Genomic DNA, 52135 nt, shown 5'->3' with positions numbered 1-52135 from the left:
TGCCGGGTGGTGTGGGGGGACAGCGGTGAAAGCCGCTTCCTACCCGATTAAAAATACCCAAACCCAGCAGCGAACAGCGACCCCCGCGGGGTCGAAAGCTTTTGCAATAGCCTGTCAAAACATACAACTCTCCGGAGTTTGGTAGTGGTTAAGATGCAGTTTTATAAACAATCCTGCCTGTACTCAGGAAATCAAACTCCAATTGGTTTTTTCCTGTTTACTATGAACAATCAAATATTTCAACAGTACCTGATGTTCGGGCTTTTCCAAGCGGGCATCATTATCCAGAATTTCTTCCGCACAAATACGCGCTTCCTGCAATATTTTTTGATCCTTTGACAGATCGGCCAGCTTTAATTGAGTGATTCCACTTTGCTGTGTACCCTCGATATCTCCGGGGCCTCTAAGCTTGAGATCTACTTCTGATATTTCAAAGCCATTGTTGGTTCGAACCATTGTATCCATTCTTATACGCGCCTCATTGCTGAGTTTCGGCCCGGTCATTAAAATGCAGTAAGACTGATCTGCTCCCCTTCCCACGCGGCCTCTTAACTGATGCAATTGCGAAAGACCAAATCGTTCGGCACTTTCTATCACCATTACACTTGCATTGGGCACATTCACACCTACTTCTATCACTGTAGTTGCAACCATTATATGTGTTTTTCCTGCGGCAAAGCGCTGCATTTCCATTTCCTTATCCTGTGGTTTCATCTGGCCGTGTACTACAGACACGTGAAATTCCGGCATGGGAAAAGCTCTGGAAATACTCTCATAACCATCCATCAGGTCTTTATAATCCAGTGTTTCAGATTCATTGATCAGCGGAAAAACCACGTAAACCTGTCTGCCCAGCTCTATTTGTTTGCGCATAAACCCGTGCATCTTTAGGCGTTTGTTTTCGAAATAATGTAGGGTTTGAATAGGTTTTCTGCCGGGAGGCAATTCATCAATAAGTGAAGTGTCTAAATCCCCATATACCGTCATTGCCAGTGTTCGCGGTATTGGAGTAGCGGTCATTACTAGAATATGTGGGGGCTTTGTGTTTTTCTTCCAAAGCTTTGCGCGCTGTGCTACACCAAAGCGATGCTGTTCATCTATTACTACAAAACCGAGGTTTTTAAAAACAACACTCCCCTCAAGCAGGGCATGAGTGCCAATTAAAAGATCAATTTCACCAGCGCTCAGCGCAGTCAGTATCTGTTTGCGCTCCTTTCCTTTTATTGATCCTGTAAGTATAGCTACTTTTACTGGCAACTTTTCCAGTTGTTCAGATATTCCTTTAAAATGCTGTTGTGCCAATATTTCGGTAGGTGCCATCATACAGCTTTGAAAGCCATTGTCTAAAGCCAGCATCATGCATAGCAGTGCCACCACTGTTTTTCCGCTGCCTACATCGCCCTGTATCAGCCGATTCATTTGTTTTCCGCTGAGCGAATCTTTCCGCACATCTCTTATGGCATTTTCCTGGGCTTTAGTCAATTTAAATGGGAGGCTTTTATAAAGGGCATTAAAATTTGTGCCCACCTGATCAAATACCTGCCCGGGAATATTAACTTTTCTGTATTGCCTGCTTCCCACTATTTTCATTTGCAGCAGGAAAAGCTCATCAAACTTTAACCTGGCCTGTGCCATTTTTAGGGCACGCGGGTTTCCCGGCTTGTGAATTTCCCTGTAGGCTTTTGCCCGTAGCGGAAATCTATATTTATTGATGATGGATTGCGGTAAAAATTCAGGCAGATCGCTGTCTTTAATTTCCGACAACAGGTGAGCGGTAAGTTTTTGTATGCCTTTGCTGTCGAGTCCCCTGTTTTTGAGTTTTTCGGTACTGTTATACACCGGTGAAAAGCCAAGTTTCAGGTCTGCTTGCTGCTCTTTAAGTATTTCTATTTCGGGATGTACGATATTTTTCTTTCCGTTGAAAAAACCGGGTTTCCCAAATACGATGTACAATGTGTTGGGCAGTAAATATTTTGATATCCAGTGCAGACCCCGAAACCAAAGCAGCTCCATTTGGCCGCTTTCATCTTCCAGGGTAGCAACCATGCGCTGTCCTCTCTTTTGCGGAATCGTTCTGACATTACGGATATATCCTTTTAGCTGAATGGCCGCTTCATTTACAGGGGCTTCGGCTATTGTATAGATTTTAGAGCGATCTACAAAGCGAAAGGGAAAGTGGTCCAACAGGTCTTTAAAAGTGAAAATACCGAGCTCCTTATTGAGCAGTTCAGCCCGCTGCGGGCCTACTCCTTTCAGGTATTCTACGGGTGTTTTTAATTTGGAATTCAAAAAGCAGGTTTTCCTATTGAGGATAATAATCTATGAAGTTACAAACTTAGAATTATTCCTTCCACCTACTTAGCGAAGGCAGACGTTCGCTTTGCTCTATACCTTTTGGCAAATGCGCCTCAGTTTTGGTATTTGATTTATAATTCATGTGGGTTTAATACATCTAAACCCGGTATGCCTTGAAAGTCTTTTGTGTTTCTTGTAAGCAAGATAAAGCTTTTGTCTAAGGCAGTTCCGGCAATAATAGCATCTGGTGTTTTGATTTTTCTATTTTTTCGAATTTCAACGCAATGATTGATAACACCCTGCGATATGTCCAAAATCAAACTATCAGCAATAAAGCTTTTAACTTTTTGTGTTGTGGATTTTTCAGTTTTCCAACAAAGCAGCTCAATTTGTGATATGATAGACAGTTTTGGAACTTCGTCAACAACCTTATCCATAAACTTCATGCCGGAATCAGGCAGGGTGAAAGAGAAATAATCAGAAACCACATTGGTATCAATCATGTATTGTCCCATTCTTTGCGCATTTGGTCAATGTGTTGATTAAGTTTTTCACCTTCTTCTTTACTAATTATACCTCTGTATTTATCGGATAATTTGGTTTTGTCAGTGCCCTTTTTGCCTTTGATTATCTTGATCAGTTGCAGTTCTTCCAGACTTTTAAGAAATCTGTAGGCTTTGTTATTGAAAATATGAATGGTAACTTTTTCCATATTGCAAATGCATTGTGCGGTTAAACTAAAGATAATAAAAAAACATTCACTCTTTCCACTTCATACTTTCCAGCATATGCAGAATATCGGCTTTGATAAAATCAATGACAGGTGCAAGTGAATCTTCATTGGGTTCTACCGGGAAGTACAAAGCACCCCTTATAAAATGGGCACTATCATCGCTGACATAAAACTGAATATTTGAGGCCGCATTTCCTCCCACCTGGTACAAAATCCCGCTGACATTATTCCTTTTGTTATGAATTTGCATTTCGTCAATATAATCGGCTTTAATGCTGTGCTTAAAAGTGAGTTTGTGCGAATCATCGATCAGTTTGCGCAGGGTATCTCTATTGTCCACTGGCCGGTAGCTTAAGTGGATTTTCCCGCCCTGAGATTTAAAATCAATATTCATCCAGCAGGGATAGGCAGTGGCCTCATTAAAAAAAGTAGTGTCGCGAACAACTTTACTGTAATGCGGCACTTCAAATTGAAAAGGACAGTCCGAAGGATTGAACAAACGGTATTTTTTTTCGGGCAAATCTATTTTAAAATAGCCTTTGGGTTTGGGGGTGTAGGAAGTTTCCTGGCATGCGCTTAATGCTAAAAAAAAGGCTGTAATTACTAGTATTGCGTTATTTTGGTTCACTGTGTAATGTGATTTTAACCCGTTCTATTCGGTTGTTTTGTACAGATAGTACTGTAAATTTAAAAGTGTCTGAGTGAATGCTTTCCCCTGCTTTTGGAATACGACCGGCAATTTCCAGAATTAATCCTGCCAGGGATTCAGATTCCCCTTTTTTATTGTCAAACACATCATCTCTCAGTTTTAGTACTTTAATAATATCGTTTAACAAAGTTTTGCCTTCAAATTCATAATTGAAATTATCGATTTTTACATAATCGATTTCATTGGCTTCATCGTATTCATCTTTTATTTCCCCGGTAATTTCCTCCACAATATCCTCTAAGGTAATGATGCCTTCGGTACCTCCATATTCATCAACAACTACGGCAAGGTGCACACCGTTTTCCTGTATTTCACGAAGCAGGTCGTTGATCTTTTTTGACTCAGGCACAAAAAATGGAGGGCGCAGGAGTTTTTGCCATTCAAAGTTTTCGGGTTCTTCAAGGTGATCGAGCAGATCTTTTACATAAAGTACACCCACAATTTTATCAATAGAATCTTCAAACACTGGGATTCGAGAAAAACCGGCTTGCTCCACCTCCCTGAGCAATTCAGAGTAAGGAGTAGAAATATCCAGTGCAAAAACATTTACCCTTGCGTGCATAATCTGCCGAACATTAATATTGCCAAATTTCACAATCCCTTTGAGCATATCTATTTCCTTGGCATCGGCTTTGGCACCTGTGGCAAGATCAATGGCTTTTTCCAACTCATCTTTGTCAATTTCTCCACTGTTCTTATGATTGATTTTCTTTTCAATAAAGCTCGAAAAGCGCACCAATAAAAAACCTATGGGATATTTAAATACAGAACGCATAAAATAAAGCGGAAAAGCCATAAATTTTGCCAGTTTCAGATTAAAGCGAGTAGCGTATATCTTAGGAGTGACTTCTCCATACACTACCATAACAAATGTCACGCCCACAAGATTGACCAGCAATTGCAATATTTCATTTTCAATGATCAGCAAAGTATTAAAAATGAAATAGGAGATAACAATGATAGCAACATTCACCAGGTTATTTCCAATGAGGATAGTGGCAAGGAGATAGCGCGGTTTCAACAACATTTCAAGCGCTTTATGAGCTGAGGCCGTTGAATCTTGTTTGAGTTGTTTCAACTCATTGGCTGTTAATGAAAAATAAGCCACTTCGGAACCGGATATCAATGCAGATGCCGTCAGCAAAATCAGTATTGCTACGATATACAGTAATAAATCACCTGTAACTCCTTCGGCTAAAACAGTCGAGAAGATTATTTCATTAATGTATGCGGAAGGGGCGTCCGGAGGCTGCGTATCCAAGAAACTAATGGTTCGTTAAAGAATAATTAAAAGGGCAAATCATCTTCATAGTTTTGTTGGTCTCCTGAGCTGCTCTCAGCTGGCGCAGATTCCGCTTTGGGTTTTGCAGCTGCTTCGCGCGGCTGATAAGAGGTTTCAGAACTTCCGCTATTATCTCCTTTACTGTCGAGCATTACCATTTGATCGGCAACTACTTCAGTTGTATAGCGGGTATTGTTATCAGCATCTTGATAATTTCGGGTTTTTAATTTGCCCTCAATATATACTTTGCTGCCTTTTTTCAGGTATTTTTCGGCTACATCGGCCAAGCCTCTCCACAAGACTACATTATGCCATTCAGTGAGGTCGATTTTATTGCCTTCCTTATCAATATAAGATTCGCTTGTGGCCATCGGGAAACGGGTAAGTGAAGTGCCGGAATCTAATTTTTTCAATTCGGGGTCTTTGCCCAGATTTCCTACCAGTATTACTTTGTTTACTCCTCTCATAATTTTTTGTTTTTGATCATTATATACGGGAATATAATAATTAATTTCCCAATAACAAATTTATCAAACGCGGAAAAGCAAAATTATTCAATTTATTGATACTTATCTCCTGAAATTCATTAATAGGAGGCAATTTAAAAATTTTTAACTCAAAAAGCACAGCCTTAATTTTTTGATGCGTCAATATATGTGTACGCTCTGCTATTTTATTGAGCTCAAAAGTAACCCCATGATTTTCCCATAAACCCGGAATTCCATTTTTCTTCACTGCATTTTTGCTTAGAAATGCTTCTGCTTCTACACAGGGCAACTCGTAAAGCCCTTGCCAGATATCGCCTTTGCCGCGTCTTCTGATCAATGTGTTTCCTTTTTGGTCGGTAAACATGAAATAATTGAAATGACGGGTGCGCTTTTTGAGCTTTTTCAATTTTACAGGAAACTGTGCTATTTCATCAGCATTATAAGCATAGCATTCGTTTTGCAACGGACAATCGCTGCATCGTGGGTTTTTTGGCAAGCATATTTCAGCTCCAAAATCCATAATGGCTTGGTTATAGAGTGCTGGTTTTTTTGCATCTATCAATTCATCCGAAAGTTTTTCAAATTCCTTTTTCCCTTTTGTACTGTCAATTGCTGTAGAAATACCAAAGCAACGCGACAAAACCCTGTAGACATTGCCATCCAATACTGCTTTGCGTTCGCCAAAAGCAAATGAAGCAATAGCCGCAGCGGTGTATGGCCCCACGCCTTTTAACTTTAAAATATCTGTGTAATTATCAGGGAAAACGCCATTCAGCTCATGCTCAACATATCGTGCAGCAGCCAGTAAGTTTCTTGCTCTGGAATAGTAACCCAGGCCTTCCCATAATTTCAACACGTCATCTTCTTTGGCATTTGCCAGATCAGATATGTGCGGATACTGTTTTTTGAATTTGAGAAAATAGTTCCAGCCCTGATCTACGCGGGTTTGTTGCAAAATGACTTCTGAGAGCCAAATCAAGTAGGGATCGGAAATCCCTTTCCAGGGCATTGGCCTTTGTTTTGGATCGTAGTTTTGAAGTAAAAGTGTTGTAAAATCAGCTTTTCGCATCCTTAAAACAAAGCAGTTTGTTTTTTCTTTAAAAAAAAATGTTCATCTTTGTGCTTCCTGTAAATACGCATAACACTATTATTAATATATAAAAACGAGATTTTATGAGAAAAGCGGATTTGATTGCGGATATTTCTGAGAAAACAGGAATTGCAAAGGTAGATGTTTTAGTCACTTTAGAAGCATTCTTCAAAGAAATTAAAGACAATCTAAAGAAGGGTGAAAACATTTATATTCGCGGCTTTGGTTCTTTTATTATAAAGCGTAGAGCTGCAAAAGTAGGTAGAAATATCAAGAAAAATGTGGCCATTGATATACCTGCACACTATATTCCAAGTTTTAAGCCTGCAAAAGTTTTTGTAGATGCCGTGAAAAAGAATCTGAAAGCTGATCAATAGTGTCTAAAAGCCGTCTATTATTGGTGGTAGTCAGTATTGCAGTGGCAATAGGCATTTACCTGTTGCCCGTTAAGCCGCTTAAAGTAAAAGAAGAGACTAAAGAAGAAAAGGAAGAAAAAGTAGCTTCTGAAGACACCTTTGATGCCGGAACTTATTTTTCCGGAAAAAAGGAAGCACTGGAAGTACTGCTTCAGGACAGTCTCAATCTTTTAGACAATCAATTGGAAAGTGCTGCCGGAGCTGAAGAGAAGTTGGAACATTTGGAAAAGATCACCGACTTTTGCTACCGGAATAAATTGGCGGCATTGGCTGCTAAATACGAAAAGAAAAAGATTGAGTGGAGTTCCGATCCTGATGAACTTAAAAAAACGGGTGATCGGCTGATTCGAATTTCATTTGTAGAAGAACAAAACCCTGGTGCCCGGCTTTATATCAGCAATGCTGCTATAAAGGCTTATAATAAGGCTTTGGAAGTTGACCCGGACAACATTGATACGAAGGTGCGGGTTGCATCGGCCTATATGGATGGAACCAATCAGGTGATGCAGGGTGTTACTCTGCTGCTTGAAGTGCTGGATGATGATCCTGAAAACGTAGATGCCAACTTAATACTTGGGAGATACGGAATAATTTCGGGGCAATTAGACAAGGCACTGAGCAGATTGAACACCGTTATAGAACAAGATTCCACAATTGCAGAAGCTTATCTTTACAGAGCTGAAGCATTAAATGGTTTGGGGAGAACAGAAGAAGCCATAGCAGATTTTGAACGCTGCAAAAAACTTCTTGACAACCCACAGTTAGAAAGAGAAATTGATATTTTTATCAAAGAATTAAAAAACAATTAAAATTTAAAATTATGCCTTGCGGTAAAAAAAGAAAAAGACACAAGATTGCTACTCACAAGAGAAAAAAGAGACTCAGAAAGAACAGGCACAAGAAAAAGAAATAAGCTTTGAACCTGAGACATTCATCATTTTTTCATTTCTTATAACTCCCTATATTACTCGTTGCAGAAATGCGGCCTAAATTTTTTATTCTATGGTCAATAGGGAATTGATCGTTAACTCCTCACCTGAAGGAGTAGAGATAGCATTATTGGAAGACAAAGAACTGGTTGAACTTCACCGCGAAAAAATCGGTAAGGAGTTCAGAGTGGGGGACGTGTATCTGGGCAAGATCACCAAAACGATCTCTGGCCTGAATGCTGCTTTTGTAAATGTGGGTTACAAAAAAGATGCTTTCCTTCATTACCTGGATCTTGGTGCAAACATCAGAACACTTAACCGCATTGTTCAGTCTTCAATTGCAGGTAATTTTAATGATTACAACCTCAATCAACTTAAGTTTGAAAAGGAGATTCAGAAAACGGGTAAAATTGATGAACCTTTAGACCGGAGATTTCCGGTATTGGTACAGGTACTCAAAGAACCGATTTCCACCAAAGGCCCTCGACTTACCAGCGAAATTTCCTTAGCAGGCCGATACCTGGTGCTGATGCCACTTGGAAGTGGTGTTGGCGTTTCAAAGCGGGTTTCTACCAATGATGAGCGCAAAAGATTAGAGCGCCTGATTGAAAGCATTAAGCCCAAAAATTTTGGAGTGGTAGTGCGCACCAATGCTGAGGGAAAGAGTGTTGCCGACCTTCATGCCGACCTCAATAGTTTACTTGAGCGATGGAAGGGGATTATTCAAAACCTGAAAGGGCTTAAACCTCCGGCAAAAGTCCAGGGAGAGTTGAAAAAAACCTCAAGTATTATTCGCGATTTGCTCAATGATTCTTTCAATAAGATCATTGTAAATGAACCCCAACTGGCCAAAGAGCTGGAACAATACCTGGAAAAGATCATTCCCGATAGGCAAGGAATAGTAAGCCACTTTGATTCCAAAACCACTTTATTTGATAAATTTTCGATCACTCGGCAGATCAAATCGCTTTTTGGCAAAACAGTAACAATGCCCGGAGGCTCTTACCTGGTAATAGAGCATACCGAAGCACTGCACGTGATTGATGTGAATAGTGGCTACAAAGTAGCGCGCAAGGACGATCAGGAAACTACGGCATTGAAAGTAAACATGGATGCGGCCAAAGAAGTAGCGCGTCAATTGCGATTGAGGGATATTGGCGGAATCATTGTGGTGGATTTTATCGACCTGAAAAAAATAGAGCATAAAAAGCAGCTGTATCAGGCCATGAAGGATTTTATGAAAAATGATCGGGCTAAACATGCTGTGCTTCCTTTGAGCAAGTTTGGTTTGATACAAATCACAAGGGAAAGAACCCGTCCTGAAATTAATATCACAACAACCGAAAACTGTCCTTCTTGTGGAGGTACGGGTCAAATTCAGGCCTCTATTCTGCTGATAGATGAAATTGAAATTAAGCTTAAAAAGCTACTTGAGCTGGGCTATGATTTTAATTTGTACACCCATCCATATATTGAAGCTTATATAAACAGGGGAATCCCCTCTAAACGCATGAAGTGGATGTGGGAATATAAAACTTCAGTGCCCGTTTACGCCAATAATGACTATCACCTGACTGAATATCATTTTCTGGATAAAGATGGTATTGAGATAGAGTTTTAGTTTTTATCATAGACTGTTTCCATAAAATCCCTTTCTACTTTAGAAATTAATTGGATCATATTTTTTTTGGTGCGCCTGTCCATGTCTTCAAAAACAACATAGCCGTTGTTCATTATTTCTATTCCGAGTTGAATGCCACTTACTTCCTCTTGACTAAAGGTTTCAGGATTTTTTTCCATCTTTAAAACAACCGTTTCCATTACCTCTACAGTTTTTTTAAGCAATGAAGTATCTGTTAAAAATTCGAGTAGATGCTCAATATCTCTGAGAAATTTTTTGGCCTCATTTTCCGGAATAGCGGCCATGGCATGCCTGTAATCTTCATCACTGATCGGAACTTTCATGCCAATTTCTACTATACTTTCTTTAATGCGCCCTTCAAACTTTTTTGTGTTTAAAAACGCTTCAAGCGAAAGCATACCTGCCCTTAATGCCCGTGGAAGCTGAAAACCAAATGTAAACACCGCACTTGACATGCTTCCGATTAACTTAAACACTTTGGTAGGGTGACGAACATAACTGCTCAAATAAGTAAAGGCTTCATCGAGCTCCTCTCTCACTTCAATAGAAGGATACATAACCATTAAAAAATAGTTTCGCACGGTCTGCACCAATTCCCTGTTGATGCCTCTGGGCAAATCGTAGTTTTCTGCTAAGCGCTCATAGTCATAGCGTTTGCGAACCATTTCGCGGTATTTCTCAATCAGGTGGGCATTGAGGTTTTTCTTCTCATCTAACTTGCTCATCTTATACAGGGGCCTTTACTCCACAGTACCACGCCATTGGCTTCTGCGCGACACTCATTTTGGTAGGTGCGGTCGTCACAACCACAAACGGGGTCGTAAATTGTACTACATACTTTATTTACATTCACATTTTCATAATCAATGCAGTTTTTTGACTTACCACATCCTGCAATAAGAAAAATGCCCAAAGCAATACCATAAATCACAAAATGCAGCATCAGTTTATTTTTATCAAATTTAATTTCCTCAATTTCTGATCTCTTGTTTCAGGAGATAAAAATTTGCCAGTAATAAGTGTTACAGGATAATAATAAAAATTTTCCATTTCTTCATAAGAGATACCTGAATCTTCTATTTCATGCATTTCATCACTAGGAACAATCAAATAAGCAGTTTTATTCCAGCTGCTAATTCTTTCTTTGCTGTAAATTGCCTGAACAATACTTTGACTGTAGAAATCCAATGAATGAAAATTGCTTTTATAGGTATAGACATTATCAATTGAAATTTGCTTTTGTTCAATATAATTGGCCAATTCTTTTGTACCCTGGTATTTTAAAAGCTGTGGATAGAAAAATCCGTTTACAATAAAATTTGCTGCAATAATTGCCAATACTGATGGCATTACAACACTGATTTTTTTGTGGACATTGAAAAATGCCAAAATACTGAGCAAAGCAAAAACAGCAAATAAAATCCATATGATGAGCTGAGCTACACCGAACCATTGTGTGCCCATCCAAACAGCAATGCCCAGCAAAGAAATTGTGACAAACAACTGAAAATAACGGATAAAATGCTGCCAGTAGGGCCTTTGTTTTTCAGTCATCAACAGGATAAACCGTGCTGTAAGTACTGCCGCCAATGGATATGCAGGATAGATATAATGCGGCAATTTATATTGCGACATAGACATGGCAATAAAAGTAAGCACAAATCCGCCCAGTGCTATTTGCTCCCTGTTTCCCGAATTTTTTTGTCTGAAAACAATGAGGTTCAGTATTTTTCTGAAAACACCAAATACTGCAAAGAGTGAAAAAGGCAAAAATGACCAGAGAAAAGTATGCGTAAAAAACAAAGGTGAAGGATCCTGTCTGACTGCCTGAGATTGAATAAAAGCATTTTCACCCGTTAGTCGTCCAAAGCTCTGTTCCCAAAAGAAAAAATAAGGACCATAATTGCCATATTGCTCATAAAGTCCCCAGATCATTGGGCTGATCATCAATAAACTAAGTAAGATTATACCGTACCAGGCTGGTCTGAAAAATTGTTTCCATTCCCCCCTTAGTAGAAAATGAGTACCAAAAGCCAATGCCGGAATCATCAACCCGAGCGGGCCTTTGGCCAAAAGCCCCAGTGCAATGCCCACAGCACTGCCAATAAAAAATACGGCTTTGGGATTTTTCATAAAAGCAGCCAATTGCCAAATTGAAAAAATCACGGCATTGGTCAATAAAGTATCTGTTCTTACATCATTATTGATCAGGATAAGTGCCTGGCAAGAAGCATAGATCAGTGCGGAAAGTCTTGCAGTGTCTTTACTGTAGAACAAAGTAGCAAAACGGTAAAGCGCAAAAACACCAATTAGCGTAGATAAAAAACTCGGCAGTTTATAGGCCCAATTGCTGATGCCGAAAATCTGAAAGGAAAGGGACGAAAGCCAAAAGAGCAAAGGCGGTTTATCGAGATAATCTTTCAGGCGGTGCTGCACTTGCAGGTAATTGCCGTTTTCTGCCATTTCTCTTGCAATACTCGCATATTGTGCGGCATCTATATCCATCAAATCTATCTGCAAACCCAGTGCATACACAAGTGCCAATCCGGCAATGCAGATATAATACCAATAATTTTCTGCAATATTGTTCTTCATTTCAGGCAAAAATATTGATTTTAAGCTGAAAAACTGTTTTTAATTAAATTATTGTTTTATGCGAAACCCATTTGAAATTGGCGCAATTAAAACATACCGGCACAAGGTATCAAAAAATGATACAGCCCGATTTGAAAGTGGTGAGGTACATGCTGTTTATGCTACCTTTGCATTGGCCCGGGATGCCGAATGGGCCTGTCGCTTGTTTGTGCTCGAAATGAAGGAAGAACATGAAGAAGGCATTGGCAGTGCATTGAGTATTAAACATCATGCACCGGCAGCTGTTGGTGCTGAACTTGTGTTTACAGCAAAACTGGAATCAGTCGAAAACAATAAAGTGCTTTGCAGTTTTAAGGTAGCACACAATCAGCGACTGATTGCTGAAGGCACACAGGAACAGCGAATTTTAAGCAAAGAAAAACTGAAGACAATTTTTAAATCGATTTGAAAATGGCAGCGGAGAAGAAGGACAATCTGAATATAAAAAACCGAAAAGCGCGCTTTGAGTATGAAATACTGGACAAATACACTGCCGGGATTCAGCTCACTGGCTCTGAAATTAAATCCATACGTTCGGGAGAAGCCAATTTAAAAGAGGCTTATTGCTTTTTCAGAAAAAACGAACTCTATATTAAAAACATGCATATCGCAGAATACACACATGGTGGTGTTTACAATCATGATCCATTGCGCGTGCGCAAACTGCTGCTCACAAAAAAGGAATTGAAAAAGCTGCTGGAAAAAAAGAAAAAAGACAAGAGCCTGACAATTGTTGCTTTGCGCCTGTTTATCTCCAAGAGGGGATTTGCCAAATTAAATATTGCCCTGGCAAAAGGTAAAAAAATACACGATAAAAGACATTCCATAAAAGAGCGCGAATCCAAAAGAGAATTGCAAAGGGCTTTGAAATATAAGGGTTAATTTACCAACCTGAGCTCTTAAATAATTATCGAACTCAGGTTACCAGGCTTTCCCTTTCAGCATTGGCACAAAGCGAAATTTATCAAACTCCTCCTGTTCAAATTCTTTCTCGCTGATTTTTGTAAAGCGCATCATGGTTTGTGTATTGCCCTCGCCAAACGGAATAACCAAATACCCGCCTACTTTCAGTTGCTGCATCAGTTTTTTTGGCAGTTCGGGAGCAGCAGCAGTGATTAAAATTTTATCATAAGGGGCATAAGCCTCCTTGCCTTCAAATCCATCGCCATAAAAAGTGCGGATATTCCTGTAAGGCAGTTTTTCAAGCAGTGCTTTGGTCTGGTCATACAGTTTTTTCTGTCGTTCTATACTGTAAACTTTCGCCCCCATTACAGAAAGAACAACCGCCTGATAACCGGAGCCTGTACCAATTTCTAAAATTTTATCCTTAGGCGCTACCTCCAACAACTGCGTTTGAAAAGCAACTGTATAGGGCTGCGAAATGGTTTGCCCTGCTTCTATAGGGAAAGCTGTATCCTCATATGCGCGGTGATAAAAAGCATTATCGGGAATAAAAAAATGCCGTGGAACTTTATCAATAGCAGCCAGTACTTTGGGATCTTCTATCCCTTTTTTTTTCAAAAGACCAACCAGTTGGGCCCTTTCTCCTCTTTGTTTGAATGTATCTTTCAGCTCCATTTCCTTTGCAAATATATAGGTTACTACTTACTTCTTTTATCTAAGAAAAATACGGGTTTCCTCGATTTCGGAGGAAATTGCTCCGCTGAAATCTTCTGAGGGTTTTCGAATAACACATCAGGTGCTACACGCAAGCGTGCCCTGAAATGATCTTTAATGACTTTTTCAAAGTCCTCTTCAGTGGCCAGATCATTCAACCCGATTCGGATCAATAAATTATCCATTCCCACCTCATTATTGCGCACTTCCACAATATAATTCTCCACGCCCTTAATATTGTTCAGCACATCATAAATGGCGGGCGGATAAAGCGTAGTGCCTTTGTATTTGATCATTTGCTGTTTGCGCCCCAGCACCGGCCCAATACGCATGGAGTTGCGCCCACATGTGCAGGTTGCTTCAAATTGCTCCACAATATCACCCGTTTTAAAGCGCAGCAGCGGCATACCTTCCATGCCCAGGGTGGTAATCACCAGTTCTCCAGGCACACCTTTTGGAACAGGTTTTCCGGCATCATCCAGGAATTCGCAGATAATCAACTCGGGATGCTGATGCCCGCCTTTTCCAGCTTCACATTCGGTAAATGCAGTACTCATTTCAGTGGAAGCATAGGTCGAAAACAATTGCACATCCCATTTTTCAGTTATTTTCTGCCCCAGCGTATTCAATTCAAAATTTTTCTGCCGAATCGGCTCGCCAATACAGATAATTTTTTGAATACTGCTGTTCTGAAAATTGAGGCCATTTTTTTCAGCAAATTCAATCAATTTCAAAATAAAAGAAGGTACTGCCACCAGCACATTGGGCTTGATTCTTTTAATAGTATCCCATTGCAGCTCAGGCGCACCCGCTCCTACCCGAACTATACCTGCGCCCAGTTTTCGCGCCCCGATAAAATAGGCCAGGCCTGCCATAAAACGTTTGTCAATGGTGGTCATTAATTGAATGGTATCTTCATCGTTGATGCCTGCACAGTCATATGAAATGGCCTCATTATAAGCCAGTCTATCGAGGTCTTTATCCGTGAGGGCAAAAGTCACCGGATCGCCCAAAGTCCCGGAACTGGTAATATAATCGATGATTTTTCTTTTTGAAACACAAATGAAATCATCATTGAATTGTTGCAATTGATCTTTACTGGTAAGCGGAAATTTTTGTAGGTCCTCAATCCCGTTTATTTCATCGATATCTATGCCCTTTTCCCTGAAAATACGCTGATAATAAGGCGAATGCAATTGCAAATAGCGCAATTGTTCTTTCAGCTTTTTATCCTGGAATGACCGGATGGCCTCAGGGGACATAAATTCTATTTGAGGGTGCAGCATTTTTTTTTCAAATTTTCAGGAGCAATTTAAGCGATCTTTTTCAATTTGCTCTGCTTCTCCTTTGTTGGGAATTTCCAATTCCAAAGCTTTTTGATAATGTTGTTCTGCTTTATTGCAATTTTCTTGTATTGCGTAATAATTGCCCAGCACCCAATGTGTAAGGTACATTTGCGGGTTGGCAGCCTCAAAATCACCCAGCAGTTTATCATTCAATTGCGTTTTATTGGCAATGGCTTTCTTTATTTTTTTCAAAAGTGATTTGTAGGTCAAAAACCGATCATATTCCGGATGCTGTAAAAAAGTATCTGCCGGAATGATTAAATCCCTATTGTAAATGGCTGAATCCATTTTCAGCCCGGGATATTTATCAAAAACCTCATCCAACTGGTAGGGGATGAAAGCGCCCAATTGAAAAGGGTTTGCAGAAAGCCAGAATATTTTTTTAGTGAGATTAAAGATCACAGCGTGGTGGGCAATCAATTGATTGAGGGCTTTTTCATTGCCCGTTCCTATATCCTCATTCCCCAGGCCTTTTCTGTCGCGTAAAATGGCTGCGTATTTTTCGGCATCTAAGGTGTCATAATGCTGCATCAATTCTTTGAGGCGTTCAAATCGGTAGGCAGAAGCACTTCTTTCGCGATCGCGTTTGTGCAATTCCAGCCCTGAAAAATATTCCGAGCGAAAATGATTGGAGCAAAGCATTTTTGAGTTTGAAGCTTGGGGCAGAAAAAGAACAGTGGTATCCGGTGTAATTTCTATCAGAGCTGTTTTTCCATCAGTTTCCGAGCCAATCATAATAGATTCTGAAACAAAGGACCTGCGTTTTTGGGCAATTTGAAAAGCTTCCTCAATATTGGCGGCATACTGCAAAATTTCCCGGCCAATAATGGAAATAGGCGTTGCCGCGCCTCCCGGAATTTCAGACTTTGCGGCATTCATGGTCACTGAAAGTCCTTTTTCATTCATGCCTGAAACCACCCCGATAAATCCGCCCCAACTCACTGTTGCCAGTTTATAGCCTTTATCGGGATTAATAAATAGGAGGATTTTGTCTTTGGCGAAATTTTCCCCGGCATAAAAATCAAAATTTCTGCCGATGAACAAATCTCCTTTTTTGGAATTATCGTCCCAGGTAGAAAATGAAGTGCAGCCCACCAAAGCCAAGTTTTGCAAAGCGTGGCCAATATCATGTGCCGCGTGGTAATTCAGAATGCGCTCGTAATTATTGCCAATAAAACCATAATCATCTGAAGCGGAAAAAGAAACACCATAGATTTCTTTTTTGTATTCCTCAGGGATGTATTCGTCAATATCCCTGTTGAACCAGCGCACAAAATATTTCAAAAAGCGCAGGTAAAAATCCGAGGGCACCAGTTCCTTGATCTGTTCCACAAAATAGCGTTCCTGATCCTGTACCAGTTCCCGCGCCAGTTTTCCGTGCGCAATACCGCGCTCAAAAGCATTGCCTTCAAGGTACATTTCCCAAATGCCATAGTCGTTTTTCTTCAGCCAGTTGGCACCGAGCACATAGAAATCATTGCCCGGGTTTTCCCTTTCCTGTTCTGCAATAGAGCGATTGTCAATTTGTGGAAAATCCAACTGGGTTTCCATTTTATAAACAATCCCTACAACAATCAGCAGAATGCCGGAGAGCAGGAAAAAAATTAAAAGCAGCCGCTTAAAAAACTTCATAGGGTGAAAATACAGTGCTAATCCCTTGCATCAAATAAATAAGGGGAATTTCCTTTGGCATGGTTGCGCCCAAGACGATAAATGTCTCGGCAGGCCAAAACACATCCTTATGGATATTTCGCCTCAGGTGTACGGCAAATTTCCTTGTACTCAAACAAGGGAGCATGCTCCCTTGCTGAAATATTGAATCGGGTCAAAAGATGCAAAAGAAATTTGGGCACTGAAAATATAAGCCCAAATAAACTAATTTTGAGCCATGCAAGTGCAAAACACCCTCCACTATATTGACTGGTCGCTTATTGTAGTGTTTTTGATTATATCATTGGCCATCAGTCTCTTTGTACGCAAAAAAGCAGCCAAAAGCTTGGAGGATTTTTTCCTGGGTGGACGGCAATTCCCCTGGTACCTGGCAGGTATTTCTATGGTGGCTACCACCTTTGCTGCTGATACTCCGTTGGCAGTTACTGAACTGGTCGCACAGCACGGGATATCGGGCAACTGGCTCTGGTGGAGTTTTTTATTTGGCGGAATGCTCACCACTTTTTTCTTTGCCGGACTTTGGCGAAAATCAGGAGTGCTCACTGAAGTAGAATTGATAGAACTGCGCTATAGTGGCCGACCTGCTGCAATTTTACGCGGCTTTCGCTCACTTTACCTGGGTTTGTTTATGAATGTTTTCATTATTGCCTGGGTGAATCTGGCCATGAATGCCTTGTTGGTCGTTTTTTTTGAAATACCTCAAGATCAGGTGCTTTACTACACCGGAGGACTGATGTTGCTGGCTGCTGTTTACTCATCTATTGGCGGTCTTTGGGGCGTTGCGCTGACGGATATGTTTCAGTTTGTTATTGCTATGCTGGGTACACTGGTGCTGGCTTACCTGGTTGTTAATAATGAGGATGTTGGCGGTATGAGTGGGCTAAAAGCGGCTTTGCCGGATTCTACTTTTGATTTTTTTCCGCAAATCGGCAATGGAGATCTCACAGGTACACTCAGCATTTCCCTCGCAGCATTTTTGGCCTATACAACAGTGCAGTGGTGGGCAAGCTGGTATCCCGGGGCAGAACCGGGCGGTGGTGGTTATGTAGCCCAGCGCATGATGAGTACCCGAAACGACAAAGAGGCGGTTTATGCGACTTTGCTGTTTCAAATTGCACATTACTGCATTCGACCCTGGCCCTGGATTTTGGTAGGCCTGGCTTCGCTTGTGCTCTATCCAGATCTTGCAGCAGAAGATAAAAAACTGGGTTATGTAATGGCCATGCAGGATTATCTGCCTGTGGGATGGAAAGGGCTTTTGCTCGCTGCTTTTTTTGCCGCTTATTTAAGTACCATTTCCACGCAACTGAACTGGGGAGCTTCTTATTTGGTCAATGATTTTTACAAGCGCTTTTTTCGACAAAATGCTGATCAAAATCAATTGGTTGCCGTGTCGCGTGGGGTTACGCTGCTGCTCGCCTTTCTCGGCATTTTACTCACCACCCAGCTGGAAACCATTTCCGGGGTCTGGACTTTTATCATTGAATGTGGTGCCGGGCTGGGACTGGTTTTGATCTTGCGCTGGTACTGGTGGCGCATCAATGCATGGAGTGAAATTTCTGCTACAGCAGCGCCATTTATTGCCTATGCTTTTTCCAAATTCTACCTGGGCTGGGAATTCCCAGAAAGCTTCTTTCTCACTGTAGGTTTTACCACTGTAGTTTGGATACTGGTTACTTTTCTAACCCGTCCTACTGAAGCGCATGTTTTACAGCATTTCTACAATAAAGTAGAACCGGCCGGTTATTGGGGCGCATTTGAAAAAACAGATCCCGACAGCAATAAAGCCTCAGTTCTGAATCTTTTTATTTGCTGGATTTCTGCCATTGTACTGACTTATGGCTCTTTGTTTTTTATCGGCAAAATACTTTTTGCCGAATGGCAATTGGCCGGCATGTATGGTGGATTGGTTTTGTTGAGTTTTTTAGTGCTGCACAATCGAATGAAATTTATCAGGTTGATTTGATAAGCATTGAAAAATTGTGGTTCAACCCGGGATATCCTGAAGAACAAGAGTTAGCACATCTTTAAACTAAAGCAATTTCAAATAGCCAACTAAATCCAGCCGGTTCCAAAACCACGGAATGGCCAGGGAATACTGATCAATATAATTAACAGGCCAATGCCCATCCAAATGACCAGTTGCTTGTGTTTTCCTGCATCTGTTTCTTGTTTTTTGGACCGCACCCGTCCAACAGTGATCAGTGCTACGGCTATCAGCATGGCAGTAATGTGTTCAACTGCCCAGTAGCGCAATGCAGTTTCGCCCATGGCCTCGGGCATTTCCATCAGCGCAATTTGTACTTTATCGCTGATCACATACAGCACCAATCCCAGTACCAATTGTAAATGGGTGAAGATCAGTGTGTACAGACTCAATTTGTTGTCAACAGCGGTAAAGGGCTTATTTCCTTTCCATTTGATAAATGCATTTACAACGGTCAGGATTAATGCAAAAAGCAAAATATACCTGAGCAAACTGTGGCTGTGTAATAATCCTTCGAACATGATTTCAATATTTTTGAATGATAAAGTTAAGTTTAAAAACCACAACCCCTAAAAAAACACCTCCTGTGCCAACCTAAAAGTATTGGCATGGGCATTTACAATATCTGAAATTTTTGCTGAATACCCACCGCCCATACTCACAGCTACAGGAATATTGTTTGCCCTGCATTGCTCAAAAACAAAGCGATCGCGGGCTTTGCATGCCTCAATACTCAAACCCAGTCGCCCGAGTTTGTCTGTTTTAAGCACATCCACTCCCGAAAGGTAAAAAACAAAGTCCGGTTCTACTTTATCGATCAATGGTGGCAATATGTTTTTCAGTTGCGACAGATAATAGTCATCACTGCAATGATCAGGCAAAGCAATATCCAAATCAGATTTTTCCTTTTTTAGCGGATAGTTTTTTGCCCCGTGCATACTGAAAGTAAAAACCTGATCATTTTCCCTGAAAATTTCAGCCGTCCCATTTCCCTGGTGCACATCCAGATCTACAATTAGAATTTGCTTAGCTTTTTGGACAGCGAGCAGTTCCAAAGCCCCAATAGCTATATCATTCAGCAGGCAAAATCCTTCGCCCCTGTTGCTGTATGCGTGATGTGTACCTCCGGCAACATTCATGGCGATTTTATTGTCCAGGGCAAAATAGGCGCAATCTACCGTGCCCTGGCTGATGATAAGCTCCCGCTCTACCAATTGTGGCGATAGCGGAAAACCGATTTTTCGCTGTTCCCGAGGACTGAGTAAAATATTTTTTAGGCGTTTGAAATAATCACTGCAATGTGCGCGAAGTACAGTTTGCTCATTAGCTTGTTGGGGAATATGAATTTGCTCCCGGGAAATCGTTCCTTCATATAACAATTGCTCCGGCAATAATTCGTATTTTATCATCGGAAAGCGATGCCCTTCAGGCAATGGATGACAATAGGCAGAATGATAAGCAATTTTTAGCATTAAGAAAGCGTAATTAAACTATATTTATAGAAGCGAATAAAACCCGGAATATGCATTAGAAAATTTATTACAGCTTGAAATTACTTCAAAATCAGACACTTTGTTGCTGTTTTCAATTTCGCCATAGCGTTGCTATGCCAAAATTTCCAAACAGCCTGATTTTATTGTACTTTCAAGCTTCCTGCCCGTACCGAAAAGGTACGTTCGGGCGGGCATCACAAAGTCCTAATACATAATCCGGGTTAAATTAAAATTGTTTTATGCTAAGTACTAAATCTTATTTCACGATTTTTTTGGCTTTTACACTGGCCGGTATTTTTTGGGCCTGCAATGGTGATGACCTGCCCGGAAGCAACAATAACAAATGTAAAACAATCACTGCTGATACAGGAATTATTCAGCAGGAGCTGAATTTTGAAAATTGTTTTATTGAAAAGCGCGAAGATCATTATCAGATAGAAGACACTGCGGTATATGACTCCCTTATTTCTGAGCTGAGTAATGAATTCTTGTGTGATTCAAGCAGTTTTCCTTCCATTGATTTCAGCAAACATGCCTTGCTCGGGCTTTGGGCAGATGGCGGAGGTTGCAGTATTAATTTTTACAGAACAGCAGGAGACGAGCGAAGTGCCAAAAAATATGTTTATACAATAACGGTACAGGAATGTGGTTTTTGCGAAATGTACGGCTTTAGCTACAATTGGGTCCTGGTACCGAAATTACCCCCGGGATACAGCGTTAAATTTCAGGTGAAATATATTAACTAAACAGCAAAAGAAACTGCATAAAATACCATTGAAAATCCCTTTTAAAAATAAGAAACACCTTTTTCTGCTTCTGTTTTCAGGCCTTGCGCTGTTAATGGCCGATGTCTTTATGAAGCAACAAAGGCAGCCTGCACAAGAACTCAGCACCACAGTTGATAATGTTGAGCAAAAAATATACACGCTCAGAAAAGAATTCCTCGAACTCAGCAAACCTGAACTGCTTAAAAAACACTTGATCGAGCAGTCAAAACCAGAGGACTTATTAAAACAATTGTCCGAAAGCCCTTTTGAACTTTTTGTTTTTGATGAGCGCGAGCTGATCTTCTGGTCGGAAAACAAGGGGATTCCGGGCATTTATTTTGCGCGGGCATTGGAAGAGGGCACCGCCTTTATCAAAAGAGACAATGCCTATTACATCACCTTTAAATCGGTGTTTAATATTCGCTCAGAGGGTGAACAAAATCGGCAGATGTATGTGCTTGGGATGCTGCCTTTTAAATCCCAGTACAATATCCAGAATGCTTTCCTGAGCAATACTTACAATCCTATTTTCAAGGTGCCGGAGTATTTTGAGCTATCAGAGCCTGCAAACAATGAGTCAGAACTGGTAAATGGCCCCAATGGCGAACCGCTTTTCTCACTAAAAATTGATGCATTTGAACGCAGTGCTTCCATTGATCACTGGAAAATCCTACTTCATACTTTAAGTCTTCTTTGGTTGTTTTTCCTGCTCTGGTTTTTAGTTGAACAGATTCGCAAAAAAATTGGGAACCGCTATGGATTCTTTGCTTTGCTGTCGGGGCTGCTTTTGGTCAGGGCTTTGATGTTGATTTACAACTGGCCGCAGGAACTGATGAAAATCGACCTTTTCAGCCCGCAGATTTATGCCTCTTCCTATATCAACCGCTCGCTGGGTGATCTTGCAATAAATATACTTTTGATTTTCTGGCTGATCTATTTTTTCTACAAAAATTTTGATTTCGAAAAAATAAACACCTGGCCAAAATGGCTGATCAGAGCTTTGTTCTTTACCGGGGTTTTAGGATTGTACGGTGGCAGTGTAATGCTGGTAGTAGTTCTGGAAAGTCTTGCTCTGAACTCTAAGATTCCGCTTGATTTCAATAATTTCCTCAATCTGAATGCCTATAGTTTTATTGCACTGTTGACTTTTGGAATGGCGCTGTTTGCTTATTTGCTGCTCATTCACAAACTGCTAAAGCTAAAAAGCCAAAAGGCGTTCAGCACTTTTTATTTTCACTTGTGTATCTGGCTGCCTTTTTTCATCTGGATATTTGTATTGTTCCTGCTCACCGGAAATCTGATGTATTTGTTTGCGCTAGCCTGGACTGCTGCCCTGATCATGTGGTTTGCAAAAAACAACAATGTCAAAAGTTTTGGTTTTACACAATTGACCCTGCTGCTGATTTTCACAGCTTTTTTCTCCTCTTTTTACCTGGATAATTTTGTTCAGGAAAAATCTTTACAAAACAATAAGGCGGTTGCGCGAAAGCTGGCTGAAGAAAGAGACCCGGTTACGGAATATCTTTTTGCCAATGCAGAGTCCGAAATACTGAAAGACCCATTTGTACAGAATTTTTTCCTAAAGCCTTTTTTGTCTTCCCAGGAAATCACCAATAGACTTAAAAACCTTTATTTTCAGGGTTATTTTAATAAATACGAAGTCAATATTTACCTGCTCAACCGCGAAGGGAAATTGATACAATATGGGCAAAACCGCTATCTGGATTTTCTTACAACCGAGCTGAACGAAAATGCGCAACTTACTGAAAGCCCCTATTTATTTTATATTCCAAAGCCGAGTGGCAACTACCTGTACATTGGCAATTTGCCCATTATCTACAAAAATAAACTGCTCGGTTCTGTTGTAATAGAATTCAATCCCAAAACCTATAGCAAAACCAATCTTTATCCCGAACTCCTGCTCGATGACAAAGTAAAGATTCGCGTGTCGGATGATGTAAGTGCCTATGCAGTTTACAGCAATGGAATTCTGATCAACAGCTATGGCGACTATCCCTATGAATACAATTTTTCATTTCCGGATTATCCCAATCTTGAATTTTATCGCAGCTACGACCAGGAGCAAGGCCTGAGGCACTTGATCTACAATGGAGACCAGCACAAAACTGTAGTAATCACAAAACATGAAACCAGTGCCCTGCAACCGATATCCTTATTCTCTTACCTCTTTATAATTTACCTGATCAGCAGTCTGTTCATTATCCTGATCTATTTGGCTTCGCAGCTATACCGCAATAAATATTTCCTAAGGGAAAAATGGACTTTGTCTTTCAGGGATAAAATCCAGCTTTCAATGATCTTTATCATCATTTTCTCCTTTTTATTGATCGGTGTGATTACCATTATGCATTTCACCAGCGAGTACGATGGCTACCATATGGAAAGGTTGATCAGAAAGCAACATTCCGTGAGCAGTTCGGTAGAATACATAATAAAAGACAATGAAGATATTTTGAAAGAAATAGACCTTCGGAGCAAAAACCTGCACTTTTTTGGCGGAGCTTTTGATATTTCTTCCCTCTCCGATATCCACAATATGGATATCAATATTTACAATCTGGATGGACTTTTGATCAATACCTCACAACCCGATATTTTCAAACAGGGGCTTTTATCCTCTTTTATTAATCCAGTGGCATTTCACAAATTAGATCAGCAAAACAAATCACGCGTAATTACTGATGAGCGCATAGGTGCACTGGAATATCTGTCGATTTATGTGCCTGTACGCAACAGTGAAGGGGTAAAAAAGGCCTATTTGAATCTGCCGTATTTTGCCAAAGAAAAAGAACTGAATAAAAATATCTCGTCCTTCCTGGTTACTTTAATCAATGTGTATGTACTTCTGCTGGTAATTGGCGCATTCCTGGCTTATATCCTGGCCGATTCCATTACCCGTTCGCTGAGTGTGATCAGCAAGCAGATTAAAAAGATAAAACTCGATAAAGCCAACGAACCCATTCGCTGGGAATCGAAAGATGAAATCGGTACGCTTGTAGCGGAGTACAACAAAATGCTTAAAGAGTTGGAAGCCAGTGCCGAACTATTGGCAAAATCTGAGCGGGAAAGTGCCTGGCGGGAAATGGCCAAGCAGATTGCCCATGAAATTAAAAACCCGCTTACTCCTATGAAACTGAGCATTCAGCATTTGCAGAGAGCACTTGCGGAAAACCGCCCCAATGCACAGGAAATGGCGAGAAAAACCAGCGTAACGCTAATTGAACAAATTGACCATCTCAATCACATAGCCTCTGAGTTTTCTTCTTTTGCAAAAATGCCACGTGCAGAGCAGGAAAAGCTCAATATTGTGGAAGTATTGAACTCAGTAGTGGGGCTTTTTGAAGAGAATGAAGGCCTGAAAATCAACTTTGAAAGCGACACAAATTATGCAGAAGTACTGGCCGATAAAAACCAGATGAACCGCGCCTTTACCAACCTGGTAAAAAATGCAGTGCAGGCCATTGATGAAATAGATTCAGGTAAAATAGAAATTGAGTTAAAAAGCCTGGAAGGTAAATGGATGATATCGGTAAGTGACAATGGAAGTGGTATAGCTCCCGAAATTGAGGATAAAGTTTTTGTGCCTAACTTTACAACCAAATCGTCAGGAACAGGACTGGGATTGGCCATGACCCGGCAGATTATTGAAAATGCAGGCGGCAAAATCTGGTTTGAATCCGAGGAAGGAAAAGGCACCACTTTTTATATTCAATTCAATAAATAGACAAATAGCAGACCGCAGTGAAGATTTTTAATGTCAAAACAAATATCATATTCATACTGGTTATCTGCTATATTTTTGCAGCTTTTATCTGGTGGGCGTTTCTGCTCAAGCAAAAGACAGAAAGCGAATATCATTTGAAAATTGAAAATGAAAGGCTACAGTACAACCACGAACACGATTTACCTTGGGAAGACCAAAGTTTTTTGCAAACAGAAGCACATGAAACACTTCTGCAGGAACGCAGTCGGCAACGCTGGATGATTCTGGGCGAAGGCGCGGTTTTTCTGATTTTGCTCGTAGCTGGGGCATTGAAAATCAAATCCTCTTTTCAGAAAGAATTGGCCCTTGCCCGGCAGAAAAACAATTTCCTGCTCAGTATTACCCATGAACTGAAATCGCCCTTAGCCAGCATTCGGCTTTCTCTGGAAACCCTTTTAAAGCGGTTGAGTGCAGAAGAAAAATTCAAACAAATTATGCGCAATTCCCTTCAGGATGTTGATCGCCTGAGCGATCTGGTCGATAATATTTTGCTTGCAGCACGGATGGAAAACAATTCCTATCCTTTTCAATGGGAGAGCCTGAATATTTCTGAACTGGCAGAAGATGCGCTGAATATGGTTGCTGAGCGATTTGAAAACAAAAGGATTTTTCAGACCAATATTGAAGCCGATATTTTCAATATTGCAGATCGCATGGCACTGAATGCGGTTTTGGTCAATTTGCTGGAAAATGCCGTGAAATATTCGCCAGAGGGAAGTGCTGTTGAGCTCAATGTTAGAGAAAAAGATAAAATGGTAATTTTAGAAGTGGCAGATCGGGGAGGTGGAATTCCAGATGCTGAAAAAGCACAGGTTTTCAAGAAATTTTACCGCCTGGGAAATGAGGAAACCAGGAATACTAAAGGAACGGGATTGGGACTGTATATTGTAAACAATATTGTAGCACAGATGAAAGGAAGTATTGAGGTAAAGGACAACCCCGGTGGTGGAACTTTGTTTCGTCTGAGCTTTCAAAAAAAGAATTGAGATGTCGGATTATGTGCCCAGAATTTTATTGGTAGAAGATGAGGAAAGCCTTTTAGAGGCCATTCGCCTGAATTTGGAAATGGAAGATTATGAAGTAGTTCCTGTGAGTAATGGCAGCGAGGTGCTCTCTATTTTTCGCAAGGAGCGCTTTAATCTTATTGTGCTGGATGTAATGCTGCCCGGAGTAGATGGATTTACACTTTGCGAAAAAATTCGCCTTGAATACGAACATATCCCCATATTATTTCTCACGGCAAAAGATACCTCCACCGACCGCATCAGGGGCTTTAAAGTAGGTGCCGATGATTACCTGACCAAACCTTTTAACCTGGAAGAATTATTGCTGCGCGTAAGAGTTCTGCTACGCCATCACTATAGAGCGACAAGGGGCGGGGAAAGTCTCAGTACTTTTGAATTCGGGGATTTCAAGATCAATTTCAATACCCGGGAAGCAGAAGGGATCAACGGAAAGTTCAGCCTGACCAAAAAGGAAGCCCAACTTTTAAAATTACTGGTAGAGCGAAAAAATCAAACAGTTTCGCGGGAACAGATGTTGGAATATGTATGGGGTTATGATGTGTATCCATCTACCCGCACTATTGATAACTTTATGCTCAATTTCAGGAAGCATTTTGAAGCCGACCCGAAAAATCCCAAATATTTTCAATCGGTGCGTGGAGTGGGTTATCGTTTTGTGCTGGACAAGGAGTAATTTCTGCTTAATCCCAAATTTTTTCATTTTGAAAAGAAAATGTATTTTACAGTATGCTATTGAGAATATTAAAATCCTTTTTTTACAAACAGGCCCGCAAACAAGCCCAAAAACTGAGAGGCGATAAAAAGGGCAAGGAGCGGGTCATTGATGATGCAGAAAAAAAGGCTGGTAGATTCGCCAGGATGAAAGGACGTTTTGTAAAATTTTACGCAAAACTTTCCCTCATCTTGAGAATGCTCAGGGCATACATCAGTGGTGAGTACAGAAAATTGCCCTGGACAGCCGTGTTTAGATTGCTCACCGCCATTATTTATTTTGTGGCCATTGTGGATTTCATCCCAGATTTCATTCCGCTTTTTGGATTTTTAGACGATATGGCTGTGCTCACATGGGTACTGGCATCGCTCAAAGTAGAAGCAGGTCGTTTTCTGGAATGGGAAGAACAGCAGAATGCAGATAGAAAAGAAAGTGAAAAAAAAGAAACCGGGAAGAAAACCGAAAAACCGGTTCCGGTAAAAAAACCATTGCCAAAAAAACACAAAGCACAAGCAGGAAAAAAACCACTGCCAGCAAAACCGATAGTAAAAAGAAAAATGTCAGCACAAAAACAAAACCTGCGGATAGCGGAGCATAACATCCCGGTAAATATATATGTAGAACGCAGGCGAAATGTGCGTGCCTCTATTGTCAAAAGTGGAGTGAATATTCGCATTCCATTCTTCTTTTCTGCTGCTGAAACAGAAAAAACCATCCACAGGCTTAAAGATTGGGCTTTTAAAAAAATTGAAAGCAGCACTGCTCTGCAAAACAAATTGTATCCGAGATCATATTACAGTGGTCAAAAAATAAGGGTGCAGGAACAGGAGTTTACATTAAACCTGGAGCAAGCAAATAGGAAATCCTTTTCCGGAAAAATAAAAGGGGATACAATTTTTATCTCTCTTCCAGAAGATGCTACGGCAGAAGAACAAAGCCAATTTTTACCGCGATTGATCAGCAATTTAATGTCAAAGTGTTTTTACCAACGCACATTTAACCGTGTAGAGGCCATCAACCAAAAATATTTTGGGAAAAAGATCAAACGCTTTTCGCTGAAGTACACCGCATCTATTTGGGGCAGCTGTTCTGGGCGTGGGGGAATTACGCTGAGTAGCCGCCTGCTCCTGGCTCCACAGGAAGCTTTGGATTATGTGATCGTACACGAATTGGCACATTTTGAGCATCCCAATCATTCAGCTGCATTCTGGAATGAAGTGGCGCGCGTAATGCCCAATTATCAAGAGCAGGAAAAATGGCTGAAGAAAAATGGCCACCTCTGTGATTTCTAGCACAATCGTTCTGTTCAATGGGTCATGACCCATTGGATGTCTAAATAGAGTAGTCGAACGACTTTGAATCGTCTGACCACTGATATTCAGGGAACCAACAATTCAATAGAACTGGGCATTATTTCAAACTCAAAAGGTGCTGCGCCCAGCAATTCACCTTCCACCTCCACCATTGTTTCAGGACTTGCTTCTACTTTTACTTTTTTTCCGCTGTGCAGCTCTATTCCATTTACTTTTTCAAGCGTGCCATTGAACAGGCGATATATATTGGCTCCGATTCTCCATTTCCCTACATTTTTAATCAGGGTAATGGCAAACTTCCCATCATCGGGAACAGCATGTGGAGCGATAAGCATTCCACCTCCGCTGTATTTGCAGTTGGACACATTCAGGCTGAACATAATGTCTTCAATTGGCTCCCGGTCATCAATCCGAACCTTCACCTTTCCAGGGGTGTATGAGCTCAGGGTTTTAAACACACCTTTCAGATAGGCCAATTTTCCCATGCTTTGCTTAGCATTGTTGGCGTTGTCGGTTACCGCTGCATCAAAAGCCATACCTGCAATATTTACAAACAAACGGGAAGCCCTTTCGCCTTTTTCATTTTGAAAATATACTTTGCCGAGGTCTATCGTTTTGAATTTACCTTTGGAAAATAACTCCACGGCCTTTTCGGGTTTTGAGGGAATACCAAAAGTCTTAATGGTGTCATTGCCGGTGCCTATACCAATTAGCGCAAATTTGGGAATGTCGTTTTGATGATCGGATAAAAACACTCCGTTGATTATTTCATTTATCGTGCCATCGCCACCAATGCTGACAAACCTGTTGTATCCTTTGTCCCTGGCGTCTTTTGCAAGGCTTATCGCATGAAATGCTTTTTCCGTATAATGGGCTTCATAGCTTATTTTCATTTGGTCAAGCAAGGGTTTCATTTTCTTCCATGCCTGCTCACCACTGTTGTTTCCCGATATCGGGTTGATAAAAACCATCCATTTTTCCATCATGCAATTATATTTCCAGGGACATTTGCAATTTTATGCTTTGCAAATAAAGCGGTAAAGGTAGAAATATTTGGTTTTTATGAATCATTTCCTCTAGACCTTTGATCATCAAAAAGCTGCCCTACACTATATAATATAGAACACTGATCATATAATATAGAACACTGATCACACTGATTCTTATGATCTGCATAGATTGGTTTCAATTTTCTGAAATTATATTTATCCCGGATTATCAGCCATATCTGCGTCAGCAGCGTTCTATATTTCCTTTATAAACACACTGTGATGGTTTTACTGCTTTATCTTTGCAGTTCTATGATTACACTTTTTGCATTTGGAATCGCGTTCATTTGATGACTATGGAGAAAAAGCGCCTGTTTATAATTCTTTCGATATCGCTTGGTATGGCTGTGTTGGGCATTGGCGGCATTTTTGCATTTTATTTCAGTGTAAAAGCCGGAGTATTCGGGCCGCTTCCCAACAAAAAAGAATTGAGCAAAATCCAAAATGCTACAGCTTCAGTAGTCTATTCGGCAGATGAGGTTCAGATTGGGCGAATATTTGCAGAAAACCGTACCAATGCAAGATTTGAAGATCTTCCTAAAAACCTGGTTGATGCACTCATTGCTACTGAAGACGCCCGGTTTTATGAACACGAAGGCATAGACAATAAAAGTATTTTACGCGTAGTGATTAAAAGCATTTTATTGGGCGACCGAAGTGCTGGTGGAGGCAGTACAATTTCACAGCAATTGTCCAAAAATTTATTCGGCAGGTCAAAGTTCAGCTTTATGAGCTACCCGGTAAACAAGACCAAAGAAATGATCCTTGCCCAGCGGATTGAGCAATTGTATTCCAAAAATGAAATCCTGGAACTTTACCTGAACACGGTTTCCTTTTCAGAAAATATTTATGGCATTGAGACGGCAAGTCTGCGTTTTTTCAGCAAAAAACCATCCGAATTGCAGCCACAGGAATCTGCTGTATTGGTGGGCATGTTGAAGGCCAATACCTATTATAATCCGCGGCTTTACCCGGAAAATGCCCAGGGCAGGAGGAATGTGGTTTTGAATCAGATGTACAGGTACGGTTACCTTGATGAAGCCACAAAAGATTCACTACAGCAGTTGCCGCTTGAACTGAATTATCAAAAGGCCGATGAAAGAAACAAGGCGCCTTATTTTATGGTGCATGTGAAAAGAAAAGCCGCTGAAATTTTGCGTGAAAATTTTGCTGAAGAAAAAATGCCGGATATTGAAAAAGACGGATTGCGCATTTATACTACATTGAATGTTGATTTGCAGGATTATGCAAGGCGGGCAATGCAAAAGCACATGCAAAAACTCCAGCAGTTGTTTGACCGGCACTGGAGCCAAAAAGAACCCTGGAGTGAACATCCTTTATTGTTTGAAAAGAAACTCCAAAACAGCCCTTCCTACAAAAGCTTGAAGGACAGAAAGGTACCTAAAGATTCACTGGAAATATTGCTCAATAAAAAACAGCCCACCCCGGTTTTTCATCCAGAGGGAGATACGGTGTTGCCAATGAGCATAAAGGATTCCATAGCCTATTACCTGCGGATGCTCAACAGTGGTTTCCTTGCCCTGGATCCACAGGATGGGGCAATTCTTGCCTGGACAGGCGGGCTTGATTTTCAATATTTTCCATACGATCATGTACTGGCCAAACGACAGGCAGCTTCTACATTCAAGCCGTTTGTATATGCCACTGCCCTGGTGCAGGGAGCCGAGCCTTGCGACTATATTTCCAACGAGCAGAGGTTTTATGAAGCCTATGAGAACTGGACACCGCGCAATTACGACAATGAATATGGCGGGTTTTACAGTATGGCGGGAGCTATAAAAAAATCAGTAAACCTTGCTGCCGTAAAAACAATTTTCGAAACCGGCATTGATGAGGTACTGAAAACAGCCAGGAAATTCGGAATTGATTCTGACTTGCCCGCTGAACCAAGTATTGCACTGGGAACAGGCAGTGTATCGCTGCTGGAAATGGTAAAAGCCTATGCTGTATTTGCCAATGGCGGCTACAGAATTGACCCTTATATGATTACCCGGATAGAAGACCCACAGGGCAATATCCTATTTGAAAAAGACACTGCACAGCGAGAGGAAGTTTTGGACTCAAACATTGCCCGGCTGATGACGGCCATGTTGCAGGGCGTAGTTGAGGGAGGAACGGCAAGTAAATTGCGCAATAGCTATGGGCTGAAAAACCAGTTGGCAGGCAAAACCGGAACTGCACAAGACTATACCGATGGTTGGTTTATCGGCTACAACCCCAAAATAGTGGCCGGTGCGTGGGTGGGTGCTTCAAGTCCATTGATCCATTTCAGGACAGGAACCTATGGTAGCGGTTCAGCAATGGCATTGCCTATATTTGCCAAATTTTTTCAGCAGCTTAATAGCAATGCCAAATTAGAGCAATACAGCAAGGCAAATTTTGACGAACTCACTCCCGAATTGCAAAGCAAACTCGATTGCGAGGATTATCGCGACAAGAATTTTTTCGATTCTGTAAAAGGGCTATTTAAAAGAAAAGAAGGTGAAAAAGTAAAAGACAAAGAAGACAAACCGGGGTTTTTTAAGCGGTTGTTTAGGAGGGAAAAGGAATGATGACTGATAAACATGCTTGTGAAATATTTCATTCGTTTTTCTTGCTCAATGTATTTTATATCTAAAATTCACCTTTTACATATTATTATTTTATTTTTGGGACTTTAAAAGTATGGCCTCCAAAACAGATAAATGTTTATTATAGGCTTTAGAGCCTATAAATGTTATTTATAGGTTTATGAGCTTATATTTTGTTATTTTTGTGAAAAAGCTATATGAATAAAGCAGTAATTTCAGGAGATGTAATTTCTTCAACAAGCTTAACTGATGATGACAGGGAACTGTTAGAGAACAGTTTTCAAAAGCTTTTGAAAGAACTAAGTAAGGAATTCAATGTATATGGCAGAATAATAAAAGGTGATTATATAGAATGCGTAATTCCCGAACCACAAAATGCACTTAGAGTTGCTCTTGCAGTAAAAAGCTTTGTTAAGGCTATACCATTGAGTAATAATTCACTTTACAAAAATAATAATAAGATAAAGTTGTTTAAAACGCATGGTATTCGATTGGCCATAGGGTATGGCGAATTAACTCGTTTTGATAGGGAAAAAGGAATTATAGACGGGGAAGCTATATATCTTTCTGGAAGATTGATAAATGAATTTTCCACACACAACAAAAAAAGGATTGTGATAAAAAACACATTAAACTTTGTATCGAACGAAGAAGAACTGGATAAAGTTTTTGACCCTTTATTTTCTCTATTGGATGTATTAATTAGTAAAGCTACATCAAGACAATCTGAAGTTTTGTATTTAAAACTACTTTATAATAGTGAAGATACTATTGCTAAAAAATTAAAGATCAGTCAGTCAGTTGTGAATCAACATTCAACGAGTTTGGGCTGGAATAGTATAGAAAAAGCTGTGGATTATTTTAATAAGGTTATTTCAAACTATTAATAACATGAGTGTTGCACAATTTCTAATTCTTCAAATAGTAGCGCACCTGTTGACGGATTTTTTCTTTCAGACTGATGAAAATGCCAGAAGCAAAAATAATCTTGGTTTCAAAAGTACATTTTTGAAATGGCATATTCTTATCGTCTTTTTATTATCATGGATTTTTTCGCTTCAAGTAAACTTTGTATTTGGGGCACTCATTATTGCAGTTACTCACTTTGTGATTGATGGATTAAAAATACATATAAATAAGCATCCCAAATTTGGCAGATATTCATTTTTTATTGATCAGACACTACATCTAATAATATTATCAGCTGTGGTTTTCCTTTTCAAAGAATATTGTGGCATTCAACCTTTGATAGAAATAAATATTGATGAAAAATATATTTTAGGGTTTGCAGGGTTTTTAATTTGCTTAAAGCCAGCTAATATTTTTATCAAACAGGTATTTTATGCTTATCAAATCAAAACACCTGAAAATAACGATTTACCTCATGCAGGAAAACTAATAGGCATTTTAGAAAGGTTATTGGTCCTAACATTTATCTTATTAAATCAATTTGAAGCAGTGGGGTTTTTAATTGCAGCAAAGTCAATTTTACGATATAAAGATAGCGACACATTAAAAACAGAATATGTGCTTATTGGCACAATGTTAAGTTTTGGAATTGCCATTATTGCAGGAGTAATCATTAATCTGTTTAATATGCATTAGTTAATATTGTCTAATGCATTGTTTAAGAGGGATAAAAAGTCAATAATAAACAACCTTCACTCCATACCGCTCCGCTTTGAAGGACTCAATATAGCGATCGGAAATGCGGGTATTATAGCAGGTGATGGTTTTTAAATTGGGCAGCCCCTCTATGTGGCGAAGATTACGAATATTGGTATTGCTACAATCCAGTACTTCCAGACTTTGCAGCCCAGAAAGGGATTTCAGATTTCTTACGGCTGTTCCTTGCAATTTCAGCACTTTTAATGTTGGCAAAGCTTCAATGGGTTCAAGATCATCAACAGGTGTATTGCTGATGTTCAGATGCTCAAGATTTATCAGGGGCTCAATACCGATCAAGTTTTTTAAAGGGCCATCCGTTATGCTTAATTTTTCCAGGTATATCAGTTTTTTCAATGGAGACAAATCACTTACACCGGTTTCAGAAATATGAAGTTCTTTTAAATAGCGCAATTTTTTAAGCGGTTCAAGGTAAGTGATCTTTCGATTGCCCGTTATAGTCAGTGTTTTTTGATGGATAATTCTGTGCAATTGCAATTTGCCAGGTTCTAATGGCACATCAATTGGGTCTGCAAGAATATGTTTCCAATCCTGTTCGAGATTGTTCCACCACTCCATATAATAAGCAGTCTTGTGTATAATTACCAAAGACTCATTCCTAAATACCAAAGAATCGAAGCTTTGTGGATCAACAGCACTGCTATCTGCATAAATAGCCGCGAGTTCAGGGATACTTTTAAGCGGGGTCAATGAACGCACTGGAGTAGATTCCATTTTTAATGTAATTAGTTTAGAGCATAGAATCAAAGGCACTAACGAATTTACACTGGTATTTGAAATGTCAATGTATTTGAGGTTGCGCAAATCGGAAAGCGGTGTTATATCCTCCACAGATGTATTGCTGATATCCAGATAGGTAAGATTTTCAAGAATTGCCACTGCTTCAATAGAATGAATGTCTTTGCGTCCGCTGATATCTATTTTGCCCTGTGAAGCAATTTCCTGAAGGGCTTCCTTGTCCAGTTTGCTATTATACTGAGGGGCCAGAATAGATTTCCATTCCTCAGATAAGGATTGCCACCAGTTGAAAAGATATTTTGAATTGTGCACTACCAATGTTCCCGGCCTTTTTGACATAAAATCATAGGCCAGTTTTTTACTGATACGGGTATTGTCGCAGTATATTTTCTTGATATCAGGTAAAACCAAAAGCGGAAGCAGGCTGCTGAGTGGCGCACCTTCCAGATTGATGATCTTTAATGCATCGCAACTCGACAATGGGGTTATATCAGAAATTTCAGTATTGCGAATGTCTAATCGGGTCAGGTTTTGCAAATTACTCAGTGGGCTTAAATCCTGAATATTTGAATGAGACAATTTTAAGTAGTCCAGGGCTTTTAAATGCTGCAAACGCTGGTATTCAACTTGTTCAAGCTGCATATTGGCCAGCCCCAGTTCTTTTAATGCAGAAAGATTTTCAATGCCCTTCAGGCTCTGAGGACGTGTATTGGATAAATTGAGCAACTCCAGATTGATAAATCGATACAGTACATCCAGTTTTTCTATCAAGGTGAAACTGAGGTCTAAATATTTCAATCCTGAATTGTACTGAAGTGGGCTGATGTCGTAAACCAAAGAATAGGAAGCATTTAGATAGCGCAGATCAGTAAAGTGGCGAATGGGTGAAAGATCCTGGATTTTAGTATGTGAAATATCCAATTGTCGCAAATTTGAAAAAACATGCAGGGCATTCAAATTGCGCAGACTGCTGTCGCCACTGATACTCAACGATTCCGAAAGTGTGATTCTTCTGATCTGATTCAGCACTTTGTCATCAGTAAAATATAGGGTATCTGATTTGCTGCTTGTATCTTTTGCCTGTGCGATGTGTAGAAAATCATTTGTAAAATCTATGCTGTCTTTGTCCTTCAACACATCAAAAAGATAGAGCGAATCGCTGAGCAATACTTTTTTGGCAAAAAACGCCTGCCAGTTTCCAGAGAGGTTTTGCCACCATTTTAGCAGATTTACATCTTCACTTATTTTGTTGGAATAAATGCTTACTATTTTAAGGTCTTGCTCCTGCCGATTGACAGATATTTCCACAAAGCGCTCCCCTTCTTTGCGAATAGTGTCTCCATCAATATCTATGGCATTGAGGCGCTGATGCAAATCCACTTTCAAAAACAAATGCCCTTCATCGTTTATCAGGGGCATTATTTCTTTCACTTCAAAATTGAATTCAGCATGTTGAAAAAAGAAGTCAATGTCTTTTAAATAGGCAGTGATGTCTTTGTAAATAATATGGCTTCTACCAGGATCAAGATCATCTTCTACCTGGACTTTCGAATCTCTGAAAAGCTTCTGCCAGGATTCCGTAAAAATCACTTTTTTCTCGCTGAATGGCGCAGAGGAATCGCCTACAATATTGAAATACTGCTGCAATACACCTATAAAATACCCCGCATTTTCTTTGTATTCATCCAGTTCCCTGGGGTCGAGTTGCATGGATGCATCCTCTTGTGCAAAGGCGGGGGGCAATGTCAGGAGACAGAGTGCTGTAATAAAAATCCGTTTGCGCAAAAGCCGCTCAATCATTGATTATAGCTTTTATCCAGTTTTCTTTGTGTTGTTCCGGTACTCTGCTGAGTTTAGATATCAGCAGCCCATTGTTATAGCTTTCCTTGCGATTGAATCTTTCCACCTCAAAATACCAGCCGGGGATTTGCCAGAAATGAAAGTTCACCTTCCTGATATTTTCCAATTTGATATCGCCCCGTTTGAGTGCATAGAGAAAAAGCGACATAGCATCCTGACTGAAGGCTTCATCTACAAAAGGGGCAAGGTTCTCTCCTGCTTTAAAATATTTTACCAGGTTGGTAAAATCAAGTTCGTGGCTGAGCGGATGTAGAAATTTCTCTTTCATTTCAGCTTCTGTTTCAGCAGTACCCATTAGATGCGCAAAAGCCGCTGTATTCACTTTATACAAAACCCATTTTGAGCCCACCTCTTCTTTCTGAAGTTTGAAAAACAGCTTAAAGTCACGCACGGAATCAAGGTAGGAGAAATTGGCCTGTACTTCTGCCATCCACTTCCCCCCGTGAAACTCCAGGTATTGCGGGTCTGATTCATTCACAACCTGGTTGATAAAAGCTTGTTTTTCTTCGGCTTTCAGGAGTTGGTTTTGCTCGTCAAAAAGCTCTTTGATATAGCCTTTGCGCAAATCTGCATTGCGGTAGAGCTTGTCTTTTTTGTAGTAGCGATTGCCCAGAATATCTTCTTCGCCATTAAAGCGCCTGAAAAACTGGTTGAGCTGTTTGTTTTCAGCATAAAAAAAACGCTCATCTACCAGGGCATCTTCACTTGTAGATTGAGCGTTTGTTATAAAATGAATGCTGAACAGCAATAACAATATAGCGGTCAATCCATTCACGATTTGGTTTCTATTACACGAATATCACCCAAAAGCACATCCCAGAAATCGATCAGGCGACCACGGATTTGGGTTTGTTTGCGCTCAACATAAACGGTAATATCCTTTTTTGTAGTGTCCTTGTATTTAAGTCCGTCTTTTTGTTCGCCTTCAAAGCGCTGGTAAATGGTAATAACCCCAACATAGCGGCCATCGGGTTGTTGCTCCAGATCGCTCACATATTGAATATCGTACCACTTAATATTGACTTTGTCGTAGTTGAGCGCCATCAAATGCTCAAAATAAGGGCGCACTTTATAATAAGTAATTTTCTCGCTTGCAAGGGTGGAAACTGCAATTTGACTGCCTTCGGCAAATAGCTCTTCAGCGCGATCAATGACTCTTTTGGCTTCAGAAAAATCTGTTTTCTTATTGCCTACAATTTTGATGTATTTGCTCAGGTCATTGATTTTTTCAAGTGCCAGCGAGTCAATTGCGTGTTTGCGCTCCGGACTGATCTCTTCGCTTTGCGCCTGTATTTCAGCAGTGCTGAACAGCAATAATAGCGACAATACAGGATACAGGAAATAGGATTTTTTAAACATGATTGGCTTATTTTTTTAGGACTAATTCAATGATTTCACCTTCCTCATTAAATTCAACGGAGTGAATATTGGAAGTAAAGGTTTTTTGATCTTTCACATAATTCAGGTAGCGCTTGGCTGTAGTTGGCCTATCGTAATCAACCACATCACCGGTGATTTTTATGATCAGCAAAATAGGCGCATCCGGTGATTCAAATAAGTTGATCGCCTGATCGATATGTTTGTTGGCCTCAGAAGCAGAACCCGCATTGGCAATAGCGCGGAATTTATCAATCACCGCTTTTTTATTGGCCTCCTTTTTTCGTTCCCGGGCTTCTTCTTTTTCCCTGATTTTTACTTGCTCGATTTTGTCTTCTACTAAAGGAATAAGCCTGTTCACTTCAGCGTCATCGAGGTTCCAGCTTTTAATTTCATTGAGTTTTTCTTCCATTTCAGCAGAGCTCATATCATCTGAATCGAGCATGGACTGAAGGGTGCTTCTGGCTTTATCCGTTTTTTTCTGAAGCGCTTCTGCTTCGGCAGCCGCTTTTGCCGCTGCTTCTTTTTTTGCTTTACAAGCCGGCAGGCTCAGCACAATAAAAGCAAGCAGTAATAAGCCGATGTATTTTCTCATTGTTGTATTCATGAAGTATTTATTATTTTCTTACTTATTTAAAACAACTTAATTTACGCAAAAGAGCTCAATAAATTCCTAATTCTCAAAAATCTATGCTTCTATTTTAGGAATTTTAACAGCTATTTACAAACTATTTTCTGCAAAGGTAAGTCAATAACTCTATGACTTGTTGATTATTGTGGGCTGTAGCGTTGGCTGCAGCATTTACTTCTTTTAGCGCATGGGTGAATTCTTCTGGATGATTGATGATCAGTGATTTGCCAAGTGCAGCAGCATAGCCCGCGTCAAAGGCTGCATTCCATTGCTTGTACTTTTCGCCAAAGCGCACTACTACAATATCGGCTTCTTCAATGCCCTTTCGAATTCTCATGGCATTGATCTTTGCCGCCTTGTGGTCTTTCCAGAAATTAGAGTCCTCTGCTCCCAGGATTTCCACGCCACAGTTGTCGCTGGCATCGTGCTCCAGTTCGGGATAGGAAAATTCTATACCCAGACCCTTTTCCCTTGCTGCATTGATAATTTCATTTCTCCAACTGCTGTGGATTTCTCCTGATAAAAAAACGGTGTAAGACATTGTGATTTTAGATTTTGGTTCACTTAATTAATTGCGAGATTACTGTTTAGTTTAAAAAAGGCCAAGAAAATTCGGGGTTTAATGGTTTTTGGGGGAGCTTACACTGTCTATTCTGCAAATGTGAAACAGTTATGGATGGTGTAGGGCCTGCCCGAAAAAATTCAATAAGGCGGGTGCAGTGGCGGTTATTGGAACTTCAGCCGTCTTGATTGGCGGGTCGTTTTTTCTTTTTTTGTTTTAGCGTTGATTTTCTGTTCTTTTTCTTCTTCAACTTTTCAATGAATTCACTTATTTTCCGCCTTTCTTTGTCTGAAAGTGGAGGACTTTCTATGATGAAGTCAATGTTTTTCGGTTCTGATATGTGTCCCATTTTATTTTGTTTTAAAGTATTTCATTACAAGTATTTTGGCAGCTTCTGTCGCTATAATCATGCGTTGATTTTTAAAGTGATATGCTCCTATAGTCTCTTCATAGTGCTTTATCAAATTTGATTTTGCTGTAAATGCCACAAAACCTTCAAAACCTTTTTGGAAAGATAATTTACATGCATATGCCACGAGATTTCCCGGAACTCCTTCATAAAGTTTATTCTTCCCTAAATTGAACGGAGCACTTTCTAACAAGTTCATGAAAACATGATCTCGCTCAAATGAAATGCTTATGAGTCCTTGAATAATGTCTGGATTGTTTTCAATGGTCAGTTTGTAAACTTCTTTGGTCATGTCATCAAACTCAGATTTCCAATTAAATTTCCAACCTTTTCTTTTGGTTATATTTCCAAGGTCTGATTTTTTCAGAGTTGATATATCTGTTTGGAAACTATCGCCTGAAATAGTGTTTAACACCGAGTCGGTAAGTCGGTCAACAATAAACCCTTGTTCAATTTTATCCATATTTAAAGATACGAATTATCAACCGGTTTCTTTTAGCTGACGGCAATGTTTCTGGCGCTAAAGAATGGCGTTGCCGCGGAGTAATTCCTTATCCAACCGATAAACTTCACACGGGTTTGTAAACTTCAAATTACCGATTTCCGACCGCTTTTTCTTTACCGATGTATTAGCTGTTGTGTTTTTCATTCTTTTTTCATTTTGTAGTCATACAATTCCTTATGATATTTTTCCTCATCAGGATGTTCGAATGCTTTTATTTCTAATTCTTCCAAAGTAGGGTCGTGTCTGAAATAAACATGCGCAAGTGTTCGTGCTGGTATCATGTAGAATGCAAATCCAATCAACGCAATTACTACTGCTCTAATCTGATTTTTTTTGTAAAAGTCTTTATATTCTTTGTCCTTACTGAGTCGATACATGATATAAGCAACAATAATAGCCAAGAATACAATACTTGTTTTTAATAGTGTATCTGGTTGATTTGGTATCAGTTGAGCCTTGAACATGATAGAAGAAACACCAAAAGCAAAAGCAATTTCGCTCACTATTGCCAGCCCTGTTTTTCTTTTATTCTTCTCATACAAAAAGACGTTTGAAAAAAGGTAAAGAAGTCCAAGTATCATTAGGCTTAAATAAACAAAAAGTCCACCCTTCTCTATTCCATAGGCTTTCAATGCTAATCCTAATAGAGCAGCCGAAGCCAAACTAATTTCAATTATTCGTAGAATCTTCATTTTTTATAACCGCCAACCCATAAATAAACACAACTACCCAAAAAACCAACAAAAATAGCTTATGTTATTGATTTAGAGTTGTTTGTGTTAGAATAAGTGTTTTTAATCACTTTTTGCCTTAAAAAACAAATATAATAATTTGTAGTAAATGAATGGCCATTCAGCAAATTGCAAGTGCCTGCCCAAAAATTATTTAGCATAAAGCACTTGTTGATCAAGAAAAGTAAAAATAGAATTGTAATATTTTCCGGGTTGGTCTAACCAGCCATAATGTCCACAACTATCGAGCAAAACAAGGGTGGAATTCGGAAAAACACGATCTGCTTTTTCTGCCAGCTCAATTTGTAAAATATCTTCTTTACCCTGGATAATCAGTACAGGTTTGGCGAATGTTTTTAAAGCTTCGCTGCAATCATAGTTGATTTGGATCAAATTGCGCCATACCAGTGCGTTTAATTCAGTATTTCCTTCCGTCAGCCTTTTCGCTACAGTGGGTATGTTCTCGCGCTTATAAACATAGGCCGGGGCCAGGAATTTCGCGTATTGCCTTCTTGCCAATTCCTGGTTTTCTCCGCTATTTCTCTGAGTGCGCCAGTAAGCCAGTGAATCCGCTTCGGCAGGACTGAGCTTCGCCTGAATGGCAGAGGCTGTAGTTCCCAGGAGCGAGAGGTCTAATCCGCCCGAGGAGGAAGCTACAATGGCTTTTATTTGATCGGGATGCCGGGTGGCGTAGTAATAGGCCATCATACCGCCAAAGGAATGTCCCAGTACGACCCATTCTTTTATTTTTAGATCCTTTCGAATGGCCTCAATATCCTTTGTCATCAAATCCATGGTGATGGTGTGGCTATCTGTTTTTTCCATCAGGGATTGCCCGGTTCCTCTTTGATCGTACAAAATGGTCTGGTAGCCCTGCTTTGCAATTTCGGTGGCCATAGCTTGAAAACCATCGCTGCTGAATCCCGGCCCTCCATTGATGATCAATATGGGATGGCCGGTTCCAATGGTTTTGTAGTGCAGTTTTACGCTGTCATCGGACAAAACAAAATGGGAAGTTTGCGCAGCAACAAAGCAATGCGCAACTATGAGGATAATCGTGGGAAAGAGTTTGAAAACAGTCAAGGGTATGGGTTATATAGAATGAATTGAAAAGTCACCAAATAATTGCTTTCTAAAAATAAGAAAACCGAAGTTTTAATCCTCCGGTTTTCCCAACGATTCCTTGTAAAAAACAATAGGTTATGAGGCTTTGGGTTTCACAAGGTTTTATTGTTCTTTATCTGAAAGCACAAATTTTATAGGCAACACAAATTCCACTTTTCGCTCTTCGCCTTCTTTCAATGCAGGCACATTCCAACGGGGCATATCTTCTATTACGCGCAGGGCCTCGGCATCACAGGCCTCATTAAAGCCTTTTGCTACTTCGGCTTCATACACCTCCCCTTTTTCGTCTATCAGCAGCCGGACAAATGTTGTTCCTTCTATTCCGGCTTCCTTTGCAGATTCGGGATATGTGATTTCAGTACTTAAATATTCAATAAGTGCTTTTTCTCCTCCGGGAAACATTGGTAAATCTTCTGAGAGTTTGTTATCAGTTTCTTCCCCGAGTTCTTTTTTTACTTCTATTTCTTTTATCACCTCTTCTTTCTGATCGGTGCAGGAAGCAAAGTAAAATCCGATAAAAACAGCGGGAATAAACAGCAGGTATTTCCACTTTGTACTATTCAATGATCTTTTTTGTGTCAGCATAGCGATACGTTTTTTAGTGAGTGAATGATTGAAAAAATTATTTTCAAGCACATGGGCATTGGTGCCAAAAATATGTGCGAGCAATATATTTGAATAAGAAACCGTGTCGGATTTTTCGCTTGTACAGGCCACGGCATCTGCCAGGTATTCGTGGTTTAGCCGAATGCTTTTATGCAGGACCCAAATGGCCGGATTGATCCAAAAGACAATTTTCAAGAGCTCCACTAAAACAATATCCAAACTGTGCCACTGCCGGATATGGGTCTGTTCGTGCAGCAGTATTTTCGAGGCCGATTTGCTGTCGGCCAACTCATCGTTCCAAAAGAGGAAGTGGAAAAAGGAGAAAATGGAATTTTTATCGGTTTGCACCAATGTGTAACCGGACATTTGCTGCCGTTTGTTTCTAAAAGCCAAAAGCAGAATGGCCAAAATCCCGGCCAAAAATTTTAGGGCCAAAAACAGGGCAATACCTGCGTATGTCCATAGTAAAATCTGCTTCCAATTAAATGAGCCACTTGCTGTTTCGGGAGTGACCAATACTTCATTTAGGGTAAAAAGCGGAACCGTTACTGCTGATACAACTGTGCTTTGGGGCAATTGGACAAAAGGCAAGGCCACGGAAAACAGCAGGCCAAATAAAAGAAAGGCCCTGTTGAATTGAAAATGGGTTTCCTTTTGCAGCCACAAATAGTAGATGCCAAAAAATACAATAAGCGATACATTGCTGATGATAAATGCATTTATCCAGTTCATAACGGTTTGTTTTTTTTGATTTCTTCAATCAGTTTTTCCGCTTCGGCAATATCAATGTCATTTTTCTTTACAAAAAAGGAGACCAGCTCTTCAAAGGATCCGCCAAAATAGTTTTGCATCAGCGATTTAATGGAATCATTGGAATAGCTCGATTTGCTGATGAGCGGATAATAGCGATAGCTTTTGCCAAATGCTTCGTGATCTACAAAACCCTTTTTCTCCAAAATACGCACAATGGTCGATACCGTATTGTATGCAGGCTTGGGCTTTGGCAGCTCGTCAATGATTTCTTTCACAAAGCCCTTTTCCAATTTCCAAAGCACCTGCATGATCTCTTCTTCTGCTTTTGTTAATGGTTTCATGTGTTTAAATTTTGCTTTTGCCACGAAGACCCAAAGCCACAAAGATTATAGCATTTCTCCATGACCTAAGACAAACTTAAAACTAATTATTTAGTTTAACAACTAAAGTTTTAGTTTTTTATTTTAAAAATCGGAGAAAACTTGTCGGCACTGGATTTTAGATTTATATTCAGCAAAAAAACAATAATGTATCGCTTCAGCATATTGATCCTGCTTTTTTGCAGTAGCCAGCTTTTTGCGCAGTTCTCCATTCCTGAGCCTGTGGTCAATACGGGCAATTACACGATTACAGACACGGTGTATATGGATCCGAACGGCAATGACAACAACCCGGGAACATTCACCCAGCCGGTAAAATCTTTTAGTACCGCCATGCAAAAATTGCCTTTTGGCACAGCCGGTGTCAATGGCGGACATGCTTATGGGTTGATCATTTTTAAACCCGGGCATTACAGGCCGAGCGGAAGTTTTCAGCAAACGGCTTCCAATTGGAAAAATGGCAATACCTACAAAAACATCAGTATCCTCGGAATGGGCGATGTTACTATTGGAGGCACTGTGGATTCATTTGCTTCCAATCATCTGCTGGTGCTCTGTGGGGATCATGTTTTTGTCAAAAACATCAAACTGAAATACAGCACGGGAATTGGGTTTTTGCTGAGCCGACCCGCTTCGGAACCCAGGCAAAACAATGTGCTGGTAGAAAATGTAGAAGTGGACAGTGTGGGTTTATTTGCCATGCTGCTGCGCAGTGCGGATACCGTTTTGGTGAGAAATTGTGTGTCGAGCTATGCCGGCCGGCCCGGAAATGAGCATTTGACCAGTCCCTGTACCTGGCCGAGTGGCATTAAGTTTTTGAACAGCACAGACTGTACCATCCACGATTCAGAAATAGCCTATACCCGTGGCGAAGGACTGAATTTTCACAACAGCCAAAGAGGCAATGCCTACAACAATAAGCTGCACGACAACGGCCTGAATTTTTACAATGACAATTCAACAAAGCTGATGGTACACCACAACCTGATTTACAATACACCTGATTTTGGCGATCAGTTTTGGCGAAATTGCCCGGCAGATCAAACAGCGGTGTGGGCCAACAGGGGCATGCTCATTGCCAATGAAGGTGCTTGCATGAACGGAAATTTTCCTGAGTTTGTAAATTGCGAGACCCGCTGCATGCTCCCCAATGAAGTTTTTCCCAATGTCGATAGCATGTTTGTGTATAATAATATTTTCCAAAACACGGGAACGGCAATTGCTTTCTGGCAGGGTGTTACCGATATTGCCGGTGCCAACTGTATCCGCAATGTGTATATTTTCAACAATACCATTATAGGTGTAATGGGCTCAGCCGGAGTAAGCTCTACAGGCTTGGTCAATTTATTTTTTCCCAATTACAATGAATTTGTCAATAGTTTTTATGGCTACCTGGAAAATGTACGTATCACTCATAATATTTTCACTTATGACACGGCTGCCTATCCAAATATGATGCCGGTAAAAATGGATTTTCACGCCAAACATCCCGGGCCGAAAGACATCAGTTTTGACCATAATTTATGGATCAATGACCACAGCTATATCGGGGCAAATGGAAAAGTAAGGCCACAGATGCCCGGGCAAACATATTTGTTGACAGATTCTCTTAAGTCAATAATTCCAGGCCCGGACAATGCTTATTGGATAGATACGGTTCCCAATCCATTTGCTTTGCTGACAGATGATTACAGCTATCAACTGCGCAATGGCAATACCAATGTGGGGGCAATGGAATACCGCGATTCAATTAAAGACAGCATACCGGAGGATACGGTTTCAGTGGCGGGCATCAATGCGAAAGAGAAAATACAGATTTTCCCAAACCCCTGTTTCAATTGTAATTATCTTACAATTTCGGGTGAGTCAATGGCTGAAACTTATGATTACCGCATTTATTCCCTTGCAGGAAATGAAGTAGTTTTTGGGAAAGTGAATAAAGGAAAAATTAATATTTCATGTCACCTGAGTGGAATGTATATTTTGCTGTTGGAAAACAAAGAAATCCGGCTTACTAAAAAGATTGTTTTAAACCGGAATTGAGATATATATTTACAGCGCTCATGATAAATGGTTTTTGATGTTTGCCTAAAGCAGGAAATAAATTCTATTTGTGTAGAAAATTATTTTTTGAGGAATGCTTCAAGATTCCCTAAAAGCCAAAACTGCTTTGCGCTCTTTGGCAAAGGCTGCTTGTTCTTTTTCCAGTGTAGCTTGGTCTTTGTTTAAAAAGCGGGAGAGGTATTTTTCAACAATCGGAAGGTCTTTGTCGATATCCTGTGGCTGGAAATACAGGCGTCCTGTCCTGCGGATCATAAAATCATTGATCGTATTGACCATTTCGTTTTCTATGACATAAAATATTTCTGCTGCCAAAAGCAGTTCATAGGGATCTGAAATTTCCTTTCGCAATTCATAGGCCTTGTTGATGATCTGATCGGTATTGGAACCATAGCGCAGCACCAGTTCCTTTATTTGATCATGATCAGCCTTGATTTGTTTGGCCTCTCCATGACGGTCTTCAATATAATTATTTAAATCAGTGGATATTGAACCTCCTGAGAGCACAATTTTATCGGTTTTGCACTTTTTGCAGTGTTTGTTGTTTTTCCTGCGCAATTCCCTGCATACTATGTCCACCGAGCGTTCGGCCATTTTCCTAAAGCCCGTTAATTTGCCCCCGGCAATGGAAATCACACCGGATTTTGCCCTGAATATTTCATCCTTTCTGGAAAGCTCCGATGGTTCCTTGCCCTCTTCGTGGATCAAAGGGCGCAGGCCTGCCCATGACGACACCACATCTTGCAGCTTTAAATTCACTTCGGGCAACATATAATTGACCGCATTGAGCAAATATTCCGCATCCGCCTTGCTGGTGTCGGGGCTGTCAATATCTGCATTGTAATTGGTATCGGTAGTTCCCAGGTAGGTTACTTTTCCCCGTGGAATGGCAAACATCATTCGTCCGTCTTCAATGTCAAAATAGATGCTTTGCTTGAGTGGCAGTTTTTCAAAAGGAACCACAAGGTGTACGCCCTTGGTCAGGTGCAGGCGCTTTTTGTTCATGGATTTGTCAATCCTGCGCAACTCATCCACCCAGGGCCCGGCAGCATTGATGATCTTTGCTGCGCGGATTTCCATTTTTTCTCCGCTCAAAGTATCAGTGGCTTCAATACCTACCGCTTTTTTATTTTCATAAATAAAAGCATTGGCCTTTGTGTAGTTTAAAGCCAAAGTGCCCCGCTCAACAGCAGATTTCAACACCTCCACAACCAGGCGGGCATCATCAGTGCGGTATTCTTTATAGATGCCTCCGCCTTTGAGAATATCCGTTCTAAGTAGTGGTTCTTTCTTAGCTGTTTTTTTGGCCGAAAGCATTTTCCTGCGCTCTTCCTTGCGCACTCCTGCCAGCCGATCATACACATACAGGCCAAGTGATGTGGTTTTCTTTCCCAGTGCCCCGTCTTTTACAATGGGCAACAGCATGTTTTCTGGAATTACGATATGCGGGGCGTTGCGGTGAATAATTGCACGTTCCCTACCTACTTCCCTAACCAGTGAAAATTCCAGTTGCTTGAGGTAGCGCAGTCCACCGTGAATCAGCTTGGTGGATTTGCTGCTGGTACCGGCTGCAAAATCATCTTTTTCAATCAGTGCTACCGACAGTCCCCTGCTGATGGCATCGAGTGCAACACCGGCACCGGTAATGCCTCCGCCAATCACCAGCAAATCAAAGGTTTGGGATTGTAATTTTGATAGATATTGTGCTCTTTTATTGGCAGAAAATGTACTCATAGGATGTGTGTAAGTGGCAGCACTTGAATTTTGCTGCAAAGCTAATGTTTTCAGTAATCAGTGCCTAAAGTGTGCTAAAGTTTTAAGTGCACTAAAGAATTGGGTAGCTTTTGACTGAACTTGTGCACTCACTTACGCCTTTTTCAACAATTTCACTTATTTCAAGCTAACTTTGCATTATGATGCAACCTGATCTGGAATCGACCATAGTAGCACAGGCCACCCCCTCTGGAGTAGGCGCGGTGAGTATGGTGCGTGTAAGCGGACCGGATACTTTCAAAATCGTGCAGTCGGTTTTCAAGGGAGCAGATTTGAGCAAAGTGGCCTCGCATACTTTGCATTATGGCTTTATCAAAGAAGGCGAGGAAATCATTGATGAAGTGATGCTGGCAGTTTTTCGCGCGCCCAAATCCTATACCACGGAAGATTCCATTGAAATCTCTACCCACGGTTCGCCCTATATCGTGAGCCGAGTGGTGCAGGTTTTGCTGGATCAGGGAGCGAAAATGGCAGGCCCTGGCGAATTTACCATGCGCGCTTTCCTGAATGGCCGCATCGATTTATCACAGGCAGAAGCGGTGGCCGATTTGATAGAATCCAATTCAGCAGCTTCCCAACAAATGGCCTTGAATCAAATGCGGGGTGGCTTTTCCGGGAAAATCAAAAACCTACGCGAGCAGTTGATCCACTTTGCTTCCATGATAGAATTGGAACTGGATTTTTCAGAAGAAGATGTGGAATTTGCCAATCGGGATGAGTTGGTGAAATTGGTGGAGGAAATACAAAGCCTGACCCAAAAACTGATTCGATCCTTTCAATTGGGTAATGTGCTGAAAAACGGTGTCAATACCGTAATTGCCGGACGCCCCAATGCGGGCAAGTCCACCTTGATGAACAATCTGCTGGACGAGGAGCGCGCCATTGTTTCCGATATTGCCGGAACAACGCGCGACAGCATAGAGGAAGTGCTGAATATTGAGGGCGTACTTTTCCGCCTGATCGATACTGCAGGGATTCGCGAGGCATCGGATGCCATTGAGAAAATCGGGGTGGAGCGCACTATGGAAAAAATCAAAAGCTCTGCTGTTTTGCTCTATTTGTTTGATACCGTGGAAATGGATGCGGACACCGTAAAAGCCGATTTGGAAAAATTGGAGATTGGCCCTTTGCCCTATCTTTTGATCGGCACCAAAACCGATCTTTTGGGTTTGGAAAAAGCCCGGGATAAATTCAAAAGCATTCCCGAAGTACTTTTTATCAGCAATAAAAAAGAGACCGATACCGAAAAAGTGAAAGCTGCGCTCTACGATTTAATGGCCGCAAAGCAAACCGAAGAACACGATGTGCTGGTCAATAATGCCCGCCATTACGAAGCCCTAAAGAAATCCCAAAAAGCTCTACAGGAAGTTATGAATGCCATTGGATTCGGAGTATCTGGCGAATTGTTGGCTTTGGACATTCGCACGGCACTCAACGCCCTGGGCCAAATCACTGGAGCCATTGATGTGGACGAAGATATCCTCGGGACGATTTTCGGGAAGTTTTGTATTGGGAAGTAAAGTAAACAAATATGTTTAACCAAATCACCAAAAAGTAAACCAATAACTTTACTTTTTTGAACAAGGAAACCTACATTTTGTCAGGCTATAACCTGACTTTTAATTTGTTTTTGTCAGGCTATAACCTTACATTTGAAAATATTATGTCAGGTTATAACCTTACGAAATGAACAGAAAGAAGCTACAAATTGAACAATTAGAGCTAAAGCTCAAAGGGTTTACAGCAGCTAAAAAAGTCGCAGTACCAGATACGGGTTGGCTAAAAGCTGTACGTGTATCCTTAGGTATTTCGTTACAACAACTTGCGGACAAACTCTCCATAACCAAACAGAGTGCGAGAGAGATTGAACAACGTGAGAGAGAAGGAAACATCACCCTTAAAAGCCTTCGCGATACTGCTAAAGTATTAGAGATGGAACTGGTCTATGGACTTGTGCCAAAGGATGGTTCTTTGGATGCTTTAATCGAGAAAAGAGCACGCGTGCTGGCTACCAAAATTGTTTCCAGAACTTCTAATACAATGAAATTGGAAGATCAGGAAAACACCGAAAAGCGCATTAAAAATGCTATAGAAGAAAGAACTGCCGAATTGAAAAGGGAAATACCAAAAGCACTATGGGATTAAATTTCAATGAAATTCACGGACAAACGCCTTTGGATGAAGATGAAAAAGAAGGCTTATTGATTCCCAGTATTTCAACACAAGGTGAACTGGACGAGTTTGAGCAGCAAAATATTGAAGATGCCATGCAATGGGCATTTTCTATATCATTGAAAAAAGAAAGGATTTTGTCAGAAAAATTCATTTGTAATCTTCACAAAAGAATGTTTGGAGAAGTCTGGCAATGGGCGGGGAACTTTAGAAAAACAAATAAAAATCTTGGTGTTGACAAGCATCTTATTCCCACACAACTGCATACGCTTTGTAATGACGGACTATTTTGGATTGAAAACAAAACTTATCTCCCGGATGAAATGGCCATTCGTTTTAAGCATAGAATTGTGAGCATTCACTGTTTCCCAAATGGCAATGGTCGGCATAGCCGATTGATGGGGGATATTATCATTGAGAAAATCTTTGGACAAGAAATCTTTTCTTGGGGAGCTGTTGAGTTCTCCAAAACAAATGAAGCTCGACAAGCCTATCTCCACGCAGTAAAAACAGCAGATAATGGTAATTTTCAAGCCTTGCTAAAATTCGCAAGATCATGAACCTTTGAGTTCAATATTACTGGATGATTTTCGAGAAGTTTTGCATTGGGAAATAAATTAATTCAAAAAAGCAGGAAGTATGATATTAATTACTTAAATTCAAATTATGAGGTATGCAAGCCTATTTTTAATTCTTGTTTTAATAATCATTGTTTCATCATGTAATAAGAAAGATAATATTATTGCTGAACCCTCATTTGAAGAAATTATTACTTCCAAGATGTGGGTTAAAAACAGTAACGTAAGAAAATTAGAGACAACTGATCCTGATGATACAACTGCAACTATTGAATACTTATTGAAACCATGTGATTCAATGATTATTATGTCATTTCAAAAAGATGGTGTTTATCAAAAATACTATAGCTCTGAATGCATCGAATATTCTGGTAGTAGCGCGGTTGACAGATGGGAATATAATAAAGAGGATAAAAATTTGAAACTCTATGCTTCTTCATTAACTCACTCAAGTAGTTCTATTATAAAACAATTTTCAGAAAATGAAATTGTTCTTTATGGTTTTGGATTGGAACTTCACGGGAATGGATATCATGTATATATAGAAAAACTGGTTCCTGTAAATTAAAAACATTCAAATCATATATCTCAAGGATAGAAACTTAACCAAGGCCCCATCAACACCAGCGACCCACATGGGCAGTTGCATAGCCGCAAGGGGTGTTATACCAATTTAATTATTTAATGCCGCAAAGGCATTTCCTTAAAGTATTATGCTGAAGTACCCCCGACCATATAGGTCGGGTGGGGGGGGAAGGAGCATTTTATTGCTTGTTAAGACACTTGTCGTCTTTGCATTTATCGTCCTGGGCGACATTCCTGTCATCCGGGCAGGCTGGTAAAACCACAATCGGTATTATTACCCCACCAAGCCTTCTCTAACTGCAATCGAAACAGCACCTGCCGAAGATTTTACCTTGAGTTTTTTGTAAATCTTTGAAATATGCGAATTGACCGTAGCATAAGAGATGCCACAAGCGGTAGCAATCATATTATAGCTGTTGCCTTTTACAAGGTGCTCCAGGATTTCCAGTTCTCTATTGGTCAATTCAAAAGTTTGCTCTTTACAGGCATTGGACTTATTGAAATATTGCAATACTTTTCGGGCAATATTGGGCGTCATGGGCGCACCGCCTTCGTGCACTTCTTTTATGGCATCCATTAATTTCAGGGGATTGGTTTGCTTTAGGATATACCCATCTGCCCCGGCACAAATGGCGGCAAACACTTTATCATCCTCTTCAAAAACCGTTTGCATCAGTATTTTTACATCCTGATACTGCTGCCGAATGAGTTTTACCCCTTCAATGCCATTTACAAAGGGCATGTCAATATCCATCAAAACCACATCGGGCTGGGTATCTTCCATATTTTTCAGCACATGTCTGCAATCTGGAAAAGCACCTGCAAATTCCATATTGTCCATTAGCTCAATAAGCATTTGCAAGCTTTCCCTGCGCTTTTCATTGTCATCGAATAAAATCACTTTGATATCCATAAGCCAAATATAAAGAACAAAATATCGGATTTCATATCATTGAATCCAATGAAAATATCATTCAAAAAATGATCTGAATGGTGGTCCCGTTATTGATTTTTGATTGAATATTGAGCTTTGCTCCTATTTCCTGAGCCCTTTTTTGCATCCCCGCAATTCCGTTGCCACCCATATTGTAGGTGTTTTTTCCGGTCTCGAAACCAATGCCGTTGTCTTTAATTTCTATGTGCAATTTTTGGTCAATGCTCTGCACATTGATTTCAATGATATCGCATTGGGCATATTTGATGGTATTGTTCAGCGCTTCTTTGTAAATCAGGTAAATATTTTTGCGTTCCAGCATATTCATCTCAATATTCTCAGATGCTTCATCTGCATTGAATTGCAGTTGAATACCCTGTACTTCTGTAATATCCACGGCTAGCGCATACATTCTCAAAATCACTTGCTTGAAAGTATCATTATCGGCTTTAATGGCCCAGACCATATCGTTCATGCGCTCCATGGTTTCTGTAGTGCCTTCTATTATTTTCCCCAAAATATGATTTACTTTTTCGGGGAGTTGGTTTGCAGACTTTTGAATGGCCGTGCTGTAAACGGAAATACTGCTGAGCGTGGAGCCAATATCATCGTGCAGATCCTGGGCGATTTGGTTGCGCATCCTTTCCATCCTTAAAACATAGCCCAGCCTGTATCGGTATATGGAGTACAAAATTCCTGCGAACAGGAAAACCATAAAACCCCGAAACCACCAGGTGCCCCACCAGGGCGGGAGTATGGTCAGTTGAAGGGTTCTGGGCTTTTCACTCCATTGATGACTGCTATTATAGCCCAATACTTTCAGGGTATAATATCCAGGATCTAAATTGGTAAAAGTAGCTTCGTGATTGATATCGGCCTCGATCCAGTCTTTGTGAAACCCTTCTAATTTGTATTTGATCTTATTGGACTTTTGAGCCGTAAAATCCAATACCGAAAATCCAAATGAAAACATTCTGTGATTGTAATTGAGCTCCAGTTTTTCGAGCTGCTCTATTGGCTTTTTTAGATAAAAGCGTTCATTTTCAAAAATCAAAGTGTCTTTATAATTAACACTAGTATTCAGGATTTTAAACTG

Annotated in this window: 49 protein-coding genes (1 of these 49 running past the window's edge); 19 read left to right on the top strand and 30 right to left on the bottom strand. The window is 40.4% G+C overall.

What is annotated here, in order from left to right; translation table 11 throughout:
* Positions 1 to 183 precede the first annotated feature (183 nt).
* The 7 genes from recG to mutY all read right to left on the bottom strand — a co-directional run bounded on the left by recG (position 184) and on the right by mutY (position 6576).
* Positions 184 to 2289, bottom strand: coding sequence for an ATP-dependent DNA helicase RecG (recG, locus tag WD048_06805; protein ID MEX0811908.1), 2106 nt, complete (start codon positions 2287 to 2289; stop codon positions 184 to 186).
* 137 nt (positions 2290 to 2426) lie between these two features.
* Positions 2427 to 2798 carry a type II toxin-antitoxin system VapC family toxin gene (locus WD048_06800; GenBank protein ID MEX0811907.1) on the bottom strand — a complete coding sequence of 124 codons (372 nt, stop codon included), beginning with the start codon at positions 2796 to 2798 and terminating at the stop codon, positions 2427 to 2429.
* Positions 2795 to 3007, bottom strand: coding sequence for a hypothetical protein (locus tag WD048_06795; protein MEX0811906.1), 213 nt, complete (start codon positions 3005 to 3007; stop codon positions 2795 to 2797). Before WD048_06795 ends, WD048_06800 begins: the two co-directional genes overlap by 4 nt.
* Positions 3008 to 3053: 46 nt before the next feature.
* The gene (gene gldD, locus WD048_06790) at positions 3054 to 3656 is read right to left on the bottom strand and encodes a gliding motility lipoprotein GldD (protein MEX0811905.1); all 603 of its coding nucleotides are present in this window, start codon (positions 3654 to 3656) and stop codon (positions 3054 to 3056) included.
* A complete protein-coding gene (gene gldE / locus WD048_06785; protein MEX0811904.1) occupies positions 3643 to 4998 on the bottom strand; it encodes a gliding motility-associated protein GldE in 1356 nt (451 codons plus the stop codon). The genes gldD and gldE overlap by 14 nt, the downstream gene beginning before the upstream one ends.
* A gap of 26 nt (positions 4999 to 5024) precedes the next feature.
* Entirely contained in the window at positions 5025 to 5486 is a 462-nt protein-coding gene (locus WD048_06780) for a single-stranded DNA-binding protein (protein ID MEX0811903.1), read from the bottom strand.
* Positions 5487 to 5526: 40 nt separating this feature from the next.
* Complete coding sequence (mutY, locus tag WD048_06775; GenBank protein MEX0811902.1) at positions 5527 to 6576, bottom strand: A/G-specific adenine glycosylase; 1050 nt, start codon at positions 6574 to 6576, stop codon at positions 5527 to 5529.
* Positions 6577 to 6680: 104 nt separating this feature from the next.
* On the opposite strand from mutY, the gene WD048_06770 reads away from it, so the two are divergent.
* From WD048_06770 to WD048_06760, 3 genes are all read left to right on the top strand, one after another.
* Complete coding sequence (locus tag WD048_06770; protein ID MEX0811901.1) at positions 6681 to 6974, top strand: HU family DNA-binding protein; 294 nt, start codon at positions 6681 to 6683, stop codon at positions 6972 to 6974.
* Positions 6974 to 7822 (top strand): tetratricopeptide repeat protein, encoded by an 849-nt coding sequence (locus tag WD048_06765; GenBank protein MEX0811900.1) that lies wholly within the window; start codon positions 6974 to 6976, stop codon positions 7820 to 7822. The genes WD048_06770 and WD048_06765 overlap by 1 nt, the downstream gene beginning before the upstream one ends.
* Positions 7823 to 8015: 193 nt before the next feature.
* The gene (locus WD048_06760; GenBank protein ID MEX0811899.1) at positions 8016 to 9563 is read left to right on the top strand and encodes an Rne/Rng family ribonuclease; all 1548 of its coding nucleotides are present in this window, start codon (positions 8016 to 8018) and stop codon (positions 9561 to 9563) included.
* Here WD048_06760 and WD048_06755 read toward each other — a convergent pair.
* The 3 genes from WD048_06755 to WD048_06745 are packed head-to-tail and all read right to left on the bottom strand — an operon-like array spanning position 9560 to position 12179.
* Positions 9560 to 10309, bottom strand: a complete 750-nt coding sequence (locus WD048_06755) for a hypothetical protein (protein MEX0811898.1) — start codon at positions 10307 to 10309, stop codon at positions 9560 to 9562. The genes WD048_06760 and WD048_06755 overlap by 4 nt on opposite strands.
* Positions 10306 to 10527, bottom strand: coding sequence for a Kazal-type serine protease inhibitor (locus WD048_06750; protein MEX0811897.1), 222 nt, complete (start codon positions 10525 to 10527; stop codon positions 10306 to 10308). The genes WD048_06755 and WD048_06750 overlap by 4 nt, the downstream gene beginning before the upstream one ends.
* Complete coding sequence (locus WD048_06745; GenBank protein MEX0811896.1) at positions 10527 to 12179, bottom strand: glycosyltransferase family 39 protein; 1653 nt, start codon at positions 12177 to 12179, stop codon at positions 10527 to 10529. The genes WD048_06750 and WD048_06745 overlap by 1 nt, the downstream gene beginning before the upstream one ends.
* Before the next feature lie 58 nt (positions 12180 to 12237).
* On the opposite strand from WD048_06745, the gene WD048_06740 reads away from it, so the two are divergent.
* Both WD048_06740 and smpB read left to right on the top strand, forming a co-directional pair.
* Positions 12238 to 12627 carry a hypothetical protein gene (locus WD048_06740; GenBank protein MEX0811895.1) on the top strand — a complete coding sequence of 130 codons (390 nt, stop codon included), beginning with the start codon at positions 12238 to 12240 and terminating at the stop codon, positions 12625 to 12627.
* Positions 12628 to 12629: 2 nt separating this feature from the next.
* Positions 12630 to 13100, top strand: coding sequence for an SsrA-binding protein (smpB, locus tag WD048_06735; protein MEX0811894.1), 471 nt, complete (start codon positions 12630 to 12632; stop codon positions 13098 to 13100).
* A 39-nt stretch (positions 13101 to 13139) separates the two neighbouring features.
* On the opposite strand, the gene WD048_06730 is transcribed toward smpB, so the two are convergent.
* The 3 genes from WD048_06730 to WD048_06720 are packed head-to-tail and all read right to left on the bottom strand — an operon-like array spanning position 13140 to position 16813.
* Positions 13140 to 13796, bottom strand: a complete 657-nt coding sequence (locus WD048_06730; GenBank protein ID MEX0811893.1) for a protein-L-isoaspartate(D-aspartate) O-methyltransferase — start codon at positions 13794 to 13796, stop codon at positions 13140 to 13142.
* Positions 13797 to 13819: 23 nt separating this feature from the next.
* Positions 13820 to 15121, bottom strand: coding sequence for an AMP-binding protein (locus tag WD048_06725; GenBank protein ID MEX0811892.1), 1302 nt, complete (start codon positions 15119 to 15121; stop codon positions 13820 to 13822).
* A 15-nt stretch (positions 15122 to 15136) separates the two neighbouring features.
* Entirely contained in the window at positions 15137 to 16813 is a 1677-nt protein-coding gene (locus WD048_06720) for a C45 family peptidase (protein ID MEX0811891.1), read from the bottom strand.
* Positions 16814 to 17069: 256 nt separating this feature from the next.
* Here WD048_06720 and WD048_06715 point away from each other — a divergent pair, with 256 nt between their 5' ends.
* Complete coding sequence (locus WD048_06715; GenBank protein MEX0811890.1) at positions 17070 to 18818, top strand: sodium:solute symporter family protein; 1749 nt, start codon at positions 17070 to 17072, stop codon at positions 18816 to 18818.
* Between the two features lie 89 nt (positions 18819 to 18907).
* Here WD048_06715 and WD048_06710 read toward each other — a convergent pair whose 3' ends face one another.
* Entirely contained in the window at positions 18908 to 19360 is a 453-nt protein-coding gene (locus WD048_06710; GenBank protein ID MEX0811889.1) for a hypothetical protein, read from the bottom strand.
* Positions 19361 to 19408: 48 nt separating this feature from the next.
* A complete protein-coding gene (locus WD048_06705; protein MEX0811888.1) occupies positions 19409 to 20311 on the bottom strand; it encodes a histone deacetylase in 903 nt (300 codons plus the stop codon).
* A 260-nt stretch (positions 20312 to 20571) separates the two neighbouring features.
* Between WD048_06705 and WD048_06700 the strand changes: the two genes are divergently transcribed.
* The 5 genes from WD048_06700 to WD048_06680 all read left to right on the top strand — a co-directional run bounded on the left by WD048_06700 (position 20572) and on the right by WD048_06680 (position 27912).
* A complete protein-coding gene (locus WD048_06700) occupies positions 20572 to 21078 on the top strand; it encodes a hypothetical protein (protein ID MEX0811887.1) in 507 nt (168 codons plus the stop codon).
* 109 nt (positions 21079 to 21187) lie between these two features.
* A complete protein-coding gene (locus WD048_06695) occupies positions 21188 to 24844 on the top strand; it encodes a HAMP domain-containing sensor histidine kinase (GenBank protein ID MEX0811886.1) in 3657 nt (1218 codons plus the stop codon).
* 17 nt (positions 24845 to 24861) lie between these two features.
* The gene (locus tag WD048_06690; GenBank protein MEX0811885.1) at positions 24862 to 25869 is read left to right on the top strand and encodes an ATP-binding protein; all 1008 of its coding nucleotides are present in this window, start codon (positions 24862 to 24864) and stop codon (positions 25867 to 25869) included.
* 1 nt (position 25870) lies between these two features.
* Positions 25871 to 26581, top strand: a complete 711-nt coding sequence (locus tag WD048_06685; protein MEX0811884.1) for a response regulator transcription factor — start codon at positions 25871 to 25873, stop codon at positions 26579 to 26581.
* A 53-nt stretch (positions 26582 to 26634) separates the two neighbouring features.
* Positions 26635 to 27912 (top strand): YgjP-like metallopeptidase domain-containing protein, encoded by a 1278-nt coding sequence (locus tag WD048_06680; protein ID MEX0811883.1) that lies wholly within the window; start codon positions 26635 to 26637, stop codon positions 27910 to 27912.
* 86 nt (positions 27913 to 27998) lie between these two features.
* On the opposite strand, the gene WD048_06675 is transcribed toward WD048_06680, so the two are convergent.
* Positions 27999 to 28919: a diacylglycerol kinase family protein gene (locus WD048_06675; GenBank protein MEX0811882.1), complete on the bottom strand. Its 921-nt coding sequence runs from the start codon at positions 28917 to 28919 to the stop codon at positions 27999 to 28001.
* A gap of 359 nt (positions 28920 to 29278) precedes the next feature.
* On the opposite strand from WD048_06675, the gene WD048_06670 reads away from it, so the two are divergent.
* From WD048_06670 to WD048_06660, 3 genes are all read left to right on the top strand, one after another.
* Complete coding sequence (locus WD048_06670) at positions 29279 to 31555, top strand: transglycosylase domain-containing protein (protein ID MEX0811881.1); 2277 nt, start codon at positions 29279 to 29281, stop codon at positions 31553 to 31555.
* Positions 31556 to 31770: 215 nt separating this feature from the next.
* On the top strand, positions 31771 to 32460 hold the full coding sequence (locus tag WD048_06665; protein MEX0811880.1) for a hypothetical protein: 690 nt from the start codon (positions 31771 to 31773) through the stop codon (positions 32458 to 32460).
* 4 nt (positions 32461 to 32464) lie between these two features.
* Positions 32465 to 33178: a DUF3307 domain-containing protein gene (locus tag WD048_06660; GenBank protein MEX0811879.1), complete on the top strand. Its 714-nt coding sequence runs from the start codon at positions 32465 to 32467 to the stop codon at positions 33176 to 33178.
* A 39-nt stretch (positions 33179 to 33217) separates the two neighbouring features.
* Here WD048_06660 and WD048_06655 read toward each other — a convergent pair whose 3' ends face one another.
* From WD048_06655 to WD048_06605, 11 genes are all read right to left on the bottom strand, one after another.
* A complete protein-coding gene (locus WD048_06655) occupies positions 33218 to 35797 on the bottom strand; it encodes a leucine-rich repeat domain-containing protein (protein MEX0811878.1) in 2580 nt (859 codons plus the stop codon).
* Positions 35790 to 36632: a hypothetical protein gene (locus tag WD048_06650; protein MEX0811877.1), complete on the bottom strand. Its 843-nt coding sequence runs from the start codon at positions 36630 to 36632 to the stop codon at positions 35790 to 35792. The genes WD048_06655 and WD048_06650 overlap by 8 nt, the downstream gene beginning before the upstream one ends.
* Entirely contained in the window at positions 36629 to 37216 is a 588-nt protein-coding gene (locus tag WD048_06645) for a hypothetical protein (GenBank protein MEX0811876.1), read from the bottom strand. The genes WD048_06650 and WD048_06645 overlap by 4 nt, the downstream gene beginning before the upstream one ends.
* A 7-nt stretch (positions 37217 to 37223) precedes the next feature.
* Entirely contained in the window at positions 37224 to 37829 is a 606-nt protein-coding gene (locus tag WD048_06640) for a hypothetical protein (protein ID MEX0811875.1), read from the bottom strand.
* A 133-nt stretch (positions 37830 to 37962) separates the two neighbouring features.
* Complete coding sequence (locus tag WD048_06635; protein MEX0811874.1) at positions 37963 to 38406, bottom strand: YtoQ family protein; 444 nt, start codon at positions 38404 to 38406, stop codon at positions 37963 to 37965.
* A 196-nt stretch (positions 38407 to 38602) separates the two neighbouring features.
* Positions 38603 to 38776: a hypothetical protein gene (locus tag WD048_06630; protein MEX0811873.1), complete on the bottom strand. Its 174-nt coding sequence runs from the start codon at positions 38774 to 38776 to the stop codon at positions 38603 to 38605.
* 1 nt (position 38777) lies between these two features.
* Complete coding sequence (locus WD048_06625; GenBank protein MEX0811872.1) at positions 38778 to 39299, bottom strand: hypothetical protein; 522 nt, start codon at positions 39297 to 39299, stop codon at positions 38778 to 38780.
* A 182-nt stretch (positions 39300 to 39481) separates the two neighbouring features.
* Positions 39482 to 40033 (bottom strand): hypothetical protein, encoded by a 552-nt coding sequence (locus WD048_06620; GenBank protein ID MEX0811871.1) that lies wholly within the window; start codon positions 40031 to 40033, stop codon positions 39482 to 39484.
* A 189-nt stretch (positions 40034 to 40222) separates the two neighbouring features.
* Positions 40223 to 41155, bottom strand: coding sequence for an alpha/beta hydrolase (locus tag WD048_06615; protein MEX0811870.1), 933 nt, complete (start codon positions 41153 to 41155; stop codon positions 40223 to 40225).
* Between the two features lie 144 nt (positions 41156 to 41299).
* Complete coding sequence (locus tag WD048_06610; protein ID MEX0811869.1) at positions 41300 to 42535, bottom strand: M56 family metallopeptidase; 1236 nt, start codon at positions 42533 to 42535, stop codon at positions 41300 to 41302.
* Positions 42532 to 42897 (bottom strand): BlaI/MecI/CopY family transcriptional regulator, encoded by a 366-nt coding sequence (locus WD048_06605; GenBank protein ID MEX0811868.1) that lies wholly within the window; start codon positions 42895 to 42897, stop codon positions 42532 to 42534. The genes WD048_06610 and WD048_06605 overlap by 4 nt, the downstream gene beginning before the upstream one ends.
* Before the next feature lie 186 nt (positions 42898 to 43083).
* On the opposite strand from WD048_06605, the gene WD048_06600 reads away from it, so the two are divergent.
* Positions 43084 to 44979, top strand: a complete 1896-nt coding sequence (locus WD048_06600) for a right-handed parallel beta-helix repeat-containing protein (protein ID MEX0811867.1) — start codon at positions 43084 to 43086, stop codon at positions 44977 to 44979.
* Positions 44980 to 45078: 99 nt separating this feature from the next.
* On the opposite strand, the gene WD048_06595 is transcribed toward WD048_06600, so the two are convergent.
* Positions 45079 to 46770: a glycerol-3-phosphate dehydrogenase/oxidase gene (locus WD048_06595; protein ID MEX0811866.1), complete on the bottom strand. Its 1692-nt coding sequence runs from the start codon at positions 46768 to 46770 to the stop codon at positions 45079 to 45081.
* Positions 46771 to 46910: 140 nt separating this feature from the next.
* On the opposite strand from WD048_06595, the gene mnmE reads away from it, so the two are divergent.
* The 4 genes from mnmE to WD048_06575 all read left to right on the top strand — a co-directional run bounded on the left by mnmE (position 46911) and on the right by WD048_06575 (position 50088).
* Complete coding sequence (gene mnmE / locus WD048_06590) at positions 46911 to 48290, top strand: tRNA uridine-5-carboxymethylaminomethyl(34) synthesis GTPase MnmE (GenBank protein MEX0811865.1); 1380 nt, start codon at positions 46911 to 46913, stop codon at positions 48288 to 48290.
* A 166-nt stretch (positions 48291 to 48456) separates the two neighbouring features.
* Positions 48457 to 48915: a mobile mystery protein A gene (locus WD048_06585; protein ID MEX0811864.1), complete on the top strand. Its 459-nt coding sequence runs from the start codon at positions 48457 to 48459 to the stop codon at positions 48913 to 48915.
* On the top strand, positions 48906 to 49502 hold the full coding sequence (locus tag WD048_06580; protein MEX0811863.1) for a mobile mystery protein B: 597 nt from the start codon (positions 48906 to 48908) through the stop codon (positions 49500 to 49502). The genes WD048_06585 and WD048_06580 overlap by 10 nt, the downstream gene beginning before the upstream one ends.
* A 106-nt stretch (positions 49503 to 49608) precedes the next feature.
* A complete protein-coding gene (locus WD048_06575) occupies positions 49609 to 50088 on the top strand; it encodes a hypothetical protein (protein MEX0811862.1) in 480 nt (159 codons plus the stop codon).
* A gap of 291 nt (positions 50089 to 50379) precedes the next feature.
* Here the strand turns inward: WD048_06575 and WD048_06570 are convergent, their stop codons facing one another.
* Positions 50380 to 51018, bottom strand: a complete 639-nt coding sequence (locus WD048_06570) for a response regulator transcription factor (protein MEX0811861.1) — start codon at positions 51016 to 51018, stop codon at positions 50380 to 50382.
* 61 nt (positions 51019 to 51079) lie between these two features.
* Positions 51080 to 52135: the end of a two-component regulator propeller domain-containing protein gene (locus WD048_06565; protein ID MEX0811860.1), read on the bottom strand. Its footprint extends 2094 nt past the window's final position; 1056 of the gene's 3150 nt are visible here — the last part of the coding sequence; the start codon falls outside the window, past its right edge; it ends in the stop codon at positions 51080 to 51082.

This window comes from Chitinophagales bacterium (assembly GCA_040877935.1).
Lineage (GTDB): Bacteria > Bacteroidota > Bacteroidia > Chitinophagales > CAIOSU01 > JBBDNB01.
The sequence above is the reverse complement of the archived record's forward strand: the minus strand, read 5'-3'. Positions and strand labels throughout refer to the sequence as shown.

What these genes read in the sequence shown, in the direction of transcription:
- WD048_06800 (MEX0811907.1), bottom strand. Translation starts at nt 2,798, where the DNA reads ATGATTGATACCAATGTGGTTTCTGATTATTTCTCTTTCACCCTGCCT.
- WD048_06795 (MEX0811906.1), bottom strand. Translation starts at nt 3,007, where the DNA reads ATGGAAAAAGTTACCATTCATATTTTCAATAACAAAGCCTACAGATTT.
- WD048_06780 (MEX0811903.1), bottom strand. Translation starts at nt 5,486, where the DNA reads ATGAGAGGAGTAAACAAAGTAATACTGGTAGGAAATCTGGGCAAAGAC.
- mutY (MEX0811902.1), bottom strand. Translation starts at nt 6,576, where the DNA reads ATGCGAAAAGCTGATTTTACAACACTTTTACTTCAAAACTACGATCCA.
- WD048_06770 (MEX0811901.1), top strand. Translation starts at nt 6,681, where the DNA reads ATGAGAAAAGCGGATTTGATTGCGGATATTTCTGAGAAAACAGGAATT.
- WD048_06760 (MEX0811899.1), top strand. Translation starts at nt 8,016, where the DNA reads ATGGTCAATAGGGAATTGATCGTTAACTCCTCACCTGAAGGAGTAGAG.
- WD048_06755 (MEX0811898.1), bottom strand. Translation starts at nt 10,309, where the DNA reads ATGAGCAAGTTAGATGAGAAGAAAAACCTCAATGCCCACCTGATTGAG.
- WD048_06750 (MEX0811897.1), bottom strand. Translation starts at nt 10,527, where the DNA reads ATGCTGCATTTTGTGATTTATGGTATTGCTTTGGGCATTTTTCTTATT.
- WD048_06745 (MEX0811896.1), bottom strand. Translation starts at nt 12,179, where the DNA reads ATGAAGAACAATATTGCAGAAAATTATTGGTATTATATCTGCATTGCC.
- WD048_06740 (MEX0811895.1), top strand. Translation starts at nt 12,238, where the DNA reads ATGCGAAACCCATTTGAAATTGGCGCAATTAAAACATACCGGCACAAG.
- smpB (MEX0811894.1), top strand. Translation starts at nt 12,630, where the DNA reads ATGGCAGCGGAGAAGAAGGACAATCTGAATATAAAAAACCGAAAAGCG.
- WD048_06730 (MEX0811893.1), bottom strand. Translation starts at nt 13,796, where the DNA reads ATGGAGCTGAAAGATACATTCAAACAAAGAGGAGAAAGGGCCCAACTG.
- WD048_06725 (MEX0811892.1), bottom strand. Translation starts at nt 15,121, where the DNA reads ATGCTGCACCCTCAAATAGAATTTATGTCCCCTGAGGCCATCCGGTCA.
- WD048_06720 (MEX0811891.1), bottom strand. Translation starts at nt 16,813, where the DNA reads ATGAAGTTTTTTAAGCGGCTGCTTTTAATTTTTTTCCTGCTCTCCGGC.
- WD048_06715 (MEX0811890.1), top strand. Translation starts at nt 17,070, where the DNA reads ATGCAAGTGCAAAACACCCTCCACTATATTGACTGGTCGCTTATTGTA.
- WD048_06710 (MEX0811889.1), bottom strand. Translation starts at nt 19,360, where the DNA reads ATGTTCGAAGGATTATTACACAGCCACAGTTTGCTCAGGTATATTTTG.
- WD048_06705 (MEX0811888.1), bottom strand. Translation starts at nt 20,311, where the DNA reads ATGCTAAAAATTGCTTATCATTCTGCCTATTGTCATCCATTGCCTGAA.
- WD048_06700 (MEX0811887.1), top strand. Translation starts at nt 20,572, where the DNA reads ATGCTAAGTACTAAATCTTATTTCACGATTTTTTTGGCTTTTACACTG.
- WD048_06695 (MEX0811886.1), top strand. Translation starts at nt 21,188, where the DNA reads ATGAAGCAACAAAGGCAGCCTGCACAAGAACTCAGCACCACAGTTGAT.
- WD048_06685 (MEX0811884.1), top strand. Translation starts at nt 25,871, where the DNA reads ATGTCGGATTATGTGCCCAGAATTTTATTGGTAGAAGATGAGGAAAGC.
- WD048_06680 (MEX0811883.1), top strand. Translation starts at nt 26,635, where the DNA reads ATGCTATTGAGAATATTAAAATCCTTTTTTTACAAACAGGCCCGCAAA.
- WD048_06675 (MEX0811882.1), bottom strand. Translation starts at nt 28,919, where the DNA reads ATGATGGAAAAATGGATGGTTTTTATCAACCCGATATCGGGAAACAAC.
- WD048_06670 (MEX0811881.1), top strand. Translation starts at nt 29,279, where the DNA reads ATGGAGAAAAAGCGCCTGTTTATAATTCTTTCGATATCGCTTGGTATG.
- WD048_06665 (MEX0811880.1), top strand. Translation starts at nt 31,771, where the DNA reads ATGAATAAAGCAGTAATTTCAGGAGATGTAATTTCTTCAACAAGCTTA.
- WD048_06660 (MEX0811879.1), top strand. Translation starts at nt 32,465, where the DNA reads ATGAGTGTTGCACAATTTCTAATTCTTCAAATAGTAGCGCACCTGTTG.
- WD048_06655 (MEX0811878.1), bottom strand. Translation starts at nt 35,797, where the DNA reads ATGATTGAGCGGCTTTTGCGCAAACGGATTTTTATTACAGCACTCTGT.
- WD048_06645 (MEX0811876.1), bottom strand. Translation starts at nt 37,216, where the DNA reads ATGTTTAAAAAATCCTATTTCCTGTATCCTGTATTGTCGCTATTATTG.
- WD048_06640 (MEX0811875.1), bottom strand. Translation starts at nt 37,829, where the DNA reads ATGAGAAAATACATCGGCTTATTACTGCTTGCTTTTATTGTGCTGAGC.
- WD048_06635 (MEX0811874.1), bottom strand. Translation starts at nt 38,406, where the DNA reads ATGTCTTACACCGTTTTTTTATCAGGAGAAATCCACAGCAGTTGGAGA.
- WD048_06630 (MEX0811873.1), bottom strand. Translation starts at nt 38,776, where the DNA reads ATGGGACACATATCAGAACCGAAAAACATTGACTTCATCATAGAAAGT.
- WD048_06625 (MEX0811872.1), bottom strand. Translation starts at nt 39,299, where the DNA reads ATGGATAAAATTGAACAAGGGTTTATTGTTGACCGACTTACCGACTCG.
- WD048_06620 (MEX0811871.1), bottom strand. Translation starts at nt 40,033, where the DNA reads ATGAAGATTCTACGAATAATTGAAATTAGTTTGGCTTCGGCTGCTCTA.
- WD048_06610 (MEX0811869.1), bottom strand. Translation starts at nt 42,535, where the DNA reads ATGAACTGGATAAATGCATTTATCATCAGCAATGTATCGCTTATTGTA.
- WD048_06605 (MEX0811868.1), bottom strand. Translation starts at nt 42,897, where the DNA reads ATGAAACCATTAACAAAAGCAGAAGAAGAGATCATGCAGGTGCTTTGG.
- WD048_06600 (MEX0811867.1), top strand. Translation starts at nt 43,084, where the DNA reads ATGTATCGCTTCAGCATATTGATCCTGCTTTTTTGCAGTAGCCAGCTT.
- mnmE (MEX0811865.1), top strand. Translation starts at nt 46,911, where the DNA reads ATGATGCAACCTGATCTGGAATCGACCATAGTAGCACAGGCCACCCCC.
- WD048_06585 (MEX0811864.1), top strand. Translation starts at nt 48,457, where the DNA reads ATGAACAGAAAGAAGCTACAAATTGAACAATTAGAGCTAAAGCTCAAA.
- WD048_06580 (MEX0811863.1), top strand. Translation starts at nt 48,906, where the DNA reads ATGGGATTAAATTTCAATGAAATTCACGGACAAACGCCTTTGGATGAA.
- WD048_06575 (MEX0811862.1), top strand. Translation starts at nt 49,609, where the DNA reads ATGAGGTATGCAAGCCTATTTTTAATTCTTGTTTTAATAATCATTGTT.
- WD048_06570 (MEX0811861.1), bottom strand. Translation starts at nt 51,018, where the DNA reads ATGGATATCAAAGTGATTTTATTCGATGACAATGAAAAGCGCAGGGAA.